The 55,346-nt window shown below is 62.8% G+C and carries 60 protein-coding genes (2 of these 60 only partly in view); 36 read left to right on the forward strand and 24 right to left on the reverse strand.

Annotation, left to right across the window (positions count from 1 at the left end; translation table 11 throughout):
* A protein-coding gene (locus P3G66_RS00880; protein WP_073512605.1) for an FCD domain-containing protein crosses the window boundary here: on the reverse strand, positions 1-132 show its beginning. The gene continues 579 nt to the left of window position 1, outside the view; only the first 132 of its 711 coding nucleotides appear in the window; the start codon lies at positions 130-132; its stop codon lies off the left edge, out of view.
* Between the two features lie 98 nt (positions 133-230).
* Between P3G66_RS00880 and P3G66_RS00885 the strand changes: the two genes are divergently transcribed.
* From P3G66_RS00885 to P3G66_RS00900, 4 genes are read left to right on the forward strand one after another with little or no spacing between them, the layout of a single operon-like run.
* A complete protein-coding gene (locus P3G66_RS00885; RefSeq protein WP_003940529.1) occupies positions 231-980 on the forward strand; it encodes a (Fe-S)-binding protein in 750 nt (249 codons plus the stop codon).
* Positions 977-2,497, forward strand: coding sequence for a LutB/LldF family L-lactate oxidation iron-sulfur protein (locus P3G66_RS00890; protein ID WP_003940584.1), 1,521 nt, complete (start codon positions 977-979; stop codon positions 2,495-2,497). The genes P3G66_RS00885 and P3G66_RS00890 overlap by 4 nt, the downstream gene beginning before the upstream one ends.
* On the forward strand, positions 2,494-3,120 hold the full coding sequence (locus P3G66_RS00895; protein ID WP_030536567.1) for an LUD domain-containing protein: 627 nt from the start codon (positions 2,494-2,496) through the stop codon (positions 3,118-3,120). The genes P3G66_RS00890 and P3G66_RS00895 overlap by 4 nt, the downstream gene beginning before the upstream one ends.
* Positions 3,121-3,178: 58 nt before the next feature.
* Positions 3,179-3,994: a mycofactocin-coupled SDR family oxidoreductase gene (locus P3G66_RS00900; RefSeq protein ID WP_042446953.1), complete on the forward strand. Its 816-nt coding sequence runs from the start codon at positions 3,179-3,181 to the stop codon at positions 3,992-3,994.
* Between the two features lie 6 nt (positions 3,995-4,000).
* Here P3G66_RS00900 and P3G66_RS00905 read toward each other — a convergent pair whose 3' ends face one another.
* Positions 4,001-4,639, reverse strand: a complete 639-nt coding sequence (locus P3G66_RS00905; protein WP_003940076.1) for an LON peptidase substrate-binding domain-containing protein — start codon at positions 4,637-4,639, stop codon at positions 4,001-4,003.
* Positions 4,639-5,115: a DUF309 domain-containing protein gene (locus P3G66_RS00910; protein ID WP_003940372.1), complete on the reverse strand. Its 477-nt coding sequence runs from the start codon at positions 5,113-5,115 to the stop codon at positions 4,639-4,641. Before P3G66_RS00910 ends, P3G66_RS00905 begins: the two co-directional genes overlap by 1 nt.
* A 140-nt stretch (positions 5,116-5,255) precedes the next feature.
* Between P3G66_RS00910 and P3G66_RS00915 the strand changes: the two genes are divergently transcribed.
* Entirely contained in the window at positions 5,256-5,600 is a 345-nt protein-coding gene (locus P3G66_RS00915) for a YciI family protein (RefSeq protein ID WP_003939718.1), read from the forward strand.
* Positions 5,601-5,606: 6 nt separating this feature from the next.
* Positions 5,607-6,848: an RNA polymerase sigma factor gene (locus tag P3G66_RS00920; protein ID WP_003940594.1), complete on the forward strand. Its 1,242-nt coding sequence runs from the start codon at positions 5,607-5,609 to the stop codon at positions 6,846-6,848.
* A gap of 7 nt (positions 6,849-6,855) precedes the next feature.
* On the opposite strand, the gene P3G66_RS00925 is transcribed toward P3G66_RS00920, so the two are convergent.
* Together P3G66_RS00925 and P3G66_RS00930 are read right to left on the reverse strand one after the other, a co-directional pair.
* Positions 6,856-7,434 carry a hypothetical protein gene (locus tag P3G66_RS00925; protein WP_042926530.1) on the reverse strand — a complete coding sequence of 193 codons (579 nt, stop codon included), beginning with the start codon at positions 7,432-7,434 and terminating at the stop codon, positions 6,856-6,858.
* Between the two features lie 26 nt (positions 7,435-7,460).
* On the reverse strand, positions 7,461-8,069 hold the full coding sequence (locus P3G66_RS00930) for a TetR/AcrR family transcriptional regulator (protein WP_050654586.1): 609 nt from the start codon (positions 8,067-8,069) through the stop codon (positions 7,461-7,463).
* Between the two features lie 140 nt (positions 8,070-8,209).
* Here P3G66_RS00930 and P3G66_RS00935 point away from each other — a divergent pair, with 140 nt between their 5' ends.
* From P3G66_RS00935 to P3G66_RS00945, 3 genes are all read left to right on the forward strand, one after another.
* A complete protein-coding gene (locus P3G66_RS00935; protein WP_007730036.1) occupies positions 8,210-9,355 on the forward strand; it encodes an acyl-CoA dehydrogenase family protein in 1,146 nt (381 codons plus the stop codon).
* Between the two features lie 73 nt (positions 9,356-9,428).
* Positions 9,429-10,190, forward strand: coding sequence for an SDR family oxidoreductase (locus tag P3G66_RS00940; RefSeq protein ID WP_003939707.1), 762 nt, complete (start codon positions 9,429-9,431; stop codon positions 10,188-10,190).
* Positions 10,191-10,287: 97 nt separating this feature from the next.
* Complete coding sequence (locus P3G66_RS00945) at positions 10,288-10,935, forward strand: TetR/AcrR family transcriptional regulator (RefSeq protein ID WP_007730038.1); 648 nt, start codon at positions 10,288-10,290, stop codon at positions 10,933-10,935.
* A 2-nt stretch (positions 10,936-10,937) separates the two neighbouring features.
* On the opposite strand, the gene P3G66_RS00950 is transcribed toward P3G66_RS00945, so the two are convergent.
* Positions 10,938-11,399: an SRPBCC family protein gene (locus P3G66_RS00950; RefSeq protein ID WP_003940411.1), complete on the reverse strand. Its 462-nt coding sequence runs from the start codon at positions 11,397-11,399 to the stop codon at positions 10,938-10,940.
* An 89-nt stretch (positions 11,400-11,488) separates the two neighbouring features.
* Between P3G66_RS00950 and P3G66_RS00955 the strand changes: the two genes are divergently transcribed.
* Entirely contained in the window at positions 11,489-12,115 is a 627-nt protein-coding gene (locus P3G66_RS00955) for a TetR/AcrR family transcriptional regulator (protein WP_030536574.1), read from the forward strand.
* 50 nt (positions 12,116-12,165) lie between these two features.
* On the opposite strand, the gene P3G66_RS00960 is transcribed toward P3G66_RS00955, so the two are convergent.
* A complete protein-coding gene (locus P3G66_RS00960; protein WP_003940247.1) occupies positions 12,166-12,744 on the reverse strand; it encodes a TetR/AcrR family transcriptional regulator in 579 nt (192 codons plus the stop codon).
* 34 nt (positions 12,745-12,778) lie between these two features.
* Between P3G66_RS00960 and P3G66_RS00965 the strand changes: the two genes are divergently transcribed.
* Positions 12,779-13,756, forward strand: a complete 978-nt coding sequence (locus tag P3G66_RS00965) for a DMT family transporter (protein ID WP_276116077.1) — start codon at positions 12,779-12,781, stop codon at positions 13,754-13,756.
* Here P3G66_RS00965 and P3G66_RS00970 read toward each other — a convergent pair.
* The 6 genes from P3G66_RS00970 to P3G66_RS00995 form a co-directional block, all read right to left on the reverse strand.
* Complete coding sequence (locus P3G66_RS00970) at positions 13,743-14,564, reverse strand: tyrosine-protein phosphatase (protein WP_047272157.1); 822 nt, start codon at positions 14,562-14,564, stop codon at positions 13,743-13,745. The two genes, P3G66_RS00965 and P3G66_RS00970, sit on opposite strands and share 14 nt — an antisense overlap.
* A 38-nt stretch (positions 14,565-14,602) precedes the next feature.
* Positions 14,603-15,016 carry a phage holin family protein gene (locus P3G66_RS00975; RefSeq protein WP_020970904.1) on the reverse strand — a complete coding sequence of 138 codons (414 nt, stop codon included), beginning with the start codon at positions 15,014-15,016 and terminating at the stop codon, positions 14,603-14,605.
* 27 nt (positions 15,017-15,043) lie between these two features.
* On the reverse strand, positions 15,044-16,021 hold the full coding sequence (locus P3G66_RS00980) for a DUF1214 domain-containing protein (protein ID WP_003940299.1): 978 nt from the start codon (positions 16,019-16,021) through the stop codon (positions 15,044-15,046).
* A 65-nt stretch (positions 16,022-16,086) separates the two neighbouring features.
* The gene (locus P3G66_RS00985; protein WP_007729626.1) at positions 16,087-16,395 is read right to left on the reverse strand and encodes an SHOCT domain-containing protein; all 309 of its coding nucleotides are present in this window, start codon (positions 16,393-16,395) and stop codon (positions 16,087-16,089) included.
* Between the two features lies 1 nt (position 16,396).
* Positions 16,397-16,834 carry a DUF6325 family protein gene (locus P3G66_RS00990; RefSeq protein WP_007729624.1) on the reverse strand — a complete coding sequence of 146 codons (438 nt, stop codon included), beginning with the start codon at positions 16,832-16,834 and terminating at the stop codon, positions 16,397-16,399.
* The gene (locus P3G66_RS00995) at positions 16,831-17,205 is read right to left on the reverse strand and encodes a PLDc N-terminal domain-containing protein (RefSeq protein ID WP_030537228.1); all 375 of its coding nucleotides are present in this window, start codon (positions 17,203-17,205) and stop codon (positions 16,831-16,833) included. Before P3G66_RS00995 ends, P3G66_RS00990 begins: the two co-directional genes overlap by 4 nt.
* Positions 17,206-17,376: 171 nt before the next feature.
* Between P3G66_RS00995 and P3G66_RS01000 the strand changes: the two genes are divergently transcribed.
* Positions 17,377-18,912 carry a LuxR family transcriptional regulator gene (locus P3G66_RS01000; RefSeq protein WP_058226603.1) on the forward strand — a complete coding sequence of 512 codons (1,536 nt, stop codon included), beginning with the start codon at positions 17,377-17,379 and terminating at the stop codon, positions 18,910-18,912.
* Here the strand turns inward: P3G66_RS01000 and P3G66_RS01005 are convergent.
* Entirely contained in the window at positions 18,847-19,434 is a 588-nt protein-coding gene (locus tag P3G66_RS01005) for a TetR/AcrR family transcriptional regulator (RefSeq protein ID WP_030537226.1), read from the reverse strand. The two genes, P3G66_RS01000 and P3G66_RS01005, sit on opposite strands and share 66 nt — an antisense overlap.
* Before the next feature lie 95 nt (positions 19,435-19,529).
* Between P3G66_RS01005 and P3G66_RS01010 the strand changes: the two genes are divergently transcribed.
* The 4 genes from P3G66_RS01010 to P3G66_RS01025 all read left to right on the forward strand — a co-directional run bounded on the left by P3G66_RS01010 (position 19,530) and on the right by P3G66_RS01025 (position 24,351).
* Entirely contained in the window at positions 19,530-21,308 is a 1,779-nt protein-coding gene (locus P3G66_RS01010; protein ID WP_058226602.1) for an ABC transporter ATP-binding protein, read from the forward strand.
* A 75-nt stretch (positions 21,309-21,383) separates the two neighbouring features.
* Positions 21,384-22,595, forward strand: a complete 1,212-nt coding sequence (locus P3G66_RS01015; RefSeq protein WP_162114403.1) for an acyl-CoA dehydrogenase family protein — start codon at positions 21,384-21,386, stop codon at positions 22,593-22,595.
* A complete protein-coding gene (locus P3G66_RS01020; RefSeq protein ID WP_007729609.1) occupies positions 22,592-23,617 on the forward strand; it encodes a phosphotransferase family protein in 1,026 nt (341 codons plus the stop codon). Before P3G66_RS01015 ends, P3G66_RS01020 begins: the two co-directional genes overlap by 4 nt.
* Positions 23,614-24,351: an SDR family oxidoreductase gene (locus P3G66_RS01025; RefSeq protein WP_276116078.1), complete on the forward strand. Its 738-nt coding sequence runs from the start codon at positions 23,614-23,616 to the stop codon at positions 24,349-24,351. Before P3G66_RS01020 ends, P3G66_RS01025 begins: the two co-directional genes overlap by 4 nt.
* 4 nt (positions 24,352-24,355) lie before the next feature.
* On the opposite strand, the gene P3G66_RS01030 is transcribed toward P3G66_RS01025, so the two are convergent.
* Positions 24,356-24,901 carry a hypothetical protein gene (locus P3G66_RS01030; protein ID WP_007729604.1) on the reverse strand — a complete coding sequence of 182 codons (546 nt, stop codon included), beginning with the start codon at positions 24,899-24,901 and terminating at the stop codon, positions 24,356-24,358.
* Positions 24,902-25,045: 144 nt separating this feature from the next.
* Between P3G66_RS01030 and P3G66_RS01035 the strand changes: the two genes are divergently transcribed.
* The 4 genes from P3G66_RS01035 to P3G66_RS01050 are packed head-to-tail and all read left to right on the forward strand — an operon-like array spanning position 25,046 to position 27,525.
* On the forward strand, positions 25,046-25,546 hold the full coding sequence (locus tag P3G66_RS01035) for a methylated-DNA--[protein]-cysteine S-methyltransferase (RefSeq protein ID WP_003940613.1): 501 nt from the start codon (positions 25,046-25,048) through the stop codon (positions 25,544-25,546).
* On the forward strand, positions 25,533-26,087 hold the full coding sequence (locus P3G66_RS01040; RefSeq protein WP_276116079.1) for a sigma-70 family RNA polymerase sigma factor: 555 nt from the start codon (positions 25,533-25,535) through the stop codon (positions 26,085-26,087). The genes P3G66_RS01035 and P3G66_RS01040 overlap by 14 nt, the downstream gene beginning before the upstream one ends.
* A complete protein-coding gene (locus tag P3G66_RS01045; protein ID WP_007729599.1) occupies positions 26,084-26,683 on the forward strand; it encodes a methylated-DNA--[protein]-cysteine S-methyltransferase in 600 nt (199 codons plus the stop codon). Before P3G66_RS01040 ends, P3G66_RS01045 begins: the two co-directional genes overlap by 4 nt.
* Positions 26,680-27,525 carry an AlkA N-terminal domain-containing protein gene (locus tag P3G66_RS01050; RefSeq protein WP_192712191.1) on the forward strand — a complete coding sequence of 282 codons (846 nt, stop codon included), beginning with the start codon at positions 26,680-26,682 and terminating at the stop codon, positions 27,523-27,525. Before P3G66_RS01045 ends, P3G66_RS01050 begins: the two co-directional genes overlap by 4 nt.
* Positions 27,526-27,529: 4 nt before the next feature.
* On the opposite strand, the gene P3G66_RS01055 is transcribed toward P3G66_RS01050, so the two are convergent.
* The 5 genes from P3G66_RS01055 to P3G66_RS01075 form a co-directional block, all read right to left on the reverse strand.
* Positions 27,530-29,755, reverse strand: coding sequence for an MMPL family transporter (locus P3G66_RS01055; RefSeq protein WP_192712192.1), 2,226 nt, complete (start codon positions 29,753-29,755; stop codon positions 27,530-27,532).
* A 102-nt stretch (positions 29,756-29,857) separates the two neighbouring features.
* On the reverse strand, positions 29,858-31,408 hold the full coding sequence (locus P3G66_RS01060) for a bifunctional 3'-5' exonuclease/DNA polymerase (RefSeq protein WP_276116080.1): 1,551 nt from the start codon (positions 31,406-31,408) through the stop codon (positions 29,858-29,860).
* A gap of 46 nt (positions 31,409-31,454) precedes the next feature.
* Entirely contained in the window at positions 31,455-32,318 is an 864-nt protein-coding gene (locus P3G66_RS01065; protein ID WP_058037623.1) for a biotin-dependent carboxyltransferase family protein, read from the reverse strand.
* Positions 32,315-32,947: an allophanate hydrolase subunit 1 gene (locus P3G66_RS01070; protein ID WP_099698105.1), complete on the reverse strand. Its 633-nt coding sequence runs from the start codon at positions 32,945-32,947 to the stop codon at positions 32,315-32,317. Before P3G66_RS01070 ends, P3G66_RS01065 begins: the two co-directional genes overlap by 4 nt.
* Positions 32,944-33,423: a MarR family transcriptional regulator gene (locus tag P3G66_RS01075; protein WP_064687758.1), complete on the reverse strand. Its 480-nt coding sequence runs from the start codon at positions 33,421-33,423 to the stop codon at positions 32,944-32,946. The genes P3G66_RS01070 and P3G66_RS01075 overlap by 4 nt, the downstream gene beginning before the upstream one ends.
* A 76-nt stretch (positions 33,424-33,499) precedes the next feature.
* Between P3G66_RS01075 and P3G66_RS01080 the strand changes: the two genes are divergently transcribed.
* Entirely contained in the window at positions 33,500-34,333 is an 834-nt protein-coding gene (locus P3G66_RS01080) for an alpha/beta hydrolase (RefSeq protein WP_050654598.1), read from the forward strand.
* A gap of 4 nt (positions 34,334-34,337) precedes the next feature.
* On the opposite strand, the gene P3G66_RS01085 is transcribed toward P3G66_RS01080, so the two are convergent.
* A complete protein-coding gene (locus P3G66_RS01085; RefSeq protein ID WP_214923971.1) occupies positions 34,338-34,781 on the reverse strand; it encodes a hypothetical protein in 444 nt (147 codons plus the stop codon).
* A gap of 49 nt (positions 34,782-34,830) precedes the next feature.
* On the opposite strand from P3G66_RS01085, the gene P3G66_RS01090 reads away from it, so the two are divergent.
* Complete coding sequence (locus P3G66_RS01090) at positions 34,831-35,109, forward strand: hypothetical protein (RefSeq protein WP_003939940.1); 279 nt, start codon at positions 34,831-34,833, stop codon at positions 35,107-35,109.
* Between the two features lie 118 nt (positions 35,110-35,227).
* Here the strand turns inward: P3G66_RS01090 and P3G66_RS01095 are convergent, their stop codons facing one another.
* Complete coding sequence (locus P3G66_RS01095) at positions 35,228-36,604, reverse strand: NAD-dependent succinate-semialdehyde dehydrogenase (protein WP_039973099.1); 1,377 nt, start codon at positions 36,602-36,604, stop codon at positions 35,228-35,230.
* A gap of 99 nt (positions 36,605-36,703) precedes the next feature.
* Positions 36,704-38,017, reverse strand: coding sequence for a DUF3533 domain-containing protein (locus tag P3G66_RS01100; protein ID WP_007729572.1), 1,314 nt, complete (start codon positions 38,015-38,017; stop codon positions 36,704-36,706).
* Positions 38,018-38,188: 171 nt separating this feature from the next.
* Here P3G66_RS01100 and P3G66_RS01105 point away from each other — a divergent pair, with 171 nt between their 5' ends.
* The 9 genes from P3G66_RS01105 (at position 38,189) to P3G66_RS01145 (ending at position 48,097) form a co-directional block, all read left to right on the forward strand.
* Positions 38,189-38,821, forward strand: a complete 633-nt coding sequence (locus P3G66_RS01105) for a DUF4178 domain-containing protein (protein ID WP_050654601.1) — start codon at positions 38,189-38,191, stop codon at positions 38,819-38,821.
* On the forward strand, positions 38,818-39,318 hold the full coding sequence (locus P3G66_RS01110; RefSeq protein ID WP_161121066.1) for a DUF2617 family protein: 501 nt from the start codon (positions 38,818-38,820) through the stop codon (positions 39,316-39,318). Before P3G66_RS01105 ends, P3G66_RS01110 begins: the two co-directional genes overlap by 4 nt.
* 26 nt (positions 39,319-39,344) lie before the next feature.
* Positions 39,345-39,722 carry a DUF4247 domain-containing protein gene (locus P3G66_RS01115; RefSeq protein ID WP_124569429.1) on the forward strand — a complete coding sequence of 126 codons (378 nt, stop codon included), beginning with the start codon at positions 39,345-39,347 and terminating at the stop codon, positions 39,720-39,722.
* A 29-nt stretch (positions 39,723-39,751) separates the two neighbouring features.
* Positions 39,752-40,222 carry a DUF350 domain-containing protein gene (locus P3G66_RS01120; RefSeq protein ID WP_003939942.1) on the forward strand — a complete coding sequence of 157 codons (471 nt, stop codon included), beginning with the start codon at positions 39,752-39,754 and terminating at the stop codon, positions 40,220-40,222.
* The gene (locus P3G66_RS01125; protein WP_064114201.1) at positions 40,222-41,796 is read left to right on the forward strand and encodes a polyamine aminopropyltransferase; all 1,575 of its coding nucleotides are present in this window, start codon (positions 40,222-40,224) and stop codon (positions 41,794-41,796) included. The genes P3G66_RS01120 and P3G66_RS01125 overlap by 1 nt, the downstream gene beginning before the upstream one ends.
* A gap of 141 nt (positions 41,797-41,937) precedes the next feature.
* Entirely contained in the window at positions 41,938-43,500 is a 1,563-nt protein-coding gene (locus tag P3G66_RS01130) for an acetolactate synthase large subunit (protein ID WP_346349154.1), read from the forward strand.
* A gap of 50 nt (positions 43,501-43,550) precedes the next feature.
* Positions 43,551-44,228, forward strand: a complete 678-nt coding sequence (locus P3G66_RS01135; RefSeq protein ID WP_047272160.1) for a GAP family protein — start codon at positions 43,551-43,553, stop codon at positions 44,226-44,228.
* A gap of 18 nt (positions 44,229-44,246) precedes the next feature.
* Complete coding sequence (locus tag P3G66_RS01140) at positions 44,247-46,139, forward strand: SEC-C domain-containing protein (protein WP_047272098.1); 1,893 nt, start codon at positions 44,247-44,249, stop codon at positions 46,137-46,139.
* Between the two features lie 35 nt (positions 46,140-46,174).
* Positions 46,175-48,097: an SEC-C domain-containing protein gene (locus P3G66_RS01145; RefSeq protein WP_230691769.1), complete on the forward strand. Its 1,923-nt coding sequence runs from the start codon at positions 46,175-46,177 to the stop codon at positions 48,095-48,097.
* Between the two features lie 36 nt (positions 48,098-48,133).
* Here P3G66_RS01145 and P3G66_RS01150 read toward each other — a convergent pair whose 3' ends face one another.
* Positions 48,134-49,564, reverse strand: coding sequence for a coniferyl aldehyde dehydrogenase (locus P3G66_RS01150; RefSeq protein ID WP_276116082.1), 1,431 nt, complete (start codon positions 49,562-49,564; stop codon positions 48,134-48,136).
* A gap of 109 nt (positions 49,565-49,673) precedes the next feature.
* Here P3G66_RS01150 and P3G66_RS01155 point away from each other — a divergent pair, with 109 nt between their 5' ends.
* The 5 genes from P3G66_RS01155 to P3G66_RS01175 all read left to right on the forward strand — a co-directional run.
* Entirely contained in the window at positions 49,674-50,471 is a 798-nt protein-coding gene (locus P3G66_RS01155) for an enoyl-CoA hydratase (protein ID WP_003939812.1), read from the forward strand.
* Positions 50,472-50,516: 45 nt separating this feature from the next.
* Positions 50,517-52,037, forward strand: a complete 1,521-nt coding sequence (locus tag P3G66_RS01160) for an acyl-CoA synthetase (protein WP_193594917.1) — start codon at positions 50,517-50,519, stop codon at positions 52,035-52,037.
* 120 nt (positions 52,038-52,157) lie between these two features.
* Entirely contained in the window at positions 52,158-53,324 is a 1,167-nt protein-coding gene (locus tag P3G66_RS01165; RefSeq protein ID WP_042923971.1) for an acyl-CoA dehydrogenase family protein, read from the forward strand.
* Between the two features lie 42 nt (positions 53,325-53,366).
* A complete protein-coding gene (gene fabG, locus P3G66_RS01170; protein WP_003940214.1) occupies positions 53,367-54,107 on the forward strand; it encodes a 3-oxoacyl-ACP reductase FabG in 741 nt (246 codons plus the stop codon).
* Positions 54,108-54,179: 72 nt separating this feature from the next.
* Positions 54,180-55,346, forward strand: partial view of a CaiB/BaiF CoA-transferase family protein gene (locus tag P3G66_RS01175; RefSeq protein ID WP_073513355.1) — the 5' portion only. Its footprint extends 30 nt past the window's final position; only the first 1,167 of its 1,197 coding nucleotides appear in the window; the start codon lies at positions 54,180-54,182; its stop codon lies beyond the right edge, outside the window.

A 55,346-nucleotide genomic window follows, 5' to 3' on the forward strand; every position in this document is an offset into this window, starting at 1 on the left:
GACGCCCAACTCTGCTGCCAGAATTCTCTCTCCCGGCAGGCGCTGGCCAGGAGACACCTCGCCTGAAACGAGCCGACGTTCGAGGTGGCTCAGTACTTGTTCCCACGCTCGCGGGCTCGGCTCGGTCGGCATGAGGCAAGAGCATAACCGGGTGGACGCCGTTTATGGGGTGGCCTGTCCGGGGATGTATTACTGTGGTCAGACCACACCGACAGATTGCGGGGAACCACATGCGAGTAGCGCTGTTCGCCACCTGCATCGGGGACACGATGTTTCCCGACGCCGTCAAGGCCACCGCCCTCCTGCTCACCCGTCTCGGGCACGACGTCGTGTTTCCGTCCGGGCAGACCTGCTGCGGGCAGATGCACGTCAATACCGGCTATCAGCCGGGCGCACTACCGCTGGTCGCGAACTACGCCGATACCTTCGGTGATGCGTCGATCGACGCCGTTGTCGCACCATCGGGGTCGTGCGTCGGCTCGGTCCGTCATCAACACGAGATCGTCGCCGAGCGCTACGGCACCGCGTCGCTGTGTGGACAGGTGCAGACCGTGAAGGCAAAGACGTACGAGCTTTCCGAATTCCTCGTGGACGTTCTCGGGGTCACCGATGTGGGCGCGTACTTCCCGCACCGAGTCACCTATCACCCGACCTGTCACTCACTGCGCATGTTGAGGGTGGGGGACAAGCCACTTCAGTTGCTGCGCAACGTCCGCGACATCGATCTGGTCGAACTCCCCGAAGCAGATTCCTGCTGTGGATTCGGCGGCACCTTCGCCATCAAGAATGCGGAGACTTCGACGGCCATGCTGGCGGACAAGATTCGCCACGTTGCGGACACCGGCGCCGAATTCTGCAGCGCCGGAGACTCGTCGTGCCTCATGCATATCGGCGGCGGTATGTCGCGACTGCAGATGGGCGCCAAGACCATTCACCTCGCGGAGATTCTGGCGTCGGTGGAAAGCCGGGTGCACGCATGAGCGCTGTGACGCTGGGTCTGCCCAGCTTCCCGCCGAGGTCGCCCGAGGGTGCAGGGTTCCTGCGAGGTACTGAGAAATTCCCCGTCGCAGCACATCACGAGCTGGCCAACGCGCAACTGCGACGCAATATCGGCAAGGCGACGCACACCATCCGTGCCAAGCGCATCAACGTGACTGGAGAGCTTCCCGATTGGGAAGACCTGCGTGATGCGGGTTCGGCGATCAAGGCCGACGTCATGGCGCGGTTGCCGGAACTGCTCGAACAGTTCGAAGCTGCAGTCATCGCGCGCGGTGGGCAGGTGCATTGGGCGGCGGATGCCAACGAGGCCAACGCCATTGTGACCGAACTTGTCAAAGCCACCGGCTCCGACGAGGTCATCAAGGTCAAGTCGATGGCCACGCAGGAGATCGGTCTCAACGAGCATCTCGAAGCCCACGGAATCACCGCCTACGAGACCGATCTCGCGGAATTGATCGTCCAGCTCGGCCATGACAAACCGTCGCACATCCTGGTTCCCGCGATCCATCGCAACAGGTCCGAGATTCGGGAGATATTCCTTCGCGAGATGCCAGATGTCGATCCGAACCTCGGGGAGAACCCGGCCGAACTTGCCGCAGCTGCACGAAAGTTCTTACGCCACAAGTTCATGACGACGCCGGTCGCCGTCTCCGGCGCCAATTTCGGCATCGCGGACACGGGCACTCTGACCGTCGTGGAGTCGGAGGGCAACGGGCGAATGTGCCTGACGCTGCCGAAAACACTGATCACCGTGATGGGCATCGAGAAGATTCTGCCGACGTATCAGGATCTGGAGGTCTTCCTGCAACTGCTGCCGCGGTCCTCGACGGGCGAGCGGATGAACCCGTACACCTCCATGTGGACCGGCGTCACGCCCGACGACGGTCCACAGGAGTTCCACCTGGTCCTCCTCGACAACGGTCGGACTGCCGCGCTTGCCGACAAGATCGGGAGGGAAGCCCTGAGCTGCATACGGTGCTCGGCGTGTCTGAACGTGTGCCCGGTCTACGAGCGCACCGGCGGTCACGCCTACGGATCGACCTATCCGGGACCGATCGGCGCGGTGCTGACTCCGCAGCTCGCGGGCATGCATGGCAAAGACGATCCCAACTCGACGCTTCCCTTTGCCTCGAGTCTGTGCGGTGCGTGCTTCGACGCCTGCCCGGTCAAGATCGACATACCCTCGCTGCTCGTCGAATTGCGTCACCAAAAGGTCGAGCAATCCGGTGTCACAGCAGAGTCTTTGGCGATGAAAGCCGCCTCTCTGGCGATGTCGACCGAGGGCCGGTGGACGTTGGCTCAGAAAGCTGCCGGGCTCGGACGCGTCGTGGCCGGCAGGAAAGGGAAGATCTCTACGTTGCCACCTCCATTGAACGGTTGGACAGCTGCCAGAGACATTCCCGCACCGCCCAAGCAGACCTTCCGATCCTGGTGGGACTCCGACGAAGGCCGCGCGGCATTGGACGAGGCTCGTCGTGACGGGAAGGCGGACAGATGAATTCACGTGAAGTGGTGCTCGGACGCATTCGTGATGCCATCACCTTGGCGCCCGCCCGCGAAGGCGAGATACCGCGAAACTACCGGACTGGCAGAACCATGTCCGACGGGGAACTCATCGATTTGTTCGTCGACCGTCTGGTGGACTACAAGGCGCACGTTCACCATTGCGCTGCAACAGAAATCGCCGAGGCCGTCGCCGGAATACTGAGAGAGCACGGACTACACACTCTGGGGATCCCCGCCGGCCTCGACCGATCATGGGTAGCCGGATTCGACGGAACGCTGGTGGTGGACAGCCCGGACGTACCGGCTCCTGAACTCGAGAACCTCGACGCCGTTGTCACCGGCTCGAAGGTATCGTGCGCCGAAACCGGCACCATCTTCCTCGACGCCGGTCCATCACAGGGACGCCGTGCGTTGACACTGGTACCGGACACACACATCTGCGTCGTGTATCGCAGCAGTGTGGAAGTGGGAGTGCCGGAGGCGATTGCGAAGCTGACACCGGAGCGCCCCACCACCATGATCAGCGGCCCGTCGGCGACCTCCGACATCGAACTCGAGCGCGTCGAAGGTGTCCATGGTCCGAGGAATCTTCACGTCGTCATCGTCGACGGTTGATTCCCGTCGAGCGGGAACTCGGAGGCAGCGGGCCACATCAGCGTCTAACGTCCCGGCCATGACACAACTGTTGGCAGGCAAGGTCGTTTTCATCACCGGTGCAGCGCGGGGTCAGGGACGCAATCACGCGATTCGACTCGCGCAGGAAGGTGCAGACGTCATCGCTGTCGACGTGTGCGCGTCGGTGTCCGAAGACGTGGGTTACGCGGCCGCGACTGAAGCCGACCTCGAAGAAACGGCTCGTCTCGTGCGAGCGGAGGGGCGCGAGATCGTCACCGCTGTAGCGGACGTCCGTGACCTCGAGGCACTGCGTGCGGCGGTGGCGTCGGGCGTCGACAAGTTCGGTCGCCTCGACGTCGTGATTGCCAATGCGGGCATCGCTACGTGGAACCGTTTCTGGGAGATGCCTGAAGAGCAGTGGTCGACGCTGGTGGACATCAATCTCAATGGTGTCTGGCGCACGATGACAGCTGCGGTTCCTGCAATGATCGAAGCCGGCAACGGTGGTTCCATCGTGATTGTGAGCAGTGCTGCCGGCGTCGCCGAAGCGCCCGGCTGCGCGCACTACTCGGCGGCCAAGCACGGCCTCGTGGGTTTGGCTCGCACTGCTGCAACGGAATTGGGAAGCTTCGACATTCGAGTCAACAGCATCCACCCTGGCGCGGTGGAGACCGAGATGGGCAACGATCCCAACGTCGGTAAGGTACTCACTACTCATCCGGAGTACATGAACTCGTACAAGTGGCCGCTCACGTCCGTCCCGCGCACCACCGTCGAGGACATCTCCAACGCCGTCGTCTACCTCGCGACGGACCTCTCCCGCGCGGTCACCGGGACGAAGATCGTCATCGACATGGGTCAGACGATGGCGTAGTTGCGCTCAGAGGAGATTGAACTGCGCGACCTCGATGGTGTTCTCGACTGCCTCCGAGAGTGTCCGAATACGTTCGTCGGCGCCTGGCGCGGTCAAAATCGCCAGGCGATCGGCGTCACCCATCGGAATGCTCCTGGCGAGGGCATACAGCCGAGAACCCAGCGGATCCAAGGGATCCGGTGGGACGGGCATTCGCGGAGTCTGTTCGCCGGCCCGAAGTGCGAGCTTTCCCAACATTCCGTACATGAACTCGATGCGCTCGAGGAGCGAGTCGTATTCGTAAGCAGTGACTGGTGTTCCGTTGTTCTCGTCAGGCCACAATTCGACCTCGGCAAGTGGGTAGGGATCGTCCGGCAGCCATCGATTGACCCGGATGCGGTCTTCGGTCCGGCAATACAACTGATACCGCCCGGCACCCATGGCGACATGAGACTCGATCCGAGCCAGAGTGCCGACGTCGTGACGTGATTCGCCGCCACCGACCTCGTGGCCACGAGCGATGAGCACTACTCCGAACAGTGGGCCGTCGGCAGCTTCGAGAACGTTCTCGACCAGTGCGCGATACCGAGGTTCGAAGATGTTCAGGGGCAACACCTCACCCGGTAGCAAAGCGGAGCCGAGCGGAAACATGGGGAAGATGGGCATCAGGGGATTCTCAACCTCGGAATCGGAGGGGCGGGGAAATCGCCGGGGCGATCGATTTCGGCGAGCAGGTGCTCGGACCACGTCAGTAGACCGGGGATATCGAGGCCGTGCGGACTCTCGACCTCGTAGTGCCTGATGCGGTCGTGACCCTGGCCGAGGAGTGAGACGGCGCCGGTGTTGTTGCCCCGAAGCAGATGGGTGAGCCCGACGGCCAACTGAGCCAGTCCCTGCCACAGGTCACGTTCCTCGGGCGGAGCGCTTTTCCACGTTCCTTCGAGAATCTCGTGTGCGTGGAAAGGCATGCCGTGGTCGAGGAGGCGCTGCGCCTCGGTGATCGACTCGTCTGGTGGCAGGCGTACATCGTCCGGAATGCGCGGGACACCGCCCGCTGCGTCGCGTGGCAGTGGACGTCCGAGTCCGTCACGGGGCCGCGAATTGAGGGGTTTCCCAGCGGCGTCCCGGTCGCGTTCGGTCATACACTCAGCCTAACGGCAGCGCCTCGGCCGAACTCGCCAAAAGTTTTTTCGAGTCGCCTGTCGATTGCGGGGAGAACCGTTCGTCGTCATGTTGTAAGGCAAGAAAGCCGGAAGAGAAACAACAGACCAAGGAGTCAGTCATGAAGTACATGTTGCTCATCTACACCGCACCCGGCGGAGACACCGAACCCCAGTGCACGTTCGAGGACTGGCAGCAATACGACAAGGAAATGAAGGATGCCGGGATCTGGGTGTCCGGCGATGCCCTCGCCGACCTGACGACAACGACGACGGTTCGGGTCTCGCAGTCCGGAGAAAAGACCGTCACCGACGGTCCCTTCGCAGAAACCCGTGAAATCCTCGGCGGCTACGACGTCATCGACGTTCCCGATCTGGATGCGGCGCTTTCATGGGCCGCGCGGTGCCCCGGCGCGCGCGACGGCGGCAGCGTCGAGGTGCGTCCACTGGCCGGGTTCGGGGACTGATTCGCCGTGGACGAGCAGGCCGAGAACTCCATCGAGTCAGTGTTCCGGGAGGAACGCGGACGACTCTTGGCCTCGCTCGTCCGCCGCTTCGGTGATCTGGATCTGGCCGAGGAAGTCACCTCCGAAGCCGTCGAGGCCGCGTTGGTGCACTGGCCCGTGGACGGAGTGCCGGCTAAACCCGGCGCCTGGCTGCTGACCACGGCGCGTCGTAAAGCCGTCGACAGGCTTCGTCGTGATCAGGCCTATGCGGCGCGATTGGCGGTGATGCAGGTGGACGCCGATCGTGCCGACCCGGCGCCGCCCACGGTCGACGGAGAACTTCCCGACGAGCGGTTGCAGCTGTTCTTCACCTGCTCGCACCCAGCGCTGGCCGAGGACGACCGAATCGCACTCACCTTGCGTTGCCTCGGCGGGTTGACGACGCCCGAAGTCGCTCGGGCCTTCCTCGTGCCTTCGGCGACCATGGCGCAGCGGATCGTGCGTGCGAAGAAGAAAATCCGTCAGGCTCGGATTCCCTTCCGCACTCCCAGCGCCGAAGAACTCCCGGAACGTTTGCCCGGTGTTCTGCAGGTGATCTACTCGGTGTTCACCGAGGGGTACGCAGCGAGTTCGGGTCCGGATCTGCAACGCGTCGACCTGGCGGTGGAGGCGATCAGGCTGGCGAGGATCTTGCGCGCATTGCTTCCCGATGAGCGCGAGATCGCCGGGTTGCTTGCATTGATGCTTCTCGTCCACGCGCGTCGGGATGCCCGTACCGACGCCGCCGGCGGGATCGTCCTCCTCGAAGATCAGGATCGCGGGTGCTGGGACCAGCCGATGATCGAGGAAGGCAGCGACCTCGTCGTAGTCGCGTTGACCGGGGGAGCGCCGGGGCCGTACGGGGTGCAGGCCGCTATCGCCGCATTGCACGACGAGGCCGCCGATGTGGAGAGCACCGACTGGCCACAGATCTGCGCTCTCTACGGAGTGCTCCTCACGCTGACTCCGTCGCCGGTCGTGGCCGTCAATCGGGCAGTAGCGTTGGCGATGCGCGACGGCGAGGAAGTCGGGCTGACTGCGCTGGAGGAACTGGCAGCGGAGCCCAAACTTGCCGACTACCATCCGTATCACCTTGCACGAGCCGAACTACTTGCTCGGTTGGGGCGCACCGACGCAGCGGCATCCGCGTACCGACAAGCTCTGAAACTCGTTGGTACGGAACCGGAGCGGGCCTACCTGGAGCGTCGGTTGGGTGAGATCTCCGATTGATCGGCTCCTATCGAGGGACGTCGAGATCGAAGTACAGGGTCTCGGACCAGTAACCGAGGCCGAGCTCGCGTAGCGGTTCCTCGACGCTCTCCTGAGTCGGCGTGAACAGTCGCTCCCAGAAGCTTGGCTTGACGGGTGCGAGCGTGGCCAGCGCCGCCTCCATCTCGGCGTCGATGTCCGCCAGACCGGTCATCAGGGCCGTGCCCTGTTCGGCGAACGGTTCGTCGTCCATGTCGAAGATCTCGCCGCACTCGAGGACGAAGTAGTGGTCGGGCTCGGTGTGGCTGCGCAGGAAACGCAGCGCATCGCCGGCCATCGTGCCGAGTTCGGGGTGATCGATTCGGCCGAGGAAGTCTTCGAGCCGGGCGATACCAGGACCACAGGGCGCGGTGACCGCGATCAGGTCGGGGGTGTCGTCCCAGATGATCGACTGTTGGGCGAAGGGATTCACGGACACAAGGATCCTCGGGACCAGCGGTATCGCGTACGACCACTCGGAGATACCGGTGAGACCTCGGGCGCGAGCGGCAGCCGGATTCTCATGCGGGGCAACAGGGGTCGAGTAGAGATAGGTGCGGTTGGCCACTGGCCGAGTCCTTTCTGCGGTCGGTGTCACCTGATTCGGGCGGCGCCCACCATCCTCAATGCCAGGTCTCCGTACAGTTTTCCGATGTCTTCCGGATTCGTGTAATTGCCGGCCGGGAACCAGCGGCACACGTCGACGCACAGGGACATCAAGGCGAGGGTGACGCCTTCGGCATCGGGGATCGTGAAGTCGCCTGACTGCACGCCGGCATCGACAACCTCCCGGACCACCCGCGTCGTGCTGCGGCGAAGCGCGACGACGGTTCGGTAGTGCTCTGGTGTGAGGGCAGTGAGTTCGTACTGGACAACGCGAGCGAGTGAATGGTGCCCCGCCTGCCAACTGGCGAAGGTGCTGATCAGTTCCTGCAAACGAACGGACGGTTCTTCACCCGGTCGGTCGGCGCCCTCGACCACCTTCAACGCTTCGGTGTGGCCTTCGTAGCTGATCGCGAAAAGCAACTCTTCTTTCGAGCGGTAGTGCGGGTACATGGCGGCGGGACTCATGTCGAGTCGCGCGGCGATGTCACGGGTGGTGGTGCCGCCGTAGCCGGCAGAGGCAAAAGCGTCCACGGCTGCCGCGCGGATACGGGCCGCAGCTTTGGAGGGGCTGATCACCACGTCAGGTGAATCGCTCACGGTTTCCTCCAGGTGTGACGGATTTCGATGTTGACAATATCCCGCTCTCGATTCACTATAAGCAGGTGCTTAGATTCTAAGCGAATGCTTAGGAACATCGTTACGTGTGGCTTTGCCACGCCGAAAGGAAGCAACTCGTCATGCGTCGCACTCTGTACGGACCCGATCACGAGGCATTTCGCGAATCTGCTCGCGAATTCGTCAACCGGAACATCCTTCCGGTCGCAGAGAAGCTGATCGACCAGCGCTTCATCGATCGTGAAATCTGGCTCGAAGCGGGACGCAACGGCTTCCTCGGACTCGAGGTTCCGGAGGCGTACGGCGGAAGCGAAGCCGGCGACTACCGCTTCAACGCGGTTCTGGCCGAAGAGCTCTCGCGCGCCAGTGCAGCTGTTGCTTCGAGCTTCGGCATTCACGCCGACGTCGTTGCTCCCTACCTCGTTCAGCTCACCACCGAAGAGCAGAAGCAGCGTTGGCTGCCCAAGTTCTGCACCGGTGAGATGCTGACGGCCATCGGCATGACCGAGCCTTCCGGTGGATCCGACCTCGCCTCGCTCAAGACCACTGCGGTCAAGGACGGCGACGACTGGATCATCAACGGCTCCAAGACCTTCATCACCAACGGCTACAACGCCGACCTCGTGATCGTGGCGGCTCGGACCAGTCCCGAGAAGAAGTCCAAGGGCATCACCCTCTTTGCCGTCGAGACCGGCATGGAAGGCTTCGAGCGCGGACGCAAGCTCGACAAGGTCGGCCAGCACGAGTCCGATACCGCCGAACTGTTCTTCGAGAACGTTCGCGTGCCGTCCACCAACATCATCGGTGAGATCGACCGCGGCTTCATCCACATGATGGAAATGCTGCCGCAGGAGCGCGTCGGCGCTGCGGTGTCCAACATCGCGCACGCCGCTCCGATCCTCGAAGAGACGCTGCAATACGCCAAGGACCGCAAGGCTTTCGGTCAGCCGATCGGCTCGCTGCAGTGGAACAAATTCCTTCTCGCGGATCTCGTCACCCGCATCGAGGTCACCCAGGCCTACGTCGACAACTGCGTCGCGGCACACGCTGCCGGCGAGCTGACCGCCATCGACGCCGCCAAGGCTAAGTGGTGGACCGCGCAGGTGCAGAACGAGGTCCTCGATCACTGCGTTCAGTTGCACGGTGGCTACGGCTTCATGACCGAGTACCGCGCCGCTCGCGCGTGGATGGACGCCCGCGTCACCAAGATCTGGGCCGGATCCAACGAGATCATGAAGGAACTCATCGGCCGCGATCTCGGCCTGTAATTTCGCAACTGCAGTCGATACGTCACTGCAACCGCCACTTCCCGAACCCGACGACACAGGAGCATCACCGCGCATGTCTGTTCTCGACAAGTTCTCTCTGACCGATCGAGTGGTCATCGTGACCGGTGCGTCGTCGGGCCTCGGGGTGGCGTTCGCGAAAGCCGCAGCAGAGGCCGGCGCGGACGTCGTCCTCGCTGCTCGCCGCGTCGACAAGCTCGAAGACACGGCCAAGCTCGTGCGTGACGCAGGCCGCGAAGCATTGTGCGTGGCCACCGACATCGTCGATCCGGCTCAGGCTCAGAACATGGTCGACGCCGCGATGGAGAAGTTCGGCCGCGTGGACGTGCTGGTCAACAATGCCGGCGTCGGAACTGCCGTTCCGGCGACCCGCGAGACCCCGGACCAGTTCCGCGCCGTCATCGACATCAACCTCAATGGGTCCTACTGGGCAGCGCAGGCCTGCGGCCGCGTCATGCTCCCGGGCAGCTCCATCGTCAACATCTCGAGCATTCTCGGATTGACGACCGCCGGACTCCCGCAGGCCGCCTATGCGGCGAGCAAGGCAGGCGTCGTCGGATTGACCCGCGACCTCGCACAGCAGTGGGGAACGCGCAAGGGCATTCGCGTCAACGCGATCGCGCCCGGCTTCTTCAAGTCGGAAATGACAGACCAATACAACGACGGTTACTTGGACGCGATGGCTCCGCGCCTGATCCTCGGCCGCATGGGCGATCCGGAAGAGCTCGCGGCCACCATGGTGTGGCTCGCGTCCGAGGCCGGCGGATACGTCACCGGTCAGACCATCGCCGTCGACGGAGGAATCACCATCACCTGACGCCGATGCCGAGATGTCGCCGGCTTTGCCGTATAAGTAGCTGGTGACCTCTCGCGCCGAACCTCAGGAGAACTGGGAAGACCGTCCGCCACCATCCATGGCTGCGACGGAGCTTCTGCGTGACCTGCCGGTGACTGCCCGCGGCGTCCGTACCAGGGCTTCTCTGGTCGCAGCGGCTCGAACGGTGTTCGAGCGCGCAGGGTATCTCGACGCCCGTCTCACGGACATCACCAAGGAAGCGAACTGCTCCACCGGCACGTTCTACACCTACTTCGACAACAAAGAGCAGATCTTCGCCGCAGTTCTCGACGTCGCGCAGGAAGACATGCTGCACCCAGGCATGGGACGGGTCCGCGACGTCGACAATCCGTATGCGGTCCTCGAATCGAGCAACCGTGCCTACCTGACGGCTTTTCGCCGCAACGCCAAACTGATGGGTCTGCTCGAGCAGGTATCGCACATCGATCCGGCCTTCGCGAAACTGCGTCGGGACCGAGCCGAGACCTTCATTTCTCGTAATGCCCGAGCCATCGAACGCTTGCAAGCAGCTGGCAAGGCAGACGCCTCGTTGGACCCGCTGTTGGCTTCCCGAGCACTGTCGGCGATGGTGAGCCGTCTTGCCTACAGTTCATTCGTCTCCGAGGAACCTGGCGCCGACGGCAACCCCGTCCCGTTCGAGGACGTCGTCAAGACGGCTACTCAGGTGTGGGCCAACGCGCTGGGACTCGAAGGCGACCGCGGGTAGTTTCAGCCTTCGCCGCGGGCCGCGAACTGCTCCTCGAGGCTGTGGCGCAGTGTTTCCTCGCTGTTCTTGACAGCGTTTTCGACGAACGGCCCGATCAATCGGCCGAGTGCCTTGCCGGCAATGCCGCCGGGCAGTTTGTAGGCGAAGTCGACGGAAAGCTCGGTCTTGGAATCGTCGATCGCAGCGAACTCCCACGTGGACGAGTTGGATACACCGCCGAGCGAGGACAGCTTGATGATCCGATTCTTCTCCCACTCGGTGACCTCGAGTTTGGAGCGCAACGTGCTCGGCCCGATCTGCATGGCCGCGTCGAACGTGGCGCCGAGTCCCTGATCGAACTCTCCGAACGGGGTGAACTCGGAAACACCGAACATCCACGTCGGGACATTGCGGTAGTTGTCGATGTAGTCGAAGGCGACATCAACCGGCACGGCAGCAACCGCGGTGTGGCGAACATGGATCATGACTGGTCCCTGTCTTTCGGTGAACACCGACTCTAACCAATGGCTCCGACGTGTTCGGCGGCGGCGCAAGAGCGATCTACGGTATCGGTATGACGAACGAGCTTCCGGTACGCGGGTCCTGGCGCGATTACGAAGACCTGGGACTACCGAAACCGCTCGCTGCGGCGTTGGAGGCGTTCGTCGAGCAGGGCTATCACGGGACTTCGATCCGTGACGTCGCGTCGCGGTCCGGGCTGTCGGTGCCGGGGCTCTACCACCACTACCCGTCCAAGCAAGCTCTGCTGATCGGTCTGGCGACCGTTGTGATGACGGAGTTGTTGGAGCGAAGCCGCGCCGCCGAACTCGATGCCGGGGACGATCCCTCCGATCGCTTCGACGCGGTGATCGAATCTCTGTTGCGGTTCCACATGTTTCGACGCGAGCAGTCGTTCGTCGCCTCCTCCGAGATCCGCAGCATGGAGCCCGACAGCCGGGCTGGTTACATCGCCCAGCGCGACGAACAGCAGAAGCAGGTGGACCGGATCGTCCTCGACGGCGTCGCCTCGGGCGTGTTCGAAGCCGACCATCCCGAGGACGCCAGCCGAGCCGTGGTGACGATGTGCGTCGCCGTCGCGGTCTGGTACCGACCGGACGGTGAGTTGTCTCCGGACGAGTTGGTGGAGAGGTATTTGGAGATAGCGAGGCGCATGGTGGGGGCGAAGCGGGTGGGGGAGTGACTGTGGGGGCGAAGCGGGTGGGGGAGTGACTGTGGGGGCAACTGCGCGAATCAGTCTGAATTTTTGAGCAATTCGAGCGCTGCGTTCCGGCCGGCGCCGAAGGGGTCGGTGCCGATACCGATCCCGTCTGCGACAAGGGCACCTTCGTGAAGCAGCATGATTGCCTCGACGAGACGTTCGTCAGCTAGTCCGTCCGTCGCCAGAATGCGCCGAAAGACGTCCAACATTTCCTGCTTCTGTTCGGCGATGACAGCGAACACCGGATGTGAGTGATCGCTGAACTCGGCGTGCGCGTTGATCATGCTGCACCCCTTGCCTCCGCTCGCCTTGGACCAGGAGGCGGAAGCGTCGAATACCGCACTCAACTGTTCGGCGCGGCTAGCTCCGGCTGATGCGAGCTTCTCGTCGCGAAAGATTCGCCACCGCCGATCTCGAGCCCTCAGGTATTCAACGACGAGACCGTCTTTCGAGCCGAACCGTTCGTACAAAGTCTTCTTCGTGACCCCGGCGTCCAGTGCGACGGTATCCACGCCTACGGCATGAATCCCCTTTTCGTAGAACAGCTTCGACGCAGACTCCAGAATGCGACGCGCTTTCGGAGTCAATTCGGGTGTGGATTCCTCTGCCATGGACAAAAGTATACCGATCTGTATAGTCGGGCTCATGAGTAAACAGATCGGTATACCTCGGATCGTGACCTCGAGATCTGCCGTGACGGCTACCTTGTCGGTCCTGTTCGTCGCGTGCTGGAGTTCGGGATTCATCGGAGCCAAACTAGGCGCCGGCAGTGCCGGGGTCCCCACGCTGCTGATGTGGCGTTTTCTCCCGCTCGCGGTGGTACTGCTCCCGATTGTCTGGTTCTCCGCCCGGCGCCAGAACACGATGCCGACACCACGGGCTCTCGGCAGGCAGGTGGTGATCGGGATGCTCTCCCAGAGTGGCTACCTGTTGTCGGTGTACTGGGCAGTCGATCTCGGCGTGAACACCGGAACAACTGCGCTGATCGACGGTATTCAGCCGCTGGTGGCTGCCGCGCTGCTCGGTCCGGTCCTCGGTGTCGCAGTCCCGCGTATGCAGTGGATCGGGTTGGCGATCGGAATGGGCGGCGTCGCGATGGTCACGGCAGCCGATGCCGGGGCCGGTACATCGGCGCCGTGGTGGGCGTACGCGATTCCGTTCCTGGGGATGCTCAGCCTGGTTGCATCCACCTTCGTCCAACAACGCGCTCACACGTTCACGCCACCTCTGCAGGCTCTGGCCATCCACTGCTCTACCAGCGCAATAGTTTTCACGACACTGGCGGTGGCCTCAGGTGTCGCCGTACCACCAAGCGTCAACACATTCTGGATCGCATTGCTCTGGTTAGTCGTGCTGTCCACGTTCGGTGGTTACGGGCTGTACTGGTTACTGCTCCGTCGCATCGGCATCACGTCCGTCAACACCCTGATGTTCTTGATCGCCCCCGTCACCGCGGTCTGGGGCGCACTGATGTTCGGAGAATCCTTCACTCCGTTCACCGCGCTCGGCTTGGCGGTGGGCATCGTCGCCGTCGTCGTGGTCACCCGGGTGGGCAATCGCCCGAAGAAGCAGGACGAGGGCACGGATTCCTGCCCGGCGAGAGCTTCGATCACGTCGCGCTGATGAAGGCCGATCGGGATGTGAACCGCTCGCGGAGCGCGGTGAGTTGCTCTGCGGTGAGCTTCAGTCCGTTGATTGCGTAGTCCTCGACGGTGCCGAAGTGCGTGCGCATTTCGTCGAGAGCTGCGTCGAAATAGCTGTCACGGACTCCGAGGAGGGGTCGTAGCACTTCTGCGTCAACGCCTTTGCTCGCGGCGAAGTCGAGGATCGGTTCTGTCATGGGGGCCAGATCGGTGTTCGTCTCCAGGTAGTCGGCGCGTACATCGGCTTCGTCGGCCCCGAGGAGGAGTAGGAAAGAGGTCGCGGCCCACCCGGTTCGATCCTTGCCGGTGGTGCAGTGGAAAAGTGCTGCCCCGGAGCGTTTTTCGTCGATTAGGTCGAGATAGAACGTGCGATAGGCGTCGAGAGCGGACGGCAGGCTGACGAAGTTGCGGTTGGCTTCCTCCATCTGTGCGATCCCACGTCCATCGCTGATGGTCTCGGCGTATGCGACCGGGTCCGTCATGAGTAGTCCAGTGGCCGCGGCGTTTTGGGCATTGTCGGCAAGTACGTCGAGCCAGACTGTGCGCGTCGAGTCAGGGAGATTGTCGAGTGCGCCGTCGCGCTCGGCGGCGGTCCTCAGGTCGTATACCGTCCGGACGTCCAAGTCGGCGACCGCGGCAAGGTCGTCGCCGTCGAGTTTCGCCAGAGTCGCCGAACGATAGAGCGCGCCCGCGCGGACGGTGCCGTCCGCAACAGGAATGCCACCGAGGTCCCGGAAGTTCGGAGCGGTCTTCAGGAGAACGCGGCGATCGAGCGGGTGAGTTGGCATGGCTGACTCCTTGTGGGTTCCGTTTCCGAACTGATCATTCATGCCTTCTGCACACTGCGCACGAGCTTTTCGGCATTGCGTCTCTTGATCCACTTGTCGATGACGAGAGCCATGAAGATCCACCCTCCCAATGCCGTGATCACCCACACGATGATCGGGGCGAGGATCCAGGACCCGACGCCGCTGATCTCGATACCGTCGGGGACCAGGGTCGCAACCCAGAGCGCGAGCAGTGTGGCGACCAAGCCGACACCACCCGCGAGCGGAGCCGCGTAGTGCAGTGCCACGCTGAGCACGAATGGGCCGAGGATCATGTGTGCGAGGGTGAATACACCGATAGCGGCCAAGAAGCCGTTCACGCTCAGGCTGACCCCGGGAAGAGCAAAATGCACGACGATCAGCGCGATCGCGCCGAGAACACATTGCGAAATGAGCTGAAATAACAGACGCATGGCTTGTACCTCCGTGATCAGGTCGAGTCACCCGAGAGTGGTGTGTGCGTGGGGAACGCTTTGCTGCAGGGCTTCGGGACGAGGCGCCGTCCAGGTGCCGTCGAGCACGGAGGGGCGGGGGCGGTACAGGCGCAGTACGTAGTTCCACCCGGGCATGATGGGCAGTGCGTTCGCGACGCCGTCGAGATGGACCCCGAAGCGGATGGTGGTGCTGCCGTCGGAGTCTGGGGTGGCCGTGAGGCTGTTGATGCTGTTGACGCCCAGGGCGTTCTCTTCGAAGTATCCGGCCGCGTTGTACAGCGAGACCGACCAGAACGCATCCACGGGAACATCGTTCAGGCGGAGACGGTATTCCCCGACCGGGAGACGTTCGTCGAAGTTGACGTAGGTGGCCTCGTACTCGGGAAGGCCACCCCAGCCGGATGCGGTACCGAGCAGGTGCCTGATCGGATCGACTTCCGCAGCGGTACCGAATGAATGGTCGTACGTGGTGATGCCACGCGCGAGTGCGAGGAGTGCGTCGCGGGTCTCGGTCTGCGATTGCTCGTCGTAGTCGGGCAACGGGAACTCTCCCGTTCCGCCGCCGTCGATGTTGAGGGCGTCTTGCAACCGGTTCACCTCGGCGACGTCTTCGGGGCTGTTCGGATCGACGAGGATGCGCACGATCAGTGCGGCGTAGTCGGTCCCGACCAATTCACGCGTGAGCAGGTGCTCTCCCGGGTCGCGCAGGATGACGGGACCGAAGTGATCTTGACTGACCACCCACACGGAGATGTAGCGCTCGCCGGTATCGGGCACCGTGATGGTGACGTTCTCGCGCACGTCGATGATCGCGCTGCTGTACAGAGTGTCGCGGTTCTGGCGGATGATCGGCTGGTTGTCGAGTGACCCGAGATCACGAGTGTGGTTCCACGTGCCCAGGCCGACGCCCGCGGCCAGGCGAGCGAACATGAGATCGGACTCTGCCCGATTGAAGTTCAGGACGTTGACGGCGATCGTGGACATAGTGGGTTCCAATCGGTGTCGGGGTACGGAAGCGGGCGCGGTAATCCATGGCCCGTCGGGGTGAATCAGCCCAGCAGTCGTGCTTTCGCGGCTTGGAACTCGGCGTCACTCAGCAGGCCTTGTGATTTGAGGTCGCCGAGTTTCTGCAACTCGGCGACGAGATCGACCGGGGCCGCGGGTGCGGGTGTGGGCATCGGGAGTGCGGCATGCTGCTGGGCGAATTCGTACTGCGCCTGCTCGTAGTCGGCCTGAGCTCTCCTTTGCCGGCGGGTGGCCATACCGTCGCTGACGGCGGTCGCGGTACCGGTGACGACCGCGGTGCGGGCGGCGAGGCCCAGCAGTCCGGGGCGGCCTCGTCTCGGGATGTACGGCATGTCAGACCTCCAATTTCGGGATGATCGTGTCCATGAGGGCATTGACGACGGGTGCGGGTATCCGCTCGTAACCCAGTAGCACCGCGCCTGACGCAGCGGTGCGGGCGGCGAGTTCGCGCTGATAGACCAGCTCGAGCGCGACCAGCAGCGCTGCAGCGCCGGTGGGAATGGCTGCCGCGAGTTCGGTGATGTCCTCATGCCCGAGCAGACCGGACGCGCCGAGCATCTCGACGTTGATCTCGAAGCCGTTCGGCAACTCCTCGACTTCGATGAGGGTGAGTTCATCGTCCTCGGACTTGGAGATGACGATCAGATCGAGCAGCCGCACCAGGCCGGTATCCGTAAGGTCGGTCAGTGCGGAGAGCGCGGCCGGGTCGAGGCTCTGCCCAGGCAGGCCGAGAAGGTAGAAGTCGACGGGGCCGAAACGCGCGGCACTCACGAGAGGACCTTCAGCTTGAGTGCGGCGAACTCGTCCTCGCTGATCGCTCCGGCTTCGAGCAGTGCTGCGGCTGCGGCGATCTCCTCGCTGGGGCTCTTCCCCGCGACCTCGCGGATATACGATTCGGCGGCCTTCTCGGCGTCGCGTGCGGCCTTGTTGCTGCGTTCCGTCATCCCTTCGCCGCGGGCGACGAGATAGACGAGGGCGGTCAGGATCGGTAGGAAGAGCAGGAAGAACACCCAAACGGCCTTCAACCAACCGCTGAGCTTGTGGTCGCGGAACAGGTCGGCGATGATCGCGAACAGCGCGAAGAGATATCCGATGAAGACGGTCGCCCACAGCATCCAGCCGAGGCTTTCCCAGAAGCTCATGTGTCTTATCCGTTTCGTGTAAGGCCTGCGCACACGGTATTCCGCTGACTCACGCATTTCGGTTGATTCCGGCAATTCTCACCGGTATCGGCGGGCTTCGATCGCGGCCTAATCCGAAGCGGATGAGACCGGATTTCCACGGACATCGAACGTCTCGAGTATCTTCGACACATGATCGAAGCCGTGCGTGACGCACTCGCCTCTGGTGAGGCGGAGCAGGCTCGACGAGTCCTGCGGAAAAACTGGCTTCGTTTGATTCTCGAATCTCACACCAGGGAACTCGAGCAGCTCTGCCTTGCTCATCCCGATCCCCACGATCCGCACATCCTGCTGATACGAGCGTGCTGCCGCGATCTCAGCGGTGATCCGTACGGCGCTGAGTTTCTCCGCGGGCAGGGTCTGCGGGTGGCGTCCGACGATTTTGTCGTCTGCTTCACCGACCTGCTGCTCGCTCCGGACACCTCGACCAAGGCCGTCATCGCCGATCGCGCGCGTCACGCGCTCGCCCAGTGCGAGCCCGAGGACGATTACCCGTCCGCGCTTTTCCTCCTCGGATGGACCGAGGTCAGGCTTCGTCGTGACCTTCCTCGTGCCATCGCGCTACTTCGCTCCGCCGGCGACGAGGCGCAGTTGCAGTCGCGCACGGAGACATTGCGTCTTGCACAGTCCAACTTGGCCTTTGCGCTGACCCACGCGGGAGCATTCACCGAAGCCGAACAGATCCTCGACGGCCTTCCTGCGCGAGATGTGGCGTCCGATTGGGAACGCTTCGAAGGTGGTCTCCCACAGTCGAATCGGGGGTGCATCGCTTACTGGCGTGGCGACTTCGAGGAGGCGATCGCTCAGTTCGACTCGATCATCGTGGAGGGCAGTCCCGGAACCAACTTCGAGGCGCTCGCCCGTCTGTACCTGGTGATGAGCCTGATCGCTCTGAACCGGGAAGACCGGTACCACAACGCCGCTCGTCTGCTGCGAGGCGTGAGCACTGCGGACAAGCACGGCATTCCTTGGGATACGCTGCGGCGCGTCACCACGGCCTGGCTCGCCCACGCTCAAGGACAGGACGAGCAAGCTCGCCGCATCGCAATGCCCACGCTGACCAGAACAGGTGCTGCGGTCGCTCACGCGCTTCTCGCGGAGCTCTACCGAGTCATGGGGGATCCGGAACCGTCGGCTCAAGCGCTTCGCTTGGCAACCTCGGCCGCGCTGCCGCGATATGCGCTGGTGAGCACCCTTGTCACGTCTGCCGCCCTGAGCTCCGTCGCCGGGCGTGGACCGCAGGCGCACGAGCAGTTGGATCGTGCGCTGGCGGAAGCAATCCCCGAGCGGATTCTCGCCCCATTTCTGAGCGGCGATCCGGTAATCGTCGATCTGTTGAACGCGCACGCAACACAGGGGTCGAGACACCAGGAGCTCCTACGCACGATTCTGGAAAAACGGGGCCAGCTCTCTGCCAAGCTCGCCGGAGTCCTGACGGAACGTGAGAAAGAGATCCTCACTTTTCTGCGAACTACGATGACTGCAGACGAGATCGCTGCGCACCTCGGCATCGCCTATCCCACTGTGAAGACTCACATTCGCTCGATCTACCGCAAACTAGGCGTGACCAAACGGCGTGCCGCTGTTCAAGCAGCCGACAACCTAGACCGCGGGATCGGGGGCGATTCCGCGGCGGAGGCTGCGAACCGTCAGATCCAAGGCTTGTAGTCGCGTCCCGGAACCGCGGTTCACGTAGTCCATCGACGTGTAGAGCAGTGACCACAGCAGGTTCTGCACCCAGTCCGAACCCATGTCGGGGTCGATGGAACCGTCGGAGTGTCCGCGCTCGATTGCATCGGTGACTGAGTCGTCGTTCGACGCGGACTCGGCAAACGAATCTTCTTGATACACACCGGGAGTGAAGAACAGGACCGTCAAGAGGTCGGCCAGTTCGAAGTATTCATGGCACAGGCGAACCAGTGCTTCGGCTCCGGTACCCTCGCCGAGTCGAGCTGCTGCTGCTGCCTCTCCGACGGCGCGGGTGGCCTCGGCCGCGACTGCGTCGACCAGGTCTGACCGTTCGGGAAAGTAGCGGTGCAAAGTGGTCCGGCCGACCTTTGCGGCCGAAGCGATCTCGCTGAGGGTCGCAGCAGGCTTGGATGCGAACACCGAAACGGCAGCATCGAGGATGGCCTTCCGTGTGCGCTCGCGGGTCGCGCTTTGTTCTGGTGCGCTGTGGATCGTTGTCACGAATCCGAAGCGTAGCCGTGTCCGGTTTCGGTATCCAGTGTTTCCGAATCGGAATTTCTCTTGCCCTTTATGGAACATTCGTGTTCCATAAATTCATGCTTGAATCCGACGCTTCTCAGCCCGCACCGAAATGGAGCAATCTCCGCGTCCTCTCGGAGTTCGCTCGACCGCATCTGCCGTCGCTCCTTCTCGGATTGGTACTGGCGCTGTGCGGCTCCGCGGCGACGCTGGCAACGCCCATGGTCACCAAGTGGGTTCTCGACACCCTCGATACCGGTGCGTCGCTGAAAGGACCTATCCTCACGCTCGTCGTCCTTCTGATCGTCGGTGCAGTGCTCGGTTGTGCTCAGTGGATCGTTCTCGGAACCGCCGCCGAGAAAGTTGTCTTCGACGCCAGGTCGTCGCTGGTGAAGCGATTCCTCGCGGCGACGGTGCCGGCGCTGCAATCGCGATCCGTGGGTGAATTGGTCACCCGGGTCACGTCTGACACCTTGCTGCTGCGGGAGGCTGCGTCGTCGGCCGCGGTGAATATTCTGAACGCAGCCGCGTTGACCATCGGAACGATTGTTCTGATGGGCGTACTGGATCTGCCGTTGTTGGGCGTCACCATGGTGGCAATCGTGTTCGCCTCCATACTCTTTGCGGTTCTGATGCCTCGGATTTCCGCAGCGGAAGCGCGAACCCAGGAATCGCTCGGTCAGCTCGGCGGCGTTCTCGAGGGTGGCTTGCGTGCGATCCGGACGGTCAAGGTTTCCCTCGCCGAGGATCGCGTCGGCGCTCTGGTGACGAACAATGCGTCCGATGCGAAAAAGCATGCGATCACGGCAGTTCGAGTGTCGGCAACCGCGTGGACTGTCGCGTGGACCGCCATTCAAGGATCGATCATTGCCATCCTCGGCTTTGGTGCGTGGCGAGTCGCCGACGGCGAAATGGCAGTCTCGACGCTCATCGCGTTTCTGCTCTACGCCTTCACCCTGATGGGGCCGGTGTCGGAGCTTGCGCAGAACGTGACCTCCGTTCAGTCGGGAATCGCGGCAGCTATCCGGATTCGCGAGATGCAGTCGTTGCCCACCGAGCAGTACGACGAGGTCGTGGACGTGGTCGCGAAAACAAACGCTGCCGCGCCGCTGATCGAGTTGCGCGACGTCACCGTGAGCTACCACGGATCGAACCAGCCGGCGTTGCGCGATGTCTCGCTGGTCATTCCGACGCGTGGGCACATGGCCATCGTCGGCCCGTCGGGTGCAGGAAAGACGACCTTGCTCTCGACCGTGCTGCGATTTGTCGAACCTCGATCGGGTGAGGTTCTCCTGCATGGAGTCGGTTACGACGCGCTCGATCACCGCGCTGTGCGCGAGAGTCTCGCGTACGTGGAGCAGGAGACACCGGTGGTGCCCGGAACGATTCGGGAGAACGTCGTCTTCAGCCATCCCGATGCGACGGACGAAGAAGTCCAGGCCGTTCTGCGCTTGCTCCGGCTCGACGACGCGATCGAGGCCCTGCCCAACGGACTCGACACCGCTCTGACGGCCACCTCGCTGTCGGGCGGCCAACGTCAGCGGATCGCGATGGCGCGCGCAGTTCTGCGGCCGAGTGCTTTGCTTCTGCTCGACGAAGCCACTGCCCAGGTCGACACGCTCACCGAAGCCGCGATTGTCGACGCGATCAACGAACGTGCGCGCACCGGGGCCGTGGTGACTATCGCTCACCGGCTCTCGACGGTGCGTGACGCCGACTGGATCGTGGTCATGGAAGACGGTCGGATCCGCAACATCGGCAACCATGACGAGCTCATGGACAAGGACGATCTGTACCGCGACATGGTGGTTGCCGGCCGGCTCGATCAGGGCGAGGCGATGCTCGAAGATTGTTGACCCGGCGCATCGGCATGTGCGAGAGTGCTGTTACCGAGCGATCGCTCGGTCGGGATGTTCTTTCGGAGGTGGCTGGTGGCAATCGATCTGACGTACGCGCCCGAGGTGGTGGCGCTGATCGAGAAGACGCGCGACTTCACGCGCAACGTAGTGCTCCCCATCGAAGACGAACACGCCGGTGACATCGCTGTAGCGGGTGGCGATGCCATCCGCATCGAGATGCAGTCGGCAGCAAAAGAAGCCGGTGTCTTCGCCCCGCATGCACCGATCGAGTACGGCGGCCTCGGACTCAACATGAGTGATCGCGCGCCGGTCTTCGAGGAAGCCGGCTACTCGCTATTCGGGCCGACGGCGCTCAACATCGCGGCGCCGGACGAGGGCAACGTTCACATGCTGGCCCACGTGGCGAACGAAGCGCAGAAGCAGCAGTTCCTCGCGCCGCTCGCAAGCGGGGACATGCGGTCGGCATTCGCCATGACCGAACCCGCGCCGGGAGCGGGATCCGATCCTTCGGCTTTGAACACCCGCGCCGAGAAAGTCCCCGGTGGCTGGAAGATCAACGGTAAGAAATGGTTCATCACCGGCGCCGACGGCGCCGGGTTCTTCATCATCATGGCGCGCACGTCCGGTGAGCCCGGGCAGCGCGGCGGAGCGACCATGTTCCTGGCGCCGACGGACACTCCCGGCCTGGTAGTGGGTCGACACATCGACACCCTCGACAAGGCCATGATCGGCGGGCACTGCGAGGTCACGTTCGAGGATCTCTTCGTACCCGACGAGGCCGTTCTCGGTGAGGTCGATCAAGGTTTCGCCTACGCGCAGGTTCGCCTCGGTCCCGCCCGCATGACGCACGTGATGCGCTGGCTCGGTGCAGCGCGCCGCGGCCACGACGTCGCCGTGGCCAGGGTTGCCGAACGAGAAGGCTTCGGCTCGAAACTCGGTGATCTCGGAATGATCCAGAAGATGGTCGCCGACAACGAGATCGACATCGCAGCCAGCCGCGCACTTCTGGTGCAGGCCTGCTTCGAACTCGATCAGGGCGGGCACGCGAGCAACGCGACGTCCATCGCCAAGACCTACGCTGCCGAGGCGATCTTCCGGATCGTGGACCGCTCCATTCAGATGTGTGGCGGAATGGGCGTGTCCGGCGATCTGCCGCTGGCACGCTTGTCCCGCGAAGTGCGTCCCTTCCGCGTCTACGACGGCCCGTCCGAGGTTCATCGCTGGGCAATTGCGAAACGTGTTGTCGGAGCTGCGAAGCGCGCTGCTCGGGAGGAGTCGAAGTGACGGACTTTCCAGGACTCGATCTCGCGGCGCTCCACAAGTATCTGCAAGCCGCTGGCGTCGAGGTGAGCGGAGAGTTGCGAGCCGAACTGATTTCAGGCGGCAAATCCAATCTCACCTACGGAATCTTCGACGACAACTCGAAGTGGATTCTCCGTCGTCCACCCACGGCCGGCCTCACGCCGTCGGCGCACGATGTTGCGCGCGAGTTCCGAATCACCTCGGCGTTGCAGAACACCGCCGTGCCGGTCGCGCCGACCGTCGTGCTGTGCGAGGACGCCTCGGTGATGGGTGCGTCGTTCACGGTGGTCGAGTTCGTTACCGGTCAAGTGATCCGAACCAAAACCGAGTTGGAAGCTGTTCCGGCAGCGCAGGTCACGCAGTGCACCGACGAGTTGGTGCGTGTTCTCGCTGCACTGCACGACGTCGACTACACCGCAGTGGGTCTCGGCGAACTCGGCAGACCCGACGGTTACGTAGCCCGCCAGGTGAAGTTGTGGGCCGGTCAATGGTCACGCGTCAAGACCGAGGACTCGGCCGACGTGGACAGGTTGGCGTCGAGCCTCGCGGAATTGATTCCGGCGGAATCAGCCTCGTCGATCGTTCACGGCGACTACCGGATCGACAACACGATTCTCGCGGCGAACGACGTCACCAAGGTTGCCGCAGTGGTGGACTGGGAACTGTCGACGCTGGGCGATCCGCTGGCGGACATCGCGATGATGTGCGTCTATCGGCATCCCGCGCTGGATCTGGTTCTGGGTGAGCCTGCTGCGTGGACGAGTCCGTCGCTACCGTCCGTTGTCGATCTGGCGCAACGGTATTCGTCCGTTTCGGGTCGTGAACTGGCGCATTGGAACTTCTACATGGCGCTCGGGTTCTTCAAACTCGCCGTCGTGGCGCAGGGCATCGATCACCGATTCCGAGCAGGAGCCACCGTCGGCGGGGGATTCGACAAGGCTGGATCTTCTGTGCCGGAACTGATCTCGGCCGGACTCAACGCACTGCAAGGGAAATTCGAATGACTCGATCAGCACTGGTCACCGGCGCCTCCAAGGGAATCGGGCTCGGCATCGCAACACGCTTGGCTTCGCAAGGGTACGGGCTGACCATCACGGCGCGTGATACCGAGCGGCTCGCCGTTGTCGCCGAAGAACTTACCCGCGCCGGATCGCCGGACGTCGTCGTCTCGGCCGGCGACATGACGGACGAGAACTTCGCCGCAGCACTCGTCGCCACACACAATGAGCGATTCGGCTCCATGAGGGCTCTCGTCCTCAACGCCGGAGTGGGAACCAGTGGGCGAGTAGCGGATTACCCGATGCGACGTTTCGACAAGACCGTTGCCGTCAATCTCCGAACACCGTTTGCACTATTGCAAGCGTCGCTGCCGCTCCTGCGTACAGCGGCGGACGCGGACCTTGCCGGCGGAGCGAAGGTGATCGCTCTCGCCTCGATGGCCGGTGTGTATGCCGAGAGCGGCCTGGCCGTCTACGGAGCCACCAAAGCTGCGCTGATTTCGATGGTCGAGGCACTCAACGCCGAGGAATCCGGAAACGGCGTCAGTGCGACGGCCATCGCTCCCGGTTACGTCGACACCGACATGTCGGCATGGACACACGATCGGATCACACCGGACACCATGATCAAGGTCGACGACATCGTGGAGTTGGTGGACGGTCTGCTCAAGCTCTCGTCTCGAGCGGTCGTTCCGAAGGTCGTCATGGCGCGGGCCGGGACCAACGGCTACTCCGCCTGAAATTTCAATCCAGCTTGGCTTCGCCCCGCTTGCGAAAGAAGTGAAAGCCAGGCACCCCGACGATCGCCTGCCGCAGGTCCTTGACCACTCCGAGGAGTTCGTGGATCTCGGGCGAGACGGAGTCCAAGGTTCCGAGGATGGGCAACACCGCGGCCACCCGGTCGGTGAGCTCCGGTAGTTGGTCGATCAGCTTGATCGCGGCGCTGACCTCTGCCTCGGAAAGGTCGTCGGCGAACCTGGCGGCCAGCGGCGCGAGCTGTAGGGCGATGGGCTCGTAGATCTCGAGGAGTTGTCCCGCGATGTCCGACGTCTGCTCGACGGCCTCGACCAGTGTCTCAGCGCGAACGGTCACGGCGGCGGCTCCGATGACGACGCGGTCGGCGTTGTCGGCGATCTGGTTGATGCGCGCCACCAACCTCTCGACCGAGAAGAGGAGCGCCTCGAGTCGAGTGGGCAGGGTGACCGCAAATGCGACCGTGGACAGGGACCAGTGCACCACGTCGCCGACGGAGCGGACGACGGTGGAGCTGCCGGGCAAAACTAGAGCCATCCCTCGATACTGCCTGATGTGACGTCAAAGTACAGGTAAATCTCACATTCACGAGGCCCGCGGCGTCTTCGAGGTGTCGGTGCCGGCGCGGACAATCACTTCACCCGCTGCCTGCCGCACCGCGCAACCTGGAAGGATCGAGACATGACGGCTATCCGTACGCACACTGTGATCGACTCGCCGATCGGAGCGTTGACGCTGGTAGCAGCAGGTGACGACCTCTGCGGTCTGTACATGGCGGAGCATCGCCACAAGCCGGACGAGTCCACGTTCGGTGATCGTTCCTCGGCGGTCTTCGGTGAAGTCGAATCGCAGCTCACCGAGTACTTCGAGGGTGATCGCACGGAGTTCTCCGTGCCGCTGGCGCCCGTGGGTACCGAGTTCCAGAAGCGGGTGTGGGACACCTTGCGAACGATCCCGTACGGCGAAACCTGGACCTACATGGAGCTCGCGCAAACTTTGGGTAACCCGCTTGCAATCCGTGCTGCCGCCGCGGCAAACGGCAAGAATCCGATCAGCATCATCGTTCCCTGTCATCGCGTGGTCGGTAGCGACGGAAGTCTGACCGGTTTCGCCGGCGGCCTCGAACGTAAGCGGTTCCTGCTCGACCGCGAGCACGGCGGCGAATCGGATGTCCTCTTCTGATGCGCTCGGCTCACAATTCGGTGATCGGGAACGTCTACCGGTCGTGACACTCAAACCGTTCGAAGACGTCGTGACCGAATACGGTGCAGTGGTCCTCCGTGTCTGCCGCGCGGTGGTCGGGCCCGTCGACGCCGAGGACGCGTGGTCCGAGACGTTCATCGCGGCGATGCGGGCATACCCGGATCTGAACCCGGACGCGAACATCGAAGCCTGGCTGGTCACCATCGCGCACCGCAAGGCGATCGACATCACCCGAGTGCGTGCCCGCGTGGCCGTGCCGACAGACGACGTTCCGGAGTTGCCGACGCGAATCGGCGTGCCGGGCACGTGGGATCACGAACTCTGGGACGCACTCGAACAACTACCACTCAAACAACGTGCGGCGGTCGCCTATCACTTTCTGGGTGGGCTGCCGTACGCAGAGATCGCGGACATCCTCGGCAACACCCCGGCAGCCGCCAGACGCGCGAGTGCGGACGGTATCGCCACCCTACGAAGAACCTACTTGTCCGCTACCGCTGCGGAAGGGAGTCACTCATGAGTAACGATGTGTTCGAGGCACTTCCAGCCGTTGACGCCGACGCCATGATCCGCCTACGGGCGCGCCTGGCTGCGCAGGCGTCCGAAGCCGAATTGATCGACGTGGCATATCGAACCGTCGATTCGCCGGTCGGAAAGCTGCTGCTGGCGGCAACTGATGTCGGCCTGGTGCGGGTTGCCTTTGCCGTCGAAGGGCACGACCTCGTTCTGGAACGATTGGCGGACACCGTCAGCCCTCGTGTGCTTCATTACCCGCGCAGGCTGGACACTGTCGCTCGCGAGTTGGACGAGTACTTTGCCGGTGCGCGTCGAGAATTCGATCTGCGCTTGGATTTCCAACTCGCGAAAGGGTTTCGACGCGAAGTGTTGCGTCATCTTCCCGAGATCGAATACGGCCACACTGCAAGCTATTCGGTGGTCGCGGCAGCGTCGGGAAGCCCACGTGCGGTGCGTGCCGTAGGGACCGCATGTGCAAAGAACCCGCTGCCGTTGGTGGTCCCGTGTCACCGGGTGGTGCGCAGCGACGGCAGCCTCGGGCAGTACGCGGGTGGCCCCGAACTGAAAGCGATTCTGCTGGATCTGGAAGCCGGCCGGTGAGCGCAGTGACGCTGCGCTTTCAGGCGCCCTATGCAGTCGAACCGCTCACCGGTGCCCTGCGGGCTCACTGCGTCGCAGGCCTCGAGCGTCACGACGACGGTGTTCACACCAGAGTCGTACCGTTGCCTTCCGGACCCGTTGTCGTGTCGGTGTCGTGGACCGACGACGGTGTCGTCGTGGATTCCGATGTGCCGGTAACGGATTCCGCAGTGCTGGAGGTGATCGTGCGCCGTTGGCTCGACCTCGACGCCGATCACACTGCTGTCGAAGCGGCGTTCGGTAGTGATGAGTTGTTGGCCCCACTTGTTGCCGCCCGTCCAGGATTGCGTGTGCTCGGTTCGGTGGACGGGTTCGAGACCGCAGTGCTCACTGTTCTGGGACAACAGGTTTCGCTCGGCGCGGCGAGGACGTTCGGTGGTCGTTTTGTCAGCGCATTCGGGGTACCGGTGCAAGGGGATTTTCTTGCCTTCCCTGATCCGGACGTGGTTGCAGCGCAATCAACCGAGGGCATACAGAAAGCCGTCGGATTGACCACAGCGCGCGCAAGAACAGTGCACACGCTGGCAACTGCGGCAGCGAACGGCCTCGACCTCTCCTGGAATGCGGATCCTGTCCAATTTCGGCGAGAGCTGTTGGCGCTAAAGGGGATCGGACCGTGGACCGCTGACTATCTCACCGTCCGGATTCTCGGTGATCGCGACGCATTCGTGCCCGATGATCTGGTGTTGAAACGTGCGCTGGGGGTCTCGACGGCCAAAGAAGCCGCAGCGTTGTCCGAGCGCTGGCGACCCTGGCGAGCCTACGCGCTCTTTCATCTGTGGACCAAGGAAGCGTTTCTGTAGTCGGTCAGTCTTTCGCGCGCGCCAGTTCGGACGGCCACCAAATACGTTTCCCGATGTCGTGAGAGAGTGCCGGCACCAGGACGCTGCGCACGATGATCGTATCGAGCAGCACGCCGAAGGCCACGGCAAATCCGATCTCGGCGAGGAAGACCAGTGGCAGGATGCCCAGTACGGCAAATGTTGCGGCCAAGACGATTCCGGCTGACGTGATCACACCGCCCGTCACCGCAAGACCGCGCAGTACACCTGCGCGGGTGCCGAATTCTCCGGTCTCCTCCCGGACTCTGGTCATCAGGAAGATGTTGTAGTCGATACCCAGCGCGACGAGGAAGACGAAGGCGAACAGCGGGAACGATTGATCCGCCCCGGCGAACCCGAATACGTGTGTGAAGAAGAATCCGCTCACACCGAGGGTCGCCGCGAATGAAAGCACCACGGTGACAATGAGAATCACCGGGATCAGCAGAGCACGGAGCAAAGCGGCCAGAACCAGGAAGATCACCACCAGCACGATCGGGATGATCAGGTTTCTGTCGCGGACCGAGGCCGCCTGGACATCAAGGGTGGTGGCCGTGCTGCCGCCGACGAGCGCGTCGGCGCCGGGCACGTCGTGGACGGCAGTCCGCAGTCGCTTGACAGTTTCGAGTGCCTCCGGCGAATCGTAGGAGTCGGCGAGGGTTGCATTGATCATGGTTCGGCCGTCGATCGGTGCAACGGTGAAAGCCGCAGGGGCGCAACCCGCAGCGGCGGCTTGTGCGACGGCAGCGGGGTTGGTCTTGATCAAATCGCTGACCTTCGCGACGTCCACCTGGGTGCAGACGGCGCCGGGATCCTGCGAGATACCTTCGACGCCGCTGGCTGCTTTGATGACGGCGTCGGCCTGGTCGGCGTTTGCGGTGATCACGGCCGGTGCGCCGGCTCCGGGATCGAACTTCGAGTCGTAGAGTTCTTGTCCGACAACGGCGTCGGGACGATTGGTGAAGCTTTCGGTGGATGTCAGGCCATCGGTTTTGAGACTGCCGATCCCGGCCGCGAACAGGATGATCAACAACACTGTGGCGCCGATCCACAGTGGGCGGTCCTTGCTACCGACGGCCTCGGCGATCTTGCCCCACATCCCGTGCGTCGTAAGGTCTGCGGCGTGATCGACCTTGGGCTTGCGCGGCCAGAAGACCCACCGTCCGGTGGCGGCCAGAGCGACCGGCATGAACGTCATCATCACCAGATAGGTGCAGGCGATCCCGATGGCGGCGACGGGTCCGAGGCTCTTGTTGGAGTTGAGTTGAGAGAACGTCAGGCAAAGCAGACCGAGAATCACGGTGACAGCCGAAGCGGTGATGGCCGGCGCAGACTCGCGCCAGGCCTTGATCATCGCGTCGAAGCGGTTGGGATACGTGTGCAATTCTTCGCGATAGCGAGAGATCAAGAGTAGGGCGTAGTCGGTACCCGCACCGATCACCAACACGAAAAGGATGCCTTGAGACTGTCCGGTCAGAGTGAGTAATTCGGCTTTCGCGAGAAAATAGATCACCATCGACGACAAACCGATGGCGAGGAGCGCGGAGAACAGCGGGAAGAACCACAACACCGGCGATCGGTACACGACAAGCAGGATGAGGATCACGACCAGGAGTGCCGCGCCAAGGAGCGCTCCGTCCAGACCGGCAAAGGCGTCGATGAACGCAACGAGTAGCCCACCTGGCCCGGCTGGGAGTACCTCGACATCACCAGCTGCTTGTTTTGCTGCGTCGATGACGTTCTGCTCGGTGGTCGCCAGGACATCGCCTGCCACGGATGTGTCTCCGTCCTTGGCGACGAGTGGCACGAAGATCGACGCAGTTGTGCCGTCGGCGGAGTACTGAGTGGGCTGCATACCGTCGGCGTCTACCCCGGAGATGCCGGCAATGGCGCCGTAGGCCGAGTTGATTGCAGATTTGTCCGCCTCGGTGAGGGCCGAATCTCTATGGAACAGAACAAATCCAGGGATCGTCTCGACTGCGAGGAAGTTCGCGGATTGGTTGCTGACGATTGTCGATTCGGCGGAACTCGGGAGGTACGAGGCGTTGTCGTTCTTTTGAACCTCGGCGAGTTTGCCCTGGAAAGAACCGCCGAATCCGCCTGCGACGAAGGCGAAGATCGCAAGGGCGATCACGGTGAAGATCGGCACGCGAAGGCGCTTCACGGCTCCGCTGTCGTTCCGTTCTGCGTCAGTTGTGTCCAGCTTGGTCATGGTTCTCCTCGAACGCAGTCGACCAGCACCAACAAAGCAACGTTTTCCAGTAGAACACGCAATACGGGCGCGGTGGAACCACTTGGCGTGGAATTGACGACGCTACGAAGTGCCTTTGCCGTAAGTCTCGCGGGCTGCGACGTCCATGGGAAAACGGACGACTGTGTCGCCGAACAACAATCGAGTTGCCGAAGCCGCGGCGGCCAGCACGTGGGCGGTACCTGACTCGGGATTTCGGGTATGCACGACTACCTCGTCGTGCTGGAAGAAGACCAACTCGCCGTCCGGATCTTCGGCGAGGCGGCGCCTGAGGTCGGCCAGGAGGCACAGCGCCCACTCGGACGCAGTGGCCTGCACGACGAAGTTGCGCGTGAAACGACCGCGGGCGTGAGCGTCGCCGTGGGAGTAGAAGTCGGGAGACGGTGGGGGACAGGCCCGGCCGAGCAGTGACTTCACCACCTCGCCGCGCTCACCTGCCTTGGCAGCTTGCTCGACGTACTCGACGGCGACCGGGAATCGCTTCCGCAACAAGATGAGCAGTGCTTTGGCTTCACCCGCCGTCGCCCCGTACAGGACTCCGAGGATTGCGACCTTGGCTTTTGCGCGATCACCGCCGAAGGCTTCGGCACCGACAAGTGCGTACAGGTCGTCGTCCCCGGCGGCGGCCATCATGCGGCGGTCGCCGGACATGGCGGCCAGAATTCGGGGCTCGAGCTGACCGGCGTCGGCGACGACGAACACGTGGCCCGGATCGGCGACGACGCTCGAGCGCATTGTCTTCGGAATCTGGAGGGCCCCGCCGCCTCGACTCGCCCACCTGCCGGACACGACACCACCAGGAACGTAGATCGGACGGAATCGATCTCCCCGCACCCAACTGTCCATCCACTGCCACCCGTTGGTGCTGTACAGCTTGGCGAGTTCGCGATGACGAAGGAGTAGCGGCACAGCCGGATGATCGATCTCCTGCAGAAACCACTTGCGCGTCGACGGAAGTTCGATGCCCTGACGCCCGAACGCCTCGGTGATCTCCACCGAAGACGAAGGATTGACGGTGCGCCCGAAGACCTCACTGATCTGTGCGGCAAGTTCCTGCATACGAGCGGGGAGGTCGTATCCCGTCGGCCGCGGCCCCAGCCGTTCTTCGAGGAGTTCGCGATGCTTCTGCGTCGAGAACGGAAGGCCCGTGTGCGTCATCTCGGCGGCGCTGAGAGCGCCGGCCGATTCTGCTGCGATCAACAAGTCCAGTCGAGCGTCCGCGCCGATGGTTGCGCGCTGCTCGGCGAATTCGGTGACGACGGCGAGGGGATCGAGAACGGGTGCAGTGTCGAAGAGTCCGAGTCGATCGTCGTCGAACTCCTCGGCGGGCGGTGACGGTTTGCCGGCGCGCATTCCGAGTATCGCGCGGGTCAGGGAGATGTCGTGGCACCGCTGAACCCGTGCGCCTGCCCGCAGTAGCGGTGGGTACACGGTCGCCGTACTCGGCCACACCCACCGCGGGTGCTCGGCTTCCTCGATGGTGCGTACCGCTGCGATCAGGTCGGGGTATTCGACGGGATCGGCGAGCGGCGTTCCAGCGGGATCGGTCCGTAGGACAGTTGCCGTCACAGCTCCCGTGGACGTCGTACTACCGGGGACCAGGACAACTCGCACGACATCAGTGTGACGGCTGGGTCCGACACGCCATCGCTCGGCGTGCTCAGGCCCTGACGAACCGGATGTGTTGACCCGGGCGGGCTTGGCCGAGTCGGTCGATATCTGCGTCCGCGACCACTCCCACCACCGGATAGCCGCCGGTGATGGGGTGATCGGCGAGGAACACGACAGGTTGGCCGCTGGGTGGGACCTGGATCGATCCGAGTGCCACGCCTTCGGTGGGCAGTTCGGTGTCGTCTGTTCTTCGAAGTAGTTCGTCGGCGCCGACGCGATCGACGCGTGCGCCGATTCGGTCCGAGTCGGTCGAGATCGCCCATCGGCCATGGAGGAGTGTTTCGGGGTTGGTGAATCGATCTGCGCGAGGACCGAACACCACTCGAATGGCGAGAGTCTCGTTTGCCATCGGCGGCACCGGTGCGAGGTCGACGGCTGAGAACGTGGTCGGCGATGGCCCGATCGGGAGAAAAACACCAGGCTCGAGAGGCGCCGGACCGATCCCGGACATCGTGTCGGTGCTGCGCGATCCCAGGATCTCGGGAACCACAATGCCGCCTCGGACGGTCAGATACGTCCGCAGTCCACTCGGTGCGTAGTCCAGGCGGACGGTCTGACCAGCCCGCAGATCGATCACGCTCGAATGCCCGACCGGAATGCCGTCGCGGTAGGCCTGTGCCGGCGCACCGGTGAACGCGATCGTTGTCGGTTGCTGCGCCCGAAGACTCAGCCCACCCAGGAGGACCTCGACACCGGCTGCGCCCTCGTTGTTGCCGACGAGCCGATTGCCAAGCCTGAGAGATCGCCTGTCCGCCGCACCGGAAACCCCGACACCCGAGCGAAGATGACCTATCCGTCCGAGGTCCTGGATCAGGCTCAGCGGCCCGGTGTCGAGTATCTCGAGGCCGTTCATCGTTGTTCCTCGTTCACGAAGCGCACGCGTCTGCCGGGCTGAACGGTGGCCGGTGGTGTGGCGTTCAGATCCCACATCACGGCATCGGTGCTCCCGATGATCTGCCAGCCACCCGGTGATGCACGCGGGTAGACCGCGCTGTATCCAGCGGCCAGGGCGACGGAACCGGCAGGCACAGCGGTTCGTGATTGCGTTCGACGCGGAACGTCGAGCCGAGCGTCGCCTGAAGTCAGGTAGGCGAAGCCGGGCGCGAATCCGATGAAGGCGCAACGCCACATTGCCCCGGTGTGGGCCGCAACCACCTCGGATCGGCTCATACCAAGTGACTGTGCGACGTCGTCGAGGTCGGGCCCGTCGTACCTGACGGCGATGGTGAGTGCATCCGTCTCGGAATGCTCGTCTGTGGTCGCGGCAGAATCGGTCTGCTCGAGATCGTTCAAGCACTTCCGGACGTACGTGAGATCTGCCGCCGGGGTGCACGTGACCAGGACCGTGCGAGCTGCGGGGAGGAAGTCTTCGACCCCGACCGGGGTGTTACGCGTCAGTGCTTCGGTGAACGCTAGAACGCCAGCTTCGGAATCGAAGTCCACGAGCAATGCGCGTTCTCCCGCGGGAAGTATGCGAGTCACCGGGAGGGCTCCCTATCGACTCGAGTCCGCTCCACGTCCGCTCGCATCGCGGCGATGAAACTCGCGATGGTGGCTCGCTCTGTGGCGGTAAAATTGCCGAGGGTGCTCACCGCCCGTGAAATGAGTGGGCCGAAGTAACTCTCGCCCAGAGTGACCGCCGATGGTGTGACCTGCAAGAGCACCCGCCTGCGGTCTGCTGAGTCTCGCTCCCGAGCTACGTGGCCCGCTTTGACCATCCGGTCGACGAGCGCGGTCACCGACGCCGAGTTGATACCCAGCTGTGCGCCGAGCCAGCCTGGTGTCGCCGGTGTGTCCGAGCGCTCGGCATCGAGAAGGCAGATCAACGCGCGCACGTCGGTGGAGTGCATTTTGTACTTGTTCGCAAAGCCGGAAACCGCCACGTTCAAGTCGACGGTAAGTGCGCGAAGCGAGTGGACGATCGCCATCGCTTCGTCTTCTGCATCGCCGACGCTCAAGGATGCCTCCAGCCCTGGTGTGTTGTCTCTTGATTGTCTACTATCTCGATAATCGAGAGAAATGGGGGGGTGGGGGATGGACTTCAATCGCGCATACGACGCTGTACTGACCAAATGGCCGCAGAAACCGCTGGGTGTGGATCTCGCGGGGCGGTTCGGTAACACGCATGTGAACGTCTGTGGGCATGCAGACTCGCGGCCGTTGATCCTTCTGTCCGGGGGAGGTGCCACTTCGACGGTGTGGTTCGACAATGTTGCGACGCTGTCGAAATCCCGGCGTGTCTTTGCTGTCGACACCATGGGCGATGCCGGGCGGAGCGTTCCGAATGGTGATCCGATGAAGTCCGTCGACGATCTGATCGAGTGGATGGACTCGATAGTCGATTGCACCGGGGCCGGCACCGTTGATGTGATCGGACATTCCTATGGCGCAATGATTGCGTTGGCCTTTGCGCTGCATCGACCGAATCGTGTCGGGAAACTTGTTCTGCTCGATCCTAATTCGAGTTTCTCCGGCATGAAGGCGGGCTACCTTCTGCGTGCGCTTCCGCTGTTGCTCTCCCCGTCGCGAGCGCGCCGACGGCGACTGTTGGATTGGGAGACAGGTGAGTTGAGTATCGACTCCGACTGGCTGTCTCTTGTGGAAGTGGGCACTTCGGATCTACCGCGACCCGATCTCGTAGTGCCTCGACGTCCTTCGAAGGAGGCCTTGAGCGCACTGGATGTCGAGTTGCTGGTGGTCCTCGCACAAGACGGACGGGTGCATGATGCGGAAACCGTGTCGAAGTCAGTGCGGGAGAGGGTTCCCGCAGCGCGTGTCGAGGTGCTGAAAGCTTCTTCGCATCACAGCATTCCGATGGTTCCCGCCGATGAAATCAACCGGGTGCTCGTCGACTTCTTGGAGGGCTAGCGGATCAGGGTGCGACGACGCACCCCGGACCGATCGGTGTCGCCGGATTGACATCGACCGTTGTGACCGGCCCGCCCGCGGACGTCTGGTAGGCCATCAGAGAGTGTTCGCCCGGTGCAGTCGGAGTCCACAGCGTGACGGCGTGGCCGAGTACGACCGGCAAGGTGAAGTAGGGATTGACGGTGTCCCAGATCAGTTCCTGCGGGAACATGGTCGACGCCCGGTTCATGTCGACAATCGAGACGTTCGGCTCGTTCAACGCTGCTGTCCTGGCAACCACCAGATACGTGCAGGCCGCTCCGTACGGCGTCGTCGGCCCGCTGCTGAGACCCGGAAGGATCGTGACGTCGACTACGTCCGCGGACGCTGAAGTTGCGGAACAGATGGCTGCACTCGCGCAGAGGGCAGCGGCGACTACGGTAGTTCGAGCGATTCGTGAAAGTGTCATACCAGCAGGTCGGTTTTATCTGGGTGGGTGTTACAGGCAGACTGACCGGATGCGCGCACTTCACGTTCTGCTGGCCGGCTTCGGCTTCCTGCTGGGGTTCCTGATTATTGTTGTCTCCGGCCTGATCGAGTGGGCGTCCTTCGCCTCCCGAACCGATTTCGCCTTCGTCGGTGACTCCGCCGTGTCGGTTGGTGTTTCCAACGAGGCGATCTACACCGCCGTCGCTGCTCCACTGGTGGGTGCACTGTTGGGCTGGGTGTCAGCTGTCATCGCGACGAGGTTCGGGTGGAGCCTCACTCGTGGGGGTGCCACGCCGGCAAGCGAGTGACCAGGCAGCGGACCCGCTTGCTGGTCCGTGGGTTATGAGGAAAGGCCCCGACCTCCATCGAGGTCAGGGCCTTCCTTTGCGCCGAGCTACTTCTGTGCCGAGCTACTTCTGTGTCGAACTACTTCTTCGAGACGCGGAGCAGCTTCTTGTTGACGAACTCGTCCATTCCCCACGGACCCAGCTCGCGGCCGACTCCGGAGCGCTTGACTCCGCCGAAGGGCAGACCGGGCAACGTCGTTCCGTGCTCGTTGACGAACGCCATTCCCACGTCGAGATCTGCAGCGACCGACCGGGCGGAATCGAGATCGCTGCTCCAGACGGATCCGCTCAGGCCGTAGACCGACGAATTGGCAAGTTCCACAGCCTCGCTGGCCGACTTGACCTTGTAGACGACTCCGGCAGGTCCGAACAGTTCTTCGCTGTAGGCCCGCATGTCCGGTGTCACGTCTGCGAGCAATGTCGGTTGAACGTAGGCGCCCGGGCCGTCGATCTTCTTTCCACCGGTCAGCAGCGTGGCACCCTTGGACACAGCGTCGTCGATCTGCTCGATCAGAGTGTCTGCCGCGCTCTGCGAAGAGAGCGGACCCAAGACTGTGGATTCGTCCAACGGGTCACCGGCAGTGACGGATTCGAAGGACGTCGCCAACTTGTTGGTGAAGTCGTCGTAGAAATCTTCGGTGACGATGAAACGCTTGGCCGCGTTGCAGGCCTGGCCGGCATTGGACAGACGTGCCTTGGTTGCGGACTTGACGGTGGCATCCATGTCGTCGGAATCGAGGACGATGAACACGTCTGATCCGCCGAGTTCGAGGACGACCTTCTTGAGATTGCGTCCGGCAGTTTCGGCGACGCTGGTTCCGGCGCGTTCGCTGCCGGTCAGTGACACACCTTGAACTCGGGGATCGGCGATCATGTCCGCGATCTGCTCGTTGGTCGCGAAGACGTTGACGTAGGCGTCGTCCGGCAATCCGGCTTGTCGCAGAATCTCTTCCATCAGCAGCGCCGACTGCGGACAGTTCGATGCGTGCTTGAGAATGATCGTGTTACCGAGCATCAGATTCGGTGCCGCGAAGCGGGCGACTTGGTAGTACGGGAAGTTCCACGGCATGACGCCGATGAGAGCGCCGATCGGTCGCCGGTACACAACCGACTCCTCGGCCCCGGGAACGTCGAGTCGTTCTTCCTCGAGCAGTGCCGGACCGTGGTCTGCATACCACTGATAGATCGCGGCCGAGAGTTGTACTTCGCCCTTGGCCTCGCGGACCGGCTTACCCATCTCCAAGGAGATCATTCGGGCCAGTTCGTCTGCGCGCTCTGTGTACAGTTCGGCGGTCTTGCTCAGGACTGCCGCACGCTGCTGTGGCGCACTGTTGCGCCAGGTCAAGTAGCCGCGATGCGTGTTCGCAAGTGCGGCTTCAACTCCGGCGTCATCCAAAGTATCGAATTCCCTGACGGTTTCACCTGTCGCGGGATTGACTGTTTTGTAATTAGCCATAGTTGTACAACGTGCGGAAGGGGCTCGAAGATTCCCGAAACGCGCAATCACATTGAATCGGCTCAACAGGTTTCGATCAAATCCCGGCTGGGTACCATGTCACGCCACCTTGGGACGATGGGTGCGCTCGTAGCCCTTGCGGTCGTAGAAACGGGTGGTCACGATGCCGAGTACGACGCCGATCAGTAGACCCACCAACGTCATCCAGACGGCATGCAGCAGGCCTGCCTCACCGCGTGCGCCGAAGAACAGGATCGATCGCGTGCCCATGTAGATCTGGTGCATCGGCTCGAATTGCGCCAGCCAGGCATACAACCTGGGGCTGGCTTCGAGGGGGATGGTGCCACCGGACGAGGGCAGCGCGAGAATGACGAACACGAACAGGTTGATCAACATGCCCAACGAGCCGAACGCGGCCATCACCGACATCGCCGTGATGCCCACCGCTGTGATGACCAGCGCGCCGTACTCCCACAATGCAAGCCCGTGAGTGACCGGCATTCCGAGGGCGCGACTGATCCACTGGAACAACGCGGAGACTATGCCGGACAACACGATCATGAATGCCCATTTGACGAGCAGCGTTCGAAACCTGTTGATACCCACAACGTCGTTCTGAACGAAGAGTGGACCGAATTCGGTAGGCGCGTATCCGAGCATGCCGTCCACCAAGGAATTGACCACGGTTGCTCCGGTGAATCCCGCAAGGACCAACAGCAGCGCGAAATAGAATGCCACCAAACCGAATCCGGTTCCGTCGGGAAGCGGATCGTGGGCAACCGTGAGTACGTTCACCGGGTTTTCGAGCAGCAGGCGGCTCGCTCCGGAGATCTGGGTTCCGGTGCCTCCCGCTTCCAACTGCGCGGTGACAAGGGCGGTGAGTTGCTCGCCCATGTTCTTGTTGACCGAGGCGAGGGCTGTGGTTCCGATCGACTGGACCAGCGATGCCGAGACGGAACCGGCGCGAGGATTGGTGTAGATCGTGATGATCGGTTGCTCTACGTCACCGGCGACGACGCTGGCCTCCGCCAGGATGATCGTCCTCTTCGTGAAATCACTGGGAATCACGATCGCGCCGTACAGCGTGCCGGAGTTCAACCGCGATTGGGCTTCGGCGATACCGATCTGCTGCAGGTCGATCTTCTGGTGGTCGATTCCGCTTTCGAGGCCGGCGACGATGTCGTTTCCGAAGTTCTTGCGGTCGGCGGGGTCGCCACCGGGGAGGGTGTCGCCCTCGTCCTGGTTGACCAGGGCGATCGGGAACTGGTCCAGGTGTTTCTTGGGATCGAGTATTCCGCCCATGTACAACGCTGCCAGCGCAGACATCAAGAGGGTGACCACTATCAATGGTGTCAACCAGAATCGTGGTGTGTGCATGACGGTGCGGGCAGACGGCTCCGTGTTCTTGCTCATCCTCAGTCGACCGGCTTTCGTTCGCGCGGAGTTCCTCGGGCTGAGCGTAAACGCAAAGGTGCGCCGGGGCAGTCTTTCGATCTGCCCGCGGCGCTGGAGACCTGTCCGGTCGGCGACAGGCCGGATTGCCGGCAGTCTCATCCGAAAAGGCTGAGAACGGATCGGTAGGGTATGGCCCGCGGCAACCCTGCCGAGACGATTTCGGAGAAACCGTTGACCAACGTGCTGATAGTTGTCCTGATACTCGTAGTGATCGCTGCCGTCGTGTTTGTGGTCCTGCGTGGACGCCAGGGCAAGCCGAATGCTCGCGTCGACCCGCTCGCCGACTATCCCGAGGTGTACGACCCCCACAAGATCGGGGTCGGCGACATCATCACGTACGCGGGTATCGACCATGTTGTTCGAGGGACCATCACGCTCGACGAAGAGGGGTACATCTGGCGTGAGCACCTTCTCGACGGTTCGACCGGTCGTCGTTGGTTGACGGTCGAGGACGACGAGGGCGAATTGGAGATGACTCTCTGGATGCGTCGAGAAGGAACCAACCTGGTCCCGAACGGCGACGTCATTCTCGACGACAAGGTTCACCGCAAGATCGAAAGTGGAACGGCGAAGTTCACGGCCGAGGGTACGACGGGTACGGCCCCTTCCGGCTCGATGGAATACGCGGACTATGCGACCGCCGACAAGACCGGCCTGATTGCATTCGAGAAGTGGGCGCGCGGACAGTCGTGGGAGGTTTCCACGGGACGGGCGGTCACTCGCAGCGAACTCACTGTCATCCACTCGGGCCCCCCGGAATGAGCCTGTATCTACTCGACGTGGAGCCGACCGACGTGGATGCCTCGGCACTGGGGTTGGTACTGGGAGCTCCTGCGCCACCGACCCTCGCCGAGTTGGTGATCGGAACTTCCGACGCGACGCTGACACTCGGAGTGCTCGGGGCTTCGCACGTGGTGACGGCCTGGGCGTCGGGAAAGAAACTGACCGAACAGGTTTCGTGCGATGCTCTTGCAGTCGGCGGTGAACCACTGCCCGCAGTGGAGTCCACGCAAAACTACCGGTTCGAGTCTTCCTCGCTGATCCTGGACCGAGTCGAATTCGATTCGGAAGCTGCATCGTTGAGAGAGTCCGCCGGCCAGGACGGTTGGATCTGCGGATCCTTTCCCGGCGACGACACAGCGTTGACCGCGTTGTGTGGCGTGCGAGACCGCCAGGGGTGGAGTTGGCAGAGTTGGCATTTGTACCCGGGGGAGGGGACAGGAGTGATCGTGAAGACGCGCAGTAGGTGGCGCCCGTGAGGGGGCGGACGTGGTTGGCTCCGGTGATGGTGGCGGCCGCAATTGTCTTGTCGGCGTGCGGTGGTGGAGCCAAAGACTTCATCGCGGACAACTATTCCAAGACGTCCCAGGATGGCGACGTCGTGTTGTACTCGTCGAAAGATCCAGTGGGCACGACCGTCTCACGGATTGTCGACGCGGACGAACCAGCGGCGCGAAGTGCTGACGGCGGCAACGAATACCTGCGCTACGACGACGACATCGTCACTGTCAGTTCGGCTTCGGGCGGTGGCAGCACCATCAAGGTAGAGGACATCGACGGCACGTATCGCAGCGGCGGATACGCGTACCTGGGACCGGGCTTCAACCCGGGATCCCCGGCGGGTGGAAGCAGTGGCAGCGGCGGCTCGGGTAGTGCCAAATGACGGTAATGCTCAATGAGAAGGAGAACGGCGTGACGAACATCTTTGCATCCACTTCCGTCGAGATCGGGACGGTGGATCCGGCATTGCTCGTCGGGGGCGTTCTCGGCACCCTCGCCTACTTCGTCGTCGGTGCAGCGGTTCTGGCGACGGGATTCCTGGTCCTCGACCTCATGACACCCGGAAATCTCCGCCACCAGGTTTACGTCGACAAGAACCCGAACGCTGCGATTCTGTTGGCCTCCAATCATCTTGCGCTGGCGATCATCGTGGTGACGGCAATCCTGACCAGTTCGGACGGCTTTGCTCAGGGACTCGCCGACTCCGCGGTGTACGGACTGTTCGCGATCGTGTTGCAAGCGATCGCGCTGCGATTGATGAACGCATTCCTTCCCGGCAAGTTGGTTGCGCTGGTGCAGGATCCGAAGATGTGTGGCGCCGCGTGGGCTGTGGGTGTGAGCTTGCTGTCCATCGGTTTGGTGAACGCCGCAGCGCTCACCTGATGGTTGCCGCTGATCCCGATGTGACAGTTGACGAGCGTTCGACGATGCTCGGCCCGCGCGCACGCGTCCTTCTCCTTGCGGCTGTTGCGGCGTGCGCTGCGTGTGGCCTGATCTACGAGCTGGCCCTGTTGACACTCAGCGTGAGTCTGACCGGGGGCGGCATCACCCAGACGTCGTTGATCGTCGCGGGATTTGTTGCGGCTCTGGGTATCGGAGCGCTGGCCGCCAAACCTCTGCTGGGACACGCTGCCGTTTCGTTCGTGACGGTCGAGATACTGCTCGGGCTGATCGGCGGATTCAGTGCCGTCACGCTGTACGTGACCTTCACGTTCTTCGGTTCCAGCGCAGCAGTTCTGGTGGCGGCGACCGCGCTGATCGGCATCCTCGTCGGTGCCGAAGTGCCTCTGCTGATGACGCTCCTGCAGTCCGGTCGCAGCGACAACGACGCACAGAGCACCGGAAAGGTACTGGCCAACCTCAATGCCGCCGACTACCTCGGCGCATTGATCGGTGGTCTGCTGTGGCCGTTCGTACTGTTGCCGTGGGCGGGAATGATTCGCGGTGCCGCACTCACCGGCATGATCAATCTCGTGGCTGCGGCAGTGGTCGCGCTGATACTCCTTCGGTGGCAGCTCAGCCTGCGCGCACGATCGATCGCCGTCGTCGCAATGCTGTTGGCAGCAAGTTTGATCGGATGGTTGCTGATCGCAGCGTCGGACATCGAGACCACGTCGAGGCAGCGGCTCTACACCGATCCCGTGGTGGCCGCCGAGCGATCGGTGTACCAGGAAATCGTCGTCACCGAGCGGGGGAACGACGTGCGCCTGTTCCTCGACGGAGACCTGCAGTTCTCCAGTGTCGACGAGCATCGGTACACGGAGTCGCTGGTGTATCCGGCCCTGGTGAACGACCCCCGGCGCGTGCTGATTCTGGGCGGCGGTGACGGCCTCGCTGCACGGGAAGTGCTGCGAATGAACAGCGTCGAGCAGATCGTTCAAGTGGAACTCGATCCGGCAGTCATCGAGTTGGCCAACACGCGTCTTCGTGATCTGAACGAGGGAGCGCTCGAGGATCCACGGGTGGACGTCGTACTCGACGACGCGTTTCGGTGGCTGCGAGAGCGTCCGGAACCGGGTTTCGATGCGGTGATCGTCGACCTCCCGGATCCTGACACCCCCGCACTTGGCCGCTTGTATTCGATGGAGTTCTACGGACTTGCCGCTGCCGCGATGAATCCGGGCGGGCTGATGGTCGTCCAGTCCGGCAGCCCGTACTCGACACCGGATGCGTACTGGAGAACGGTGTCGACGGTATCGGCTGTCGGACTGAGCGTCTCGCCCTATCACGTTTTCGTGCCGAGCTTCGGTGACTGGGGATATGTGCTCGCGCAAGCGGGATCCACTCCACCCGACCTTCGTCTGCCCGCTGATGTGCCGAACCTGCGGTTCCTCGACGAGCCGACGCTGGCGTCGGCCTCGGTGTTTCCTCGCGATCGCCCGAGGCGGGAGTTGGAACCCTCGACGCTCGACCGGCCACGCATCGTCGACGATATGCGCAAGGGCTACGAACGCTGAACTCCCGACCGAGTAGCTTGAATCGAGACTCTCGGCCACGACGGAGGTACGGATGACTGTTCGGATCGAGGAGCACGCACCGGGAGTTCGGTTGCTCACGATGAAGCGCAGGAAGCATTCGCAGCTTTTCATGAAGAAGAGGTGATCGAAATGAACGGTGCACAGTCGCTCATCCAAAGCCTGGTCGACTCGGGCGTCGAGGTGTGCTTCGGCAATCCAGGAACGTCCGAGATGCATTTTGTCGCCGCACTCGATTCCGTTCCGCAGATGCGTGCGGTACTCGGCTTGTTCGAGGGCGCCGTGACCGGTGCCGCGGACGGCTACGCACGGATCGCCGGAAAGCCTGCCGCGACGCTGCTCCATCTGGGCCCCGGTATGGCGAACGGACTGGCGAACCTTCACAACGCGCGCCGCGCCCACACACCGATCGTGAACATCGTCGGGGACCACGCGACCTACCACCACGGTTTCGACGCTCCTCTCGAATCGAACATCGATGCGCTGACCGAATGGTTGGAGGGGTGGAGTCGACGTTCCGAATCCACCGCGACCGTCGGTAGCGACGCGGCCGACGCCGTTGCCGCCTCGATGAATCCGCCCGGGCACATTGCCACACTTGTCCTCCCTGCCGACGTCTCGTGGGGCGAAGGTGGAGTTCTTGCGGGTCCTCGGGACATACCGGGGCGGGCGGAAGTTTCTGCAACACAGATCGACTCGGTGGTGGGCGCGCTCCATGCCGAGGGTCGCGCCACGCTACTGCTGGGCGGCGCAGCCTGTTCCGAAGCTGGGCTGCGCGCCGCTTCCCGAATTGCGGTCGCGACCGGTGCCCAGATTCTGATCGAGACTTTTCCAGCCAGGCTTCAACGAGGTGCGGGGCTACCGTCATTCGAGCGCTTGGGATACTTCGCCGAGCACGCCACCGAACAACTTCGCGGAACAACTCAGCTGGTTCTGGCCGGAGCGGTTTCGCCGGTCTCGTTCTTTGCGTATCCCGGAAAACCGAGCGATCTGGCACCGGAGGGTGCTGCGGTGACAACGCTGGCAAGCGTCGGCGACGATGTTGCCGGTGCACTGGAGGCAGTGGCCGAACTCGTGGCACCGGGAGTCGAACCTGTTTTGCAGGAAGCGAATCGGCCGGCGCTGCCGAGCGGGCCTCTGGACGTTCGAAATTGGGCCGACGTGATCGGCGCCCTGCTGCCAGACGACGCCATCATCTCCGACGAGGCGGCGACTTCCGGTTGGGCGATCCCGATTGCCCTTGCCGGAGCGCCGCGCCACGACGTGCTCACGCTCACCGGAGGTGCCATCGGCCAGGGCATCCCGGTGGCGACGGGCGCCGCTGTGGCAGCGCCGGAGCGACCGGTGATCAATCTCGAAGCCGACGGAAGCGCGATGTACACCATCACGGCGTTGTGGACGCAGGCGCGAGAGCAGTTGAACGTCACGACGATTCTGCTCAACAATCGCGCATACGCCATCCTGCGTGGCGAACTGCAACGAGTCGGCGCAGAAGGTGGCGGCGTCGTCGCACAGTCGATGTTGGATCTGTCATCTCCGAACATGGACTACGTCAAGATCTCCGAGGGGTTGGGAGTGCCCGCGTCGCGGGCGAACACAGCGGAGGAGTTGGCCGAACAGTTTGCCGCAGCGCTGGCGGAACCCGGCCCGCATCTCATCGAGGTCATGCTGCCTCCGACGTCGTGATTTCGACGCTCGAATCGATCGTCGATCGTGCATTCAACTGGAGGTTTTCGGTGCTAGCTGCGATCGGTTTGTCTCTTCCGATTGCCCTCGGCCTGCTTTTCGTCTCGATGCCCATGGCGGTGATCGTGCTCGTCATGATCACCGCTGGAGCACATCGAGGGGCGGCATCTTTTCTACTCGGGTGGGTCCTCGGAATCTCGGCAGTCGTCGCGGTGACCATCGTGATCGCGGACTATTCGTTTGCGGAGTCGGAGTCGTCGCAGACTTCGGTGTGGTCGAGCGTCGTACGAATCGTGTTGGGTCTTGTCCTGTTCGGCTTGGCATACAAGCAGTGGCGCGCGCGTCCGCGAAACGGGAGTGAGCCGACAGTTCCGAAGTGGATGAAGAGCGTCGACGGGTTGACTCCGCGGAAGGCGTTCGGGTTGGCGTTCTTGTCCGCGGCGGTCAATCCCAAGAATGCAGCGCTGGCGGTATCCGGTGCGGCCACTATCGCGGTCGCCACGAATGTCGTTGCCCAACAGATTGTTGCCGCGGTGATCTTCACGGTCATCGCGAGCGTCGGCATCGCGTTGCCGATCCTGGTGAAGGTGTTCTCCGGCAAGCGTGCCGACGAGATCCTCGCGTCCGCGAAGGCATGGATGACCGCCAACAACGCGGTGATGATGACGGTCATCCTGACGATCCTCGGTGCGACCGTGCTGGGCGAGGGGCTCAGTGGGCTGCAATAGGTCGCCTACCATTGGCGGGTGACTGATTTCGACGACGACGCTGCCGGTTCCATTGCCTCCGCTGCTTTGGCTGTTCTGCGCGAGCAAGGCCCGCTGAGTCTCGAAGAGTGGGCGACCCATCTCGCGGAGTACGGAACTGCGACCGAGTTGGCCGATGTACTCGAGTACCTGTCCGAACCGATGCTCGGGTACCTGCCCAACGGAAAGTACGTCGCTCTCGACACGGTCCTCGAAGGGCTCGTGTTCACTCACCGGCTCAGCGAAGTCGAAATTGCGTCGGACATCCTTGACGCGAGCCCCGACCTGGAACCGATCTTGGCATTCGGCGACGACGACGGGGCGATCCGGGTGGCCCTGGCGGAAGAAGCAGCCTCCGAACGCGGAGCTGCTCCCTTCCGGAGTCGACGAGTTGTGGTACTTCCGGCCGGAACCCTCGGCGAGTGTGCCGACGGTGATCTCGTCGGCTTGGCTGTCGAAGACGGAACACTTGCGTTTCGTCTGGTCGAGATCGAGGACGAACCCGATCTTGCTCCGGCGCTCGGCGAACTCTTCGAGGAGGACGGAGTCGAGGCCCTGGATTCTGTGTGCTGGCAACTCCTGATCGAGGATCCGTCACTCTTCACGGTTCCTGTTGCGCCGCTGGGTGAGATCTTCGAGGTGGCAGGTTACGAGCACGAGCGTGAGCTACTGGCTCGGCGGGGATTCGACTTCGACGCCTACGACCTGCAGATTCGGACAGCCTTGGTGGCCAGTACCTACGACCTGACCCACGACGAGGCAGTCTCTGCCGTTGCGTTTGTCGATCTGGCGGACCGCGGATACACCGACGCGGTCATCGCCGACTTCGATATCGCGGACTGGGCCCACCGTCATGTGAGCGCTGCTCCGGACTCTTTTGTCTCACTGGCAGATCCGGGTGCTGCAGTGGCCGTGTTCGATCTCGGATTTCGGAATCAGGACCCGGTGACCGACGCAATCCTCGAAGCGCTTGCCTCCGAACTGGCCGAGCGAGGGCCACGGTCGGTGCGGCCGGCGGCTCATTGGCTCGCCGGTAAGGCCGTCGATCGGCTGGGGCGCGTCCTCGAAGCGGAGGCGCACTACGAGAAAGCGCTCCTTGCCGAATCCGGTTGGGGTCCGGCCTTGTTCGAGCTGGCTCAGTTCGCGTCGGACCGCGGCGATGCGACCCGGGCGCTGTCACTGCTCGGGCGGATCGACGGCGGAACCGAAGAGAATCTCTACGCCGTACTGCAGGACTTCGTCCCAGCCGATCACCCGGAACTCGGGCGAAACGACAAGTGTTGGTGCGGTTCCGGCCGCAAATACAAGGTCTGCCACCTCGGAAAGGCCGATGAATCCGTCAAGGCGGACGGTCGGTGGCTGTACAAGAAGGCATGCCTGTTTGCGTTTGCCTCCGAATTCGTCGACATCGTGACCGGGCTCGACGATCTCGAAAACGAAAATCTCTCCGAGGACGAACTGATCGCGGCCACGATCTTCGACGGATCGGCACTGGACGTCGCTCTGTTCGAGGGTGGAATCTTTGCCGAATTCTTGGCCAGACGCAGCGAACTACTTCCGGAGGCGGAAGTTGTGACAGCCGCACAGTGGCTCGGAATCCGGAGGTCGGTGTACGAGGTGATCGAAACGTCCGACACCGGCGTCGTGCTGCTCGATCGTGGGTCCAAGGAGACCGTCACGGTTGCTCACTCGGTCGAAGGCAAGCCAGGTGATGTGATCAGTGCTCGGGTCCTGACGGCCCCCACTGGCGCGTTTGCGGTGGGTGTTGTGGTCATGGCAACGGAATCGCAGGCTGCGAGGGTGCTCGAGGTTCTCGCTTCCGAAGATCTCGAGGCCGAAGAACTGGTGCGCGAGTTGCGTGGAGGCGCCGATCACTCGACCGATGACCGGTGACGATGTATCGAGTCGACCCCGTTAAAGTTGGATAGGTGAACGAACCGATGGATGCCAATGACTTGATCGCCGAAGCCGCGATGGAGTTGTTGCGTGAGCACGGCCCGCAGACAGCGGCGGACTGGGGCACCCTGTTGGCCGATGCCGGCCACGGTACAGCCGACGACATGGCCGAATTCGTAGAGTACGTCGAGGACCCACTGCTCGGCTACTTGAGTGAGGAGCGGTACGCCGCACTCGACACGTTGTTCGAGCATCGAGTGTTGACCCATCGGCTCACCGAAGCCGAAATAAAGTCCGGCGTTCTCGACGCGAACCCCGATCTGATGATGCTGCGGGTGTTCCTCGATCGTGACGACGACGAGATTCATGGCATCAGCGTCGTGCACCGCGGGATAGACGACGACCTGTTGGCTGATCGTGGGATCGAAGATCCGGAGTTCCCACACGACGAAGGCTTTCTACTCGACACCGACACCCTTGCCGAGTGCTCGGCAGGTGACTTGATCGGATTGTTCGTCGCTGACCGTGAGCTGACGCTCTGCACCATCCCCGAGGTACTGGATCCCGCACCCGGATTCGGCGAGCACCTGGCGACGGTCCTTGCCGACATCGGTGCTGACACCCTCGATGCCATTGTCTGGCAGTTGATGCTCGACGAGCCGTCGCTGTTCCGTCAGCCGACCGCCCCGCTGGGCGAGATGCTCGAGGCGTCAGGTTACGTCCGCGACGGTGACTACGTTGCGGTCGACGGATTCGATTTCGAGGCATACCACCTGGCGAACCGGGCCCGCATGCTCGAGGTCGGCGAGAATCTGCACCCCGAAGAAGCCGCGTCGGTGATCGCCTTCGTCGATGTGGTCATGGCCGCGAAAGCTGAAGGCGTCGAGGATGTCTCGGACTGGGCGCGCAAGCAGATCAAGGAGGATCCGCAGGCCTTCGCCGGCCTCGCCGAGCCGCCCGCGGCTGCGGCAGCGTTGGAGCTGTTGTCCGAACTCGACGATCATGATTCCGTATTGCATTCTGTTGCAACTGCTCTCGCCGAAAAAGGGTCGCGTCGTGTCAAGCCGGCAGCGCACTGGCTGGCGGGCAAGGCTTCGGATCGTCTCGGCAAGATCCTGGCCGCTGAGGCGTCGTACGAATCAGCGCACGATCTCGATCCCGACTGGACTCCCGCGATCTTCGATCTGGCGCTACTGGCCGCCGATCGAAGCGATGTGACGCGCGCGCTGGCTTTGCTGGGCCGAATCGAGGGTGGCGAGTCCGAGGTTCTGCACGAGGTTCTTCAGCGCTACGCCCCGGCCGAGCACCCCGAACTCGGACGAAATGACAAGTGCTGGTGCGGTTCCGGTCGAAAGTTCAAGGTTTGCCATCTCGGTAAGTCCGAGGTGACGTTCGACGACCGGGCCAGCTGGCTCTACGTCAAGGCTCAGTTGTTCTCGCGCACGCCGGAGTACTTCGACGCCGTGTTCGATCTCGCGCTCATCCGTGCCGAGCAGTTCAACAGCGAAGAAGCACTGACGCTGGCCGTCGAAGGTGGTTTGGCCGTCGACGCTGCCTTGTTCGATGCGGGTATCTTCGCGGCTTTTGTCGAGCGCCGCGGAGAACTGCTGCCTGCCGACGAACGCGAACTGGCCGATCAGTGGTTGTCGATTCCGCGCTCGGTGTACAAGGTCGCCTCGACGGAGCCGGGACAGTTGGTGACCCTCAGCGACGTCCGCAACGGGCATCTGGTGAAGGTCACGGACGAGTGGGGCTCAGTCAACCTCGAGCCAGGCACACTCGTGTGTGCTCGTGTTCTTCCGGCCGGGTCCACGATGCGCACGTTCGGTGGCATCGAACCGCTTGCGGTAGAAGACAAGAAGGAGTTGATCCAACTGATCGAGTCTGAGGACACCGAGCCGGGTCAGCTGGTGGAGTTCCTCAGCCGCGGCCTTGCCGGTGCGCCTTTCCGGTAGCGCGAACTACCAAAAAGGCGCACGGGGCCGGAGGCCCTAGGGCGTGACCTGAGCCAACATCATCTGCTCGAAACCCTCACCGTACGGCGGGAGCATTCCCCACTCGCCGCGTGGGTCATGCTGCGCTGCTTCGAATACCGTTCGGGCGTGACTGAACTCGAGGAAACCCTCGCGGCCGTGGTAGTGCCCGATACCCGAAGCCCCGACGCCGCCGAAGGGTGCGTCGCTCAGCCCGGGGTGAGACATTGCGTCGTTGATGGTGACGCCGCCCGAGACGGTGCGTTCGAGTACGGATTCCTTCTCGTCCAGATCGGTTCCGAAGTAGTACAGCGCCAACGGTTTCGGTCGTGAATTGATGTCGGCGACGACGTTGTCGAGTTGGTCGTACGGCAAGACGACGACGGCCGGCCCGAAGATCTCCTCCTTCATGATCTGCGCGTCGGTCGGAGGGTCGACCACGATTCGCAGTGGGCGACGACGAGTGTCTGCGGAGAGTTCTTCGTCGGGAACGGTGATGATTCGTGCCCCACGTTCTTCGGCGTCCGCGATGTACCCCTCGATGCGTGCGAGGTGACGATCGCTGACTATCGAGACCATGTCTTTGTTGTCGGCGATCGTGGGAAACAGTCCCGTGAACTGGTCGGTGAACGCGTCGGTGAATGCTTCCGTGTTCTCGCGCGGAACGTAGATCAGATCGGGAGAGACACAGAGTTGACCGGCGTTGGTGGACTTCGCGATAGCCAAACGCGAAGCAGCAGAGCTGATATCGGCACTGCGGCTCAAGACGCTCGGTGACTTGCCGCCGAGTTCGAGGGTGACCGGCACCAGGTTCTTCGCAGCATTGGCCATGACCAGCTTTCCGACGGTCGTGCTGCCGGTGAAGACGAGGTGGTCGAAAGGCAGCGACGTCAGCCGATCAGCGACTTCCGGGCCGCCGGTCACCACCGCGACCTCCACGGGGTCGAGAGTTCGACGCGCCGCCTCGGCCAGGACGGCCGCAGTATTGGGCACGATCTCCGACGGTTTGAGAACGGCGCGATTTCCTGCTCCGAGGGCGCAGGCGAGCGGGCTCAGGAGAGTGAACAGGGGAGCATTCCAGGTTCCGATGATGCCGATCGAACCCTTCGGCTGGTACGACACGTACGCCGTGGCACCCAACTGGTCCTGCATCGCTCCGGTAGCTCTCGGTGAGCGAATCATCCACTCTTCGAGCGAATCACGAACGTGCTTGAGTGAAACCATCGACCCGAGAACGTCATTCATCACCGAGTAGGCCGGGATTCGGCCGCCGAAGTCTTCGTTGATCGCCTCGGTCAGATCCTTGTGGTTTGCCACCAGGAGATCGACGACGCGTTGAATGCGCTCGCGTCGTGTCTGCGCGGACGGAAGACCAGCGGCTCGAGTTGCTTCCTGCTGAGCGCGCAGAATCTCTTCGAGATCAGTGGTGACGGCGGCATCGGTGCTCATGGGCACTCCTCGTAGTGGCGAAGTATTGACCGGACCGTATCGACGCGGTGCGAGTGGATGCCCTTTTCGTCTCGTTGACCGGGACGGATTCGATTGGTAGAGAGAACACATGTCGCAGACACAGGTAGAAGACACTGCAGTGAAGATTTCCGTCGAGGAATCGGTGGGACTCGGTTTCCTGACGCTCGATCGGCCGGCGCGGCGCAATCCGCTCTCGGCGGAGACCATGCGTGAGGTGACGGCTGCCCTTGTCGAATTGTCTGTAGACGAGCGCGTGCGGGTCGTGATCGTGCGCGCCGAAGGCCCGGTGTTCTCCGCCGGACACGATCTGACGGAGATGATCGGGAGAACCCTCGAGGACGAGCGGGCGATCTTCGACGGCTGTACCGAGATGATGGAGACCGTACAGCGGATTCCGCAGCCGGTGATTGCCGCAGTACAGGGCCCGGCTATCGCGGCGGGCTGCCAACTGGCCGCGTCGTGTGATCTGGTTGTTGCTGCGTCGAATGCTGTCTTCGGCACGCCGGGCGTCAAGATCGGACTGTTCTGCTCGACGCCCATGGTGGCGCTGAGCAGGGCAGTAGGGCGCAAGCGCTCGATGCAGATGTTGCTCACCGGGCAGACGATCGACGCCGACACCGCTGCGGACTGGGGTCTGGTGAACTTCGTCGTCGCGCCCGAAGACCTGGACCGAGAGGTGCGCGAACTGGCCGCCAAGATCACGACGGCCAGCCCCTTGACGGTGAAGATCGGTAAGCAGGCGTTCTATCGCCAGATCGATCTGCCGCAAGCGCAGGCGTACGAGGCGATGGCGGAAACCATGGCAACCAACGCCGTGACCTGCGACGCTCAGGAAGGTATGCAGGCCTTTGTGGACAAGCGAAAGCCCGAATGGCGCAATAAGTAACGATCGCTCTTCCGGTTTAGTTGGACGTCCTATAACCTGAGGCGCATGAGCCTGGATCCACGCACCAACACTGTCGACGGAGTGCTTCGGCGCTCGGCAGCCAAGTACCCCGACCGTGTAGCCGTCGTATTCGAAGATCGCACTCGCACCTACCGCGAACTCGACGACGCGGTGACGCGGGTCGCCGCCTACTTGCTCGGTCTGGGGCTCGAACAAGGCGACCGCGTCGCGGCATACGGAACCAACTCCGACGCCTATGCAATCGGATTTCTTGCCTGTGCACGAGCAGGTTTGGTGCATGTTCCCGTCAATTACGCACTGAAGGGGGAGGAACTCCGGTACCTCGTGGCGCAGTCAGGCGCCCGCGCGGTGTTGGTGGATCCGGCATTGGCGCCGACGCTCGACTCGGTACGCTCCGACCTCGATCTCGATCACGTGATCGCACTGCGGGACGCGGAACTGTCCGTGGTCACGATCGGTGAGGCGGGCGAGGTGCCGGTCTTCGAACCGCGTGCGACGTCGACCGATCTGGCGCAACTCCTGTACACCTCGGGCACCACCTCGAAGCCCAAGGGCGCCATGATGTCTCACGGTGCACTGGTTCACGAGTACGTGTCCTCGGTGATCGCGCTCGGCCTCGACAAGAACGACAACCCGCTGATCTGCATGCCGATGTACCACTCCGCGGGCATGCACGTCTTCATGCTGCCGTACCTGTCCGTCGGCGCGACGGTCAGTCTGATGCAGGCGCCGGACATCCCGGAAATCCTGCGCCGCGTCGAAGCCGAAAAGATCGGATCGCTGTTCCTGGCGCCGACCGTGTGGGTACCGCTGGCCAACCATCCGGACCTCGAGACCCGCGATCTGTCTTCGCTGAAGAAGGCGCAGTACGGCGCCTCGATCATGCCGGTCACCGTGCTCAATCGTCTGCGCGAGCGCTACCCGGACATCGGTTTCTACAACTGCTTCGGTCAGTCCGAAATCGGCCCACTGGCAACAGTTCTCCAGCCCAGCGAGCATGCTGATCGCCCGTCTTCCTGTGGTCGCGCGGTGTTCTTCGTCGAAACCCGCGTCGTCGACGCCGACGGAAACGATGTCGCCGACGGTGAGTCCGGCGAGGTTCTCTACCGCTCACCGCAGCTGTGCAACGGCTACTGGGAGAATCCGGAAGCCACCGCCGAGGCCTTCCGTGACGGCTGGTTCCATTCGGGCGATCTGGTCGTGCGGGACGAAGAAGGGTTCATCACGGTCGTCGACCGGATCAAGGACGTCATCAACACCGGCGGCATCCTGGTGGCGTCACGCGAGGTCGAAGATGCGGTCTACACGCACCCCGCCGTGGCAGAAGTTGCCGTGATCGGTACGCCCGACGAGAAGTGGATCGAGGCCGTCACCGCGATCGTCGTGCTCAAGGACGGCAACGACGCGTTGACGCCCGAGGCGTTGATTGCCCACGTCAAGGAGCGAATCGCTCCGTTCAAGGTGCCCAAGCATGTCCGTTTCGTGGCCGAGCTTCCGCGCAACCAGAGCGGCAAGCTACTGAAGCGGGAACTGCGCACCGTCTGAAGCTTGCTATAGGTTTTGCCTTACCTTCGGTTCGTTTTCAGGTCTTTGACTCCGATTGCCTCACGGTATTGACTTCGGGGGACGGCATGGACTTCGGAAACAGCAAGGTGAGTGGTGGGAATGCAGGTCGACGCAGATGACTTCGCAGATATCTTGGCGACTGCGCGGGAGTTCATCCGTAAGGAAGTAGTTCCGCGTGAGCAGGAGATAGCCGACACCGACGCCATTCCTGAGGACATACGCAAGAAGGCCGCAGCTATCGGGCTCTTCGGTTACGCGATCCCTCAGGAATGGGGTGGGCTCGGACTCGATCTCGCCCAAGACGTCGAACTGGCAATGGAATTCGGCTACACGTCTCTGGCGCTGCGTTCGATGTTCGGTACCAACAACGGAATTGCCGGACAGGTGCTGGTCGGCTTCGGTACCGACGAGCAGAAGGCTCAGTGGCTCGAGCGCATCGCCTCCGGTGATGTCGTGGCTTCCTTTGCTCTCACCGAACCGGGCGCGGGCTCCAACCCGGCCGGCCTTCGGACCAAGGCAGTGCTGGACGGATCCGACTGGGTGATCGACGGCAACAAGCGGTTCATCACCAATGCTCCACTGGCGCAGCTGTTCGTGGTGTTCGCGCGCACTCGCCCGGCGGATTCCGATGGTCCGGGAATTGCAGTGTTCCTGGTTCCGGCTGACACGCCAGGTGTCACGGTCGGTCCCAAGGACAAGAAGATGGGTCAGGAAGGTGCTTGGACCTCCGAGGTCACCTTCGACAACGTCCGAGTTCCCGAGTCGGCCCTCGTCGGTGGCGACCAGGACACCGGATACCGCGCAGCGATGACGTCTCTCGCGCGCGGACGAGTCCATATCGCGGCGCTCTCGGTGGGAGCAGCACAGCGAGCGCTCGACGAATCTGTCGCGTTCTCCGTGGTCACGGAACAGGGCGGCACCGCGATCGGCGACTTCCAGCTGGTTCAAGCGATGCTGGCAGACCAGCAAGCCGGTGTGATGGCAGGGCGCGCGATGGTGCGCGAGGTGGCCGCGCGGTACGTCAGCGGTGAGGATCGCCGTCTCGGGCCTTCGGCGGCAAAGCTTTTCTGCACCGAGATGGTGGGCAAGGTCGCAGATCTCGCCGTGCAGATCCACGGGGGCAACGGGTACATGCGCGGTGTTCCGGTCGAACGCATCTACCGTGAAGTTCGCCTGTTGCGCCTGTACGAGGGAACCAGCGAGATCCAGCGTCTGATTCTCGGTGGTGGGCTCGTGGCGCAAGCGAAAAAGCAAAACCAGCGCTGACACATTTTCCAGACGAGCTTTAACCTCACGAACGGAGTGGACATGGGATTGTTGGACGGCAAGGTTGCGGTAGTGACCGGCGGAGCCCAGGGCATCGGGCTCGAAATTGCGCGCACCTTCATCAAGGAAGGCGCGACCGTCGTTCTCGGCGACATCAACGAAACCGTGGGAACGGCTGCGGTCGCCGAACTCGGTGGAGAGTCGGTCGCCCGTTTCGCTTCCTGCGACGTGCGTGACTCCGGACAGGTCGAGGCCATGCTCGATCTGGCCGAAAGCGCTTTCGGTCCAGTCGATGTCATGGTCAACAACGCCGGCATGACGCGCGACGCCACGATGCGGAAGATGACCGAGCAGGACTTCGACGACGTGATCGCCGTTCACCTCAAGGGCGCCTGGAACGGAACACGCGCTGCCGCCGCCCGCATGCGCGAGCGTGAGACGGGCGCGATCGTGAACATCTCGTCCATCTCCGGCAAGGTGGGCATGCTCGGGCAGACCAACTACTCGGCCGCGAAGGCCGGGATCGTCGGTCTGACGAAGGCCGCGGCAAAAGAGGTCGCGTTCAAGAACGTTCGCGTCAACGCCGTTCAGCCCGGACTGGTCCGCACGGCGATGACCGAGGCGATGCCCGAACGGATCTGGAACGAGAAGCTTGCCGAGATTCCGATGGGGCGCGCAGCCGAGCCTTCGGAAGTTGCTTCGGTTGTGCTGTTCCTCGCGAGCGACCTCTCGAGCTACATGACCGGCACGGTTCTCGAGATCACCGGCGGCCGCCACATCTGATCCGTCCTGTTCGAGTGCAAGAATTCAGAGTGTGAGAATTCTGGGTGTAAAACTTCTGGGGTGACTACTGACATGGGACAGCCGAACTCGGATCTTCCGCTCGACGGAATCACCGTAGTTGCACTCGAACAGGCGGTGGCGGCACCGCTCGCCACCAGACATCTCGCGGACATGGGTGCGCGGGTGATCAAGATAGAACGCGTCGGCGAGGGTGACTTCGCGCGTCACTACGACCAGGCGGTTCACGGTCAGGCATCACACTTCGTGTGGCTCAACCGTTCCAAGGAATCGATCGCCGTCGATGTGAAGTCGGAAGCCGGCCGGCAGATCCTTCTCGATCTGGTCGCGCGAGCCGATGTGTTCCTGCAGAACCTGGCTCCCGACGCAGCCGCGAGACTGGGGTTCGGCGCGGAGGAACTGCGCGATAAATACCCACGGCTCATCGTGATCGACATGTCCGGCTACGGCAGTGCCGGCCCGCGGCGCGAGCGCAAGGCCTACGACATGTTGGTCCAAGCCGAGACCGGAATGATCTCCGTGACAGGCACACCGGAGACGGCCACCAAGACCGGCATCCCGGTCTCCGACATCGCGGCAGGAATGTACGCGCTGACTTCGATTCTGAGCGCCCTGTTCCGTAGAGAGCGAACGGGCAAGGGAGCGCTCGTCGAGGTCTCGATGTTCGATTCCACCGTCGAGTGGCTGGGCCATCCGATGTACATGAAAATGTATGCGGACAAGCAGATTCCACGTGTCGGTCTCGGCCATGCCGCGATCGTTCCCTACGATTCGTATCCCACGGCCGACGGCGAAATCCTGATCGGCGTCCAGAACGATCGTGGATGGCGAGCGCTGATGGTGGACGTGTTCGAGCGAGAGGATCTGGTCGATCATCCGCGTTACCGCACCAACATCGTGCGCGTCGAAAACCGTTGCGAGGTAGACGAATTGGTGGGCTCTCTGACGCGTCTGTACTCGACGACAGATCTGGATCAGCGTCTGGCCGCCGCTGGTGTTCCGGCCGCGGCACTCAACGACATGGCCGGTCTGCTGGAACATCCGCAGCTGGAGAAGCGTGCCAGATGGCGGTCCGTGGGCACCGAGAACGGTCCGATCGATGCCGTGCTGCCTCCGATGACGTATTCGGATGTCGAAATGCGCATGGGTGACGTTCCGGCCCTCGGCCAGCAGACGGATTCTCTGCTGGCCGAGTTGGGACTTACGGGCGACCGGATCGCG

The organism is Rhodococcus sp. C3V (assembly GCF_029269915.1).
GTDB lineage: Bacteria > Actinomycetota > Actinomycetes > Mycobacteriales > Mycobacteriaceae > Rhodococcus_F > Rhodococcus_F qingshengii.

What these genes read in the sequence shown, in the direction of transcription:
- P3G66_RS00885 (WP_003940529.1), top strand. Translation starts at nt 231, where the DNA reads ATGCGAGTAGCGCTGTTCGCCACCTGCATCGGGGACACGATGTTTCCC.
- P3G66_RS00890 (WP_003940584.1), top strand. Translation starts at nt 977, where the DNA reads ATGAGCGCTGTGACGCTGGGTCTGCCCAGCTTCCCGCCGAGGTCGCCC.
- P3G66_RS00895 (WP_030536567.1), top strand. Translation starts at nt 2,494, where the DNA reads ATGAATTCACGTGAAGTGGTGCTCGGACGCATTCGTGATGCCATCACC.
- P3G66_RS00900 (WP_042446953.1), top strand. Translation starts at nt 3,179, where the DNA reads ATGACACAACTGTTGGCAGGCAAGGTCGTTTTCATCACCGGTGCAGCG.
- P3G66_RS00905 (WP_003940076.1), bottom strand. Translation starts at nt 4,639, where the DNA reads ATGCCCATCTTCCCCATGTTTCCGCTCGGCTCCGCTTTGCTACCGGGT.
- P3G66_RS00910 (WP_003940372.1), bottom strand. Translation starts at nt 5,115, where the DNA reads ATGACCGAACGCGACCGGGACGCCGCTGGGAAACCCCTCAATTCGCGG.
- P3G66_RS00915 (WP_003939718.1), top strand. Translation starts at nt 5,256, where the DNA reads ATGAAGTACATGTTGCTCATCTACACCGCACCCGGCGGAGACACCGAA.
- P3G66_RS00935 (WP_007730036.1), top strand. Translation starts at nt 8,210, where the DNA reads ATGCGTCGCACTCTGTACGGACCCGATCACGAGGCATTTCGCGAATCT.
- P3G66_RS00940 (WP_003939707.1), top strand. Translation starts at nt 9,429, where the DNA reads ATGTCTGTTCTCGACAAGTTCTCTCTGACCGATCGAGTGGTCATCGTG.
- P3G66_RS00945 (WP_007730038.1), top strand. Translation starts at nt 10,288, where the DNA reads ATGGCTGCGACGGAGCTTCTGCGTGACCTGCCGGTGACTGCCCGCGGC.
- P3G66_RS00950 (WP_003940411.1), bottom strand. Translation starts at nt 11,399, where the DNA reads ATGATCCATGTTCGCCACACCGCGGTTGCTGCCGTGCCGGTTGATGTC.
- P3G66_RS00955 (WP_030536574.1), top strand. Translation starts at nt 11,489, where the DNA reads ATGACGAACGAGCTTCCGGTACGCGGGTCCTGGCGCGATTACGAAGAC.
- P3G66_RS00960 (WP_003940247.1), bottom strand. Translation starts at nt 12,744, where the DNA reads ATGGCAGAGGAATCCACACCCGAATTGACTCCGAAAGCGCGTCGCATT.
- P3G66_RS00965 (WP_276116077.1), top strand. Translation starts at nt 12,779, where the DNA reads ATGAGTAAACAGATCGGTATACCTCGGATCGTGACCTCGAGATCTGCC.
- P3G66_RS00970 (WP_047272157.1), bottom strand. Translation starts at nt 14,564, where the DNA reads ATGCCAACTCACCCGCTCGATCGCCGCGTTCTCCTGAAGACCGCTCCG.
- P3G66_RS00975 (WP_020970904.1), bottom strand. Translation starts at nt 15,016, where the DNA reads ATGCGTCTGTTATTTCAGCTCATTTCGCAATGTGTTCTCGGCGCGATC.
- P3G66_RS00980 (WP_003940299.1), bottom strand. Translation starts at nt 16,021, where the DNA reads ATGTCCACGATCGCCGTCAACGTCCTGAACTTCAATCGGGCAGAGTCC.
- P3G66_RS00985 (WP_007729626.1), bottom strand. Translation starts at nt 16,395, where the DNA reads ATGCCGTACATCCCGAGACGAGGCCGCCCCGGACTGCTGGGCCTCGCC.
- P3G66_RS00995 (WP_030537228.1), bottom strand. Translation starts at nt 17,205, where the DNA reads ATGAGCTTCTGGGAAAGCCTCGGCTGGATGCTGTGGGCGACCGTCTTC.
- P3G66_RS01000 (WP_058226603.1), top strand. Translation starts at nt 17,377, where the DNA reads ATGATCGAAGCCGTGCGTGACGCACTCGCCTCTGGTGAGGCGGAGCAG.
- P3G66_RS01010 (WP_058226602.1), top strand. Translation starts at nt 19,530, where the DNA reads ATGCTTGAATCCGACGCTTCTCAGCCCGCACCGAAATGGAGCAATCTC.
- P3G66_RS01025 (WP_276116078.1), top strand. Translation starts at nt 23,614, where the DNA reads ATGACTCGATCAGCACTGGTCACCGGCGCCTCCAAGGGAATCGGGCTC.
- P3G66_RS01030 (WP_007729604.1), bottom strand. Translation starts at nt 24,901, where the DNA reads ATGGCTCTAGTTTTGCCCGGCAGCTCCACCGTCGTCCGCTCCGTCGGC.
- P3G66_RS01035 (WP_003940613.1), top strand. Translation starts at nt 25,046, where the DNA reads ATGACGGCTATCCGTACGCACACTGTGATCGACTCGCCGATCGGAGCG.
- P3G66_RS01040 (WP_276116079.1), top strand. Translation starts at nt 25,533, where the DNA reads ATGTCCTCTTCTGATGCGCTCGGCTCACAATTCGGTGATCGGGAACGT.
- P3G66_RS01045 (WP_007729599.1), top strand. Translation starts at nt 26,084, where the DNA reads ATGAGTAACGATGTGTTCGAGGCACTTCCAGCCGTTGACGCCGACGCC.
- P3G66_RS01055 (WP_192712192.1), bottom strand. Translation starts at nt 29,755, where the DNA reads ATGACCAAGCTGGACACAACTGACGCAGAACGGAACGACAGCGGAGCC.
- P3G66_RS01065 (WP_058037623.1), bottom strand. Translation starts at nt 32,318, where the DNA reads ATGAACGGCCTCGAGATACTCGACACCGGGCCGCTGAGCCTGATCCAG.
- P3G66_RS01080 (WP_050654598.1), top strand. Translation starts at nt 33,500, where the DNA reads ATGGACTTCAATCGCGCATACGACGCTGTACTGACCAAATGGCCGCAG.
- P3G66_RS01085 (WP_214923971.1), bottom strand. Translation starts at nt 34,781, where the DNA reads ATGACACTTTCACGAATCGCTCGAACTACCGTAGTCGCCGCTGCCCTC.
- P3G66_RS01090 (WP_003939940.1), top strand. Translation starts at nt 34,831, where the DNA reads ATGCGCGCACTTCACGTTCTGCTGGCCGGCTTCGGCTTCCTGCTGGGG.
- P3G66_RS01095 (WP_039973099.1), bottom strand. Translation starts at nt 36,604, where the DNA reads ATGGCTAATTACAAAACAGTCAATCCCGCGACAGGTGAAACCGTCAGG.
- P3G66_RS01100 (WP_007729572.1), bottom strand. Translation starts at nt 38,017, where the DNA reads ATGAGCAAGAACACGGAGCCGTCTGCCCGCACCGTCATGCACACACCA.
- P3G66_RS01105 (WP_050654601.1), top strand. Translation starts at nt 38,189, where the DNA reads ATGGCCCGCGGCAACCCTGCCGAGACGATTTCGGAGAAACCGTTGACC.
- P3G66_RS01110 (WP_161121066.1), top strand. Translation starts at nt 38,818, where the DNA reads ATGAGCCTGTATCTACTCGACGTGGAGCCGACCGACGTGGATGCCTCG.
- P3G66_RS01115 (WP_124569429.1), top strand. Translation starts at nt 39,345, where the DNA reads ATGGTGGCGGCCGCAATTGTCTTGTCGGCGTGCGGTGGTGGAGCCAAA.
- P3G66_RS01125 (WP_064114201.1), top strand. Translation starts at nt 40,222, where the DNA reads ATGGTTGCCGCTGATCCCGATGTGACAGTTGACGAGCGTTCGACGATG.
- P3G66_RS01150 (WP_276116082.1), bottom strand. Translation starts at nt 49,564, where the DNA reads ATGAGCACCGATGCCGCCGTCACCACTGATCTCGAAGAGATTCTGCGC.
- P3G66_RS01155 (WP_003939812.1), top strand. Translation starts at nt 49,674, where the DNA reads ATGTCGCAGACACAGGTAGAAGACACTGCAGTGAAGATTTCCGTCGAG.
- P3G66_RS01160 (WP_193594917.1), top strand. Translation starts at nt 50,517, where the DNA reads ATGAGCCTGGATCCACGCACCAACACTGTCGACGGAGTGCTTCGGCGC.
- P3G66_RS01165 (WP_042923971.1), top strand. Translation starts at nt 52,158, where the DNA reads ATGCAGGTCGACGCAGATGACTTCGCAGATATCTTGGCGACTGCGCGG.
- fabG (WP_003940214.1), top strand. Translation starts at nt 53,367, where the DNA reads ATGGGATTGTTGGACGGCAAGGTTGCGGTAGTGACCGGCGGAGCCCAG.